The organism is Novosphingobium sp. ERN07, from assembly GCF_012641335.1.
In the GTDB taxonomy this organism is placed as follows: Bacteria; Pseudomonadota; Alphaproteobacteria; order Sphingomonadales; family Sphingomonadaceae; genus Novosphingobium.
The window spans coordinates 1-57,671 of sequence record NZ_JABAID010000013.1; the positions used below are offsets into that span (position 1 = coordinate 1).

Here is a 57,671-nt window from a genome sequence, read left to right on the forward strand (position 1 = left end):
TGCATCGACTGCCGATTGCTCCCATGCGAAAGGCGCGTGGATCACCGTCGGAGAGCAGGTTTTTAATCCCGTCGACGTGTTCGAAGCGTACCAAACGCTCAACCGTTGATCACGGTGATACGCGAACCCGCTTCACGCCAATTTGTCCACGCCACCTAACCTAAATCCCCCTGCCGCGATTCAACCCCATGAGTGACCAGCCCATCCTGCGATCATGCAACAGGATTGGCAACAATGACGCCCGACCAAGTCCGCCGCGAGGTTATCGCAGACCTTGGCCGCTTCACCCATGATCCGCTTGGCTTCGTCCTGTGGGCCTTCCCTTGGGGTGTGCAGGGAACGTCGCTGGAAAGCGAGGACGGGCCTGACACGTGGCAGCGCGAGCAACTCAAAGCCCTTGGCGACGATCTGCAGGTTGACCCGTTCAAGGTCATTCAGGACGCCACGGCATCGGGTCACGGCATCGGCAAATCCAGTCAGGTGTCATGGCTAATCCTGTGGGCGATCATGACGCACGAGGATACGCGTGGCGTCGTTACCGCCAACACTGAGGGACAGCTTCGCACCAAGACATGGCCGGAGTTGTCGAAGTGGTATTCGCTGCTGCAGTTCGACTGCCTGCGCGAAATGTTCGTCCTAGAAGCAACGTCGATCCATTCGACCGAAGCGGGCCACGAACGCACCTGGCGCATAGACGCTATCCCTTGGTCCGAGCGCAACACGGAAGCATTCGCAGGCCTTCACAATGCCGGGAAGCGGGTAATCCTGCTGTTCGACGAAGCCTCATCGATCATTGACGCGATCTGGGACACGGCAAGCGGTGGCCTGACCGATGCCGGAACAGAAATCATGTGGCTGGCCTATGGCAACCCGACCCGAAACACCGGGCGGTTTCATCAGGCCATAGTTGGGCGTTTCCGCAACCAATGGCGTCATCGGATGATCGATGGCCGCAATGTGAAGCGCACCAACAAAGACCTGCTGGCGAAGTGGGTGGAAACCTACGGCGAGGACAGCGACTTTGTTCGGGTGCGCGTGAAGGGGCAGTTTCCGCGTGCGAGTTCGGCGCAGTTTGAGGATCATGGTTCGACCTCAAGGTTCAGGGCTTCGATCAAGAGACGGCGTATTTCGTGGACTTCATCCAAAGCCTTCATCAATGCCGCTTCCGTATCCGGAGTCACGGGCAGACTATCCGCGAAGTACGGGTGCTTGTCCGGTAAACCTGCGCAATGTGTTGGTTCGCCTGATCACGATCGAACGATAGGCTGGATCGGCAAAGTGCAAGAAGGGATGAGGACATGCGTTTCAAGGACAAGGTTGTTATCGTCACAGGCGCTGGCTCCGGGCTGGGGCTGGCGACCGTGCAGCGGTTGGCCGAAGAAGGTGCGGCGCTTGCCCTGGTCGATCTGCGTGAAGATTGGCTGGAATCTGCAAAGGCAAGCTTGCCCGAAGCAACCCGGGCCAAGTTGATCAAGGCCGACGTGGCGGATGTGGAGCAAGTGCAGGCCTATGTCGATGCCGCGCTGGCCGAGTTTGGGCGCATCGATGGGTTCTTCAACAACGCAGGGATCGAAGGGCGGCAGAACCTGACCGAGAATTTCGGTGCCGACGAGTTCCATCGCGTGATATCGATCAACCTTGATGGCGTGTTCTTCGGAATGGCGGCGGTTCTCAAGGTCATGCGCGAGCAAGGCTTTGGTGCAATCGTCAACACCGCCTCGGTTGGCGGCATTCGCGGCGTTGGCAACCAGAGCGGCTATGCGGCTGCCAAGCACGGTGTCGTCGGTCTTACCCGCAACTCGGCGGTGGAATACGGGCAGTATGGCGTGCAGATTAACGCTATCGCACCAGGGGCGATCATGACGGCAATGGTCGAAGGTTCACTGCGCCAGATCGGCGGGGACGATTGGGAGGAAACTGGCCGACAGTTCGTATCGGTCAATCCGATGAAACGTTTTGGCCGACCGGAAGAAGTCGCGGCGCTGGTCGCGTTTCTGCTTTCTGGCGAGGCACCGTTTATCAATGGCGCGACCATTCCCATAGATGGCGGACAGTCATACAAGTATTGAGCAGCGCGGTGCTGTTGATAGGAGTGGCGAGGTTAGTTGATCATCCCGTCATGTTCCTGATATAATGTTTTCACCTGCACGAATAAGGTGAAAACATTATATCCAGAGGAAGTGACTGTAAGTGACCATTGGTGGCATTGTTCCCGCTCTTGGTTATTTAACCTATCAGAAATATACATGATTAAGTAGCAATGAAATTATGATTTTCCAGTTATTACCTTCATCTGGTACGGCGCATCATTCTCTCGAGCGAAAGAGAGAAATCCATCAGCTGATTCATCAGATTCGGCAATGTTGCTCTCATCAGAACGGACTTTGAGCCGTAAATCTGAATGAGGGCGTCGTTCACAGAAACTTCGTCAAGCAACAGCCTTGCGTACGCTTGATGAAGCTCTGGTTCCCCGATGCAATTGCTTGTTCAGCGGCATTTCAAGCTTGCTAACCTTATCAGGAGTGATGGTGGGGGCAGCGCAGGCAAGACGTTGTGATAGCTTGGCGATCTCGGCCGCCAGTTCGTTACGGCGGAAGCGAAACCTGATCATGCGCTCCCAAAGTGCCTTATCCTTCACTGACCAACGTCGGAGCAGGGCCTGCATCGCCAATCAGCAGATGCGGCATGGGTGCCACTCAGATCACTTGGTGCGGGGGCCAGATGCGGCTGCTCTGTAGCAACTCTGCTTGTTGTATAACTGAGTTCATGAATGGAGCGTCGAAACGATCTCTTGCTCCTCCCATTTTTGGAACATAATAAGAACATATGAGAATCGTCCTTACCCCGATGCACGGCAGCGCAGAGCCGTTGGAGGTTTGTCGCCACCAGTTCGGGGTCGCCTCGCTCGATGCGGCGTTGGGGGGTGGGCTGATGCGTGGGCGTATCCATGAAATCTACGCAGCCGAAAGCGATGATCTTGCCAGTGCTGCGGGATTTGCCTTGGGCATGGCAAAAGGCATGAACGATCCGCAAGGAACGGTTCTGTGGTTGCGAATGCAGCGGGCCGCACGCCTTGGCGGGGTTGTGCAAGCTAATGGCTGCGCCGAACTCGGCGGTGCACCGGGGCAGATGCTGGTGGGTGTTGTGCCCGACGTCATGGCTTTGTTGCGCGCGGCGGTAGATGCCTTGCGCTGTGCTGCGCTGGGTGCAGTCGTGGTCGAAGGGTGGGGCGCGATGCGCGAACTGGACCTTACCGCCAGTCGCCGCCTTGCGTTGGCAGCGGAAAAATCGGGCGTGCCCTTGCTGCTGCTGCGCTATGACGCCGTACCCGTGCCTAGCGCTGCGCAGACCCGCTGGCAGGTGACCTCTGCGCCTTCATTGGCGCTTCCCGGAAACGCGCCGGGGATACCGACTTTCGATGTGACCTTACTGCGCCAGCGATCCGGCCCTTGCGGCCTTTCCTGGCGGCTGGAGTGGGACCGTGACCGACGCTTGTTCCGTGAAACGACGCTATCTGGCGCTGTGGTTTCCTTTCCTGCCGACCGAACGACTGCGGATACAGGAGGAAAGGACAGGCAGGCGGCCTGACACGCCGCTGGTCCTCGTTGCCAAGATCAAGGGTGCGCTGCGACTAGGTGCTGTCGATGTCCATGCCCGCGGGCTGGGAATCACGTCCGGCCAAACGCTGGCCGATGCACGCGCGCTGCATCCCGACCTCACTGTGGCTGATATGAACGAGGACGCGGACCGTCACTGGTTGCAGCGGTTGGCCGAGCACTGCATCGCCTGGTCGCCGCGCGTGACTGTTGTCCCGCCTGATGGCGTGACGCTGGACATCGCGGGAAGCGAACACTTGTTCGGCGGTGAGGCAGGCCTTCTCGCGCAGGTTGAGGATACTTTCACGACAATCGGGATGAGCGTGCGCATGGCTACGGCCTCCACTGCGCAAGGCGCTCAGGCGCTGGCCCGTCATTCCCGGCTGCCTGTCATGGACGAACGGCAGGCCTTGCGGATGCTGCCCGTGGTTGCGCTAGGGCTGGACGAAGAAGCGACGCTTGCTCTGCGCCGTGCGGGTCTGAAGACCATCGGTGATGTTGCGGCACGTGCCGCAGCCAGCATTGCTGCGCGCTTTGGTGCGGAGGCTGTGACTGCGCTCCGTCGCCTGCTGGGTGAGGAACACGCTCCGATCGACCCGCTGGCGCAACCCGAACCGCTTCATTTTGAGCGCCGCTTTGCTGAGCCGGTTGCACTTCAGGCCAGCATTGCCGCCTGTTTCCTCGACCTGCTGCGCGAGGCGGCGCGGACGCTCGAACAACGCGGGCTTGGCGGGCGGCGCTTTGTCCTGACGCTGTTCCGCAGCGATGGGGCGCGCCACCGGCTGGCAATCGAGACAGGTCTGCCTACGCGCGATCCGGTGCCGGTGCTGCGACTGTTCGACGAACGGATCGCTGCGCTGGCCGATCCGCTAGACCCCGGTTTCGGCTATGATCGCATAACGCTGTTTCTGCCGGTGACCGAACCGCTCGCCGCCAGCCAGTCCGCGCTTGATGGCGGCGAACAGAGCGCAAGCGTTCTGGCAGACTTGATCGACCGGCTCAGCACGCGACTGGGGCCGACCAGCCTGTGCCGTCTCATCCCGCAGGATAGCCACATTCCCGAACAGGCGCAGCTTGCACTCCCTGCCATCCACGCGCGCGAACCTGCCCGGTGGCCCGCATCGCCAGCAGGCGAACCACCGTTGCGGCCGCTGTTCCTGTTCGATCCGCCGCAACCCGTGGAAGTTATCGCACAAGTGCCCGATGGGCCACCGCACCGTTTCCGCTGGAAGCGAAAACTGCACGAGGTGCGGCTTTACGAAGGACCTGAACGGATCGCCTCCGAGTGGTGGCGACGCAAGGGCGGCGAAGCCACCGGTAAGGGTGGGCTGACACGCGATTACTACCGGGTCGAGGATGTGCGCGGTCGACGCTACTGGATATTTCGCCACGGGCTCTATGATGAAAAGCCCGATCCGAACTGGTATCTGCACGGGCTGTTTGCATGACCGGTCCTTCTTCTTTTGCCGAACAGCCTCCTTTTGCCGAACTGGTCGCGGCCACCAACTACAGCTTTCTGCGGGGTGCCTCGCATCCGGCGCAGATGGTGGCGCGGGCGCATCATCTGGGGATGGCGGGGATCGGCATTGCAGATCGCAACACCGTGGCGGGGGTGGTGCGTGCGCATGTCGGCTGGCGCGAAGTGGGTGGTATTGCGGGCGGCTTTCGCCTTGCCGTGGGTACGCGGCTGGTCTTTGCCGACGGTACGCCAGACGTGGTCGCCTACCCCGCCACGCGTCATGGCTGGGGACGGCTGACGCGGTTGCTGACGCTGGGCAATCGTCGCGCTGAAAAGGGCGGTTGCACACTGCACCTGCCGGATCTGCTGGATCATGCCGATGACCTGCTGCTGATCGCCACTGGGCGCGATCGGGCAGTCCTGGAGCGATTGACCGAGGCGCGCCGCGGCGCGGTATGGCTGGCCGCGATCATGAAACGTAGCGGCAGCGATGCGCGACGCTTGGCGCAAGCACAAGCTCTGGGTTCGGCCTGCGGCGTACCGCTGCTTGCCACCTGCGATGCGCTCTACGACCATCCCGATGCGCGCCCCTTGCACGATGTGCTTACCTGTATCCGTGAGGGCGTGACCATAATGGAGGCTGGGCGCCGACTACTCGCCAATGCCGAGCGCCACCTCAAACCGCCCGCTGAAATGGTGCGCTTGTTCCGTGCCTGCCCGGAAGCTGTCACGGCGACGACCGAGTTCCTTTCGCGCATCGATTTCTCACTTGACGACCTGCACTACGAATATCCGCATGAACCGGTGCCTGAAGGCTGGCAGCCGCAGGCATGGCTCGAACATCTGGTTCAGCAAGGCGGGCGGGCGCTATTCCCCGATGGCCTGGCTGAAAGCTACCGGGCCGTGCTGAGGCAGGAGTTCGACCTGATCCGGCAGAAGAACTACGCTTCCTATTTCTTGACTGTGCATGACATCGTGCACCATGCCCGCAGCCTCGATCCACCAATCCTTTGCCAAGGGCGAGGCAGCGCCGCCAATTCGCTGGTCTGCTATTTCCTCGGCATCACACCCATTGATCCGGTGCGCGAAAAGCTGCTGTTCTCGCGCTTCCTGTCCGAAGAACGCGATGAGCCGCCCGATATCGACGTGGACTTCGAGCATGAGCGCCGTGAGGAGATCATGCAGTACATCTACGCTCGTTATGGCCGCGAACGTGCGGGCATTGCCGCTACGGTGATCCACTATCGCCCGCGCAGCGCGCTTCGCGAAGTGGGCAAGGTGCTGGGCCTGACCGAAGACGTGACCGCGCGGCTCGCCTCCACGATCTGGGGGAACTGGGGCGATGACGTGCCTGAAGCACGTGTAAAGGAAGCCGGGTTTGACATCGCCAACCCGCAGATCGCGCGACTTAAGGCGCTGGTCGATCAAGTGCTGACCTTCCCGCGCCATCTTTCGCAGCACGTTGGCGGTTTTGTGCTGACCGAAACCCGGCTCGACGAACTGGTGCCGATCCACAATGCGGCCATGCCTGACCGCACCTTTATCGAGTGGGACAAGAACGACATCGACGCGTTGGGGCTGATGAAGGTGGACGTTCTGGCGCTGGGTATGCTGACGTGCATCCGCAAAAGCTTTGATCTGATGCGCCAGCATGGCCTGCCTGACCTGTCGCTGGCCTCTGTCCCGCGCGAGGACAACGCCACCTATGAGATGCTGCAAAAGGGCGATAGCATTGGCACGTTTCAGGTGGAAAGCCGCGCGCAGATCGCAATGCTACCGAGGATGAAGCCGAAAGAACTGTACGATCTGGTCATTCAGGTAGCGATCGTCCGGCCCGGTCCCATTCAGGGTGGCATGGTCCATCCTTATCTGCGGCGGCGCAACGGTGAAGAGGCCGCGCTCTTCCCAAGTCCCGCACCTCCACACGATCCGAACGAACTGCGAGAGGTTCTGGGAAAGACGCTGGGCGTACCGCTGTTTCAGGAACAGGCGATGAAGCTGGCTATCGTGGCGGCCAATTTCACCCCACCACAGGCTGACGGCCTGCGCCGCGCGATGGCTACGTTTCGCAACCACGGAACGGTACACAATTACGAGGATCTGCTGATCGATGGCATGGTGGCGCGCGGTTATGAGCGCGATTTTGCCGAACGCTGCTATCAACAAATCAAGGGCTTTGGTGAGTACGGCTTTCCTGAAAGCCATGCACAGGCCTTCGCATGGCTGGCCTATGTCTCGTCATGGCTTAAGCGCCACCACCCGGCTGCATTCACCTGCGCGCTGCTCAACAGCCAGCCGATGGGCTTTTATGCACCTGCGCAATTGGTCCGTGATGCGCAGGAGCATGGGGTCGAAGTGCGTGCTGTGGATGTGAATTCCAGCCATTGGGACTGTACGCTGGAAAGGGCCGAAAACCACGCGCTTGCGCTGCGGCTGGGTTTTTCCCGTATCGATGGTATCCGCAAAGATTGGGCCGATGCCATCGTTGAAGCTCGACTACACGGTACTTTCGTTTCGGTTGAGGATATCGCCCGGCGCGCCGCTTTGCCGCCACAGGCCTTGCGCAGACTGGCCGATGCCGATGCCTTCGGATCATGTGCACAATCTCGCCGCGATGCCCTGTGGGAGGTACGCCGCACGCCGCCCACCCAGTTGGCGCTCTTTGCCTTTGCCGATGCTCCCGAACTTGGTCAGGAACCTGCTGCGCACCTGCCTCCTATGCCCCTGACCGATGAGGTCATAACCGATTATCAGACAGCACGCCTCTCGCTGAAAGGGCACCCGATGCAGTTCCTGCGGGCGAGGCTGACGTCTGAGGGCGTGCTATCCTGCGCAGATGCCAATGTGTTGCCCGATGGCCGCAAAGCAAGCGTCGCCGGTGTCGTCCTTACCCGGCAGCGTCCCGGCAAAGGCAATGCCGTGTTTATCACGATTGAGGACGAAACCGGCGTGGTCAACGCGCTGCTATGGTCCCGCGATCTCGACAAGCAACGCCGTGCCGTCATGGCCGCGCGCCTGATGTTGATCCAAGGCGAAATTCAGAAAAGCAAGGAAGGTGTGGTCCACCTGATGGTCAAGCGCGTGATCGACCGCACGGCGATGCTCGACCACCTCACCGATCAACAACCCTTGGCACAGCAAACCTCGCGTGGTGACGAAATCCACCATCCCCAGCGTCCCCGCCAGCATGGCCATCCCCGCGACGTCAGAATCCTGCCAAGATCGCGGGATTTCCATTGATGCTTTAGAAGCAAACGCTCCTTATCGAAGCATGGCAAATCAGCAACTTCCGATCATCCGCACAGTGGGTGCACCTTTGCAGTCTCAGGATTTCCGCATCCAACGCTGCCGTTTACGTCCTCAACCTGCGCCAGACCGACGGAATTGCCGACATCTTTGGTATCATGCTCTGCTTCGGGAACTTCAAACTCGATGAAGCCGTTGAGCGATTTGAAGGACTTTGACGTCAGGAGGTAGGAAATCTTGTATTGGCCTGCTGCTGATACCGACGTGGGAAGCCTGAAGTTGAAGGTTTTTCCCTTCGACACCGCCGCGTCGATATCGTTATCCGAAGGATAGACGCTTATCTCGCTGTCATCGGGCAGGTAGAGCGTGACGCTTATCAGCTTGGCGGGTTCGGCAAAGTTCAGCCCGATTGCGCTGATGCCGTTGCGTTGCGCCGAATCTGCTGCGGGCGACGACGATACGAGCATGTCCTGCGCGGCAATCGGGGCTGCTTGCGCCGATACGCTAAGCGCCATTGCGCCAAGGCTGGCGAATATCGACAGGTGGTTCGCGAATTGCATCGCCGGAAACTCCGAAAAAGGCGGGTGTGCGATGTCGAGGGACACGCACACCCGCAGTCATGGCTTCCCCAAGGGTCGGTCGCAGTGAGTTGGGGGAAGCCAAATCTCGCAATGATCAGCAGCCGGATTTCTTCTTTTTGCCAAAGCCGCCGAGCATCCCACCAATCACGACTCCCGCCTGACCACCAATCGCACCGCCGATGGCGGCTCCGCTGGCATCGGGTTGGCATGGAGTCTGCGCCGCAGGTGTGCTTGCGGCGGCTGAAGCGCTGGATGGCGATGCAGATTTTGCGCTTCCCGCTGGGAAAAGCGCGAGAATGCCGGGGGTGTTTTCATACTCGGCCCCCTGCGGCGAGGTCTTGCCGCCGGACAGCGCAAACAGATTGTTCACGTCAGCCACTGCGGTGTTCTCGGCCTCGGAGCGGGTCAGCTTGTGCAGGCGCGATGTGCAGTAGATGCCCCATTCATCGACTTCTTCCCCGCTGCATGCCGCGCCACGCTTGAGCCGCGATGCAGGGGCCTTGCCCTGATAGGGCGTGGAGCAGATATTGAGATTGCCCTCATCGGTCCAGTACCCCACCGGGCAGCGATCAAGCTGGTTGGCCTTGGTGATCGACCCGTATGTCGGCGGAACATAGGTGGCCGATACCTTGCTGGTGCAATAGCCGAACTCGCTTTGATAACCGGCGGCGCAGGCACCGTTCTTGACATAGACCGAAGGTGCGCCCGATCCGGGATAGCACATGTTCGGATTGGGCTTGCTGTTCTGCGCGGTCGAGCCTTGGGTGTAGCCCGATGGGCAGGTGCCGCCCACGCGGGTGATCGGGCCGGTCGAGCCTTGCGCATGTGCGGGTACTGTCAAACTGGTGAATCCCGCCAATGCCAGCGCCGTTGCGGCAGCGAATGAAACAGTACGCATGAAACTGCTCCTGCTTGTTCGATGACTTCAGAGAGGGAAGATCAGGGACGCTTGGTCGAACACCAGACGCGGTAGACCTCGTAGTATCCGGCGGCGCAGCTTTCGCTTTCGGCCTTGCCATAGATCTTGGGCGAACTGCTGACCTGCGGTGCGCAGATGCTGGTGTCGCCATCAGGGTGGCTCCATCCCGATGGGCAGGCGACAGAGCGCTTCGGCTTCACCACCGGTCCCTGATTGGTGCCCTGCGCCGATGCGGGAGCCGAAAGGCTCGACAGCACAACAGCGGACAGCAGGCTGAGGTGCAGGCCACCAAGGCCGATGGCCAGGCGCATTTTCATGACGATATCTCCTCGCGATGGCGGGCCGACCGGCAGGTAGGCTTTGCCTGATGAGGGGCTTGCTAGCGGGGCGGGGGAGGGTCGCCCATGCCATCAGACATGGTGCCATATCGTGGCATGTCGCGGGCGGCAGTGGCTGAATTCTGCCATTTCGACGCATCCTTGCGGTTGCATCGCGGAACTGCGTGGCTACGATGGGTCAGGGAAAGGGTCGGGGGAAGCAGTGGCCGTGCAAGTGAACTGGCGCCAGTTGGGCAGGCTGGTGGTGATGATCTGTCTGGTACAGGCCGTCTATTGGCTGCTTGTCGAAAAGCCGCTGTTCCGGGTGAACGTCAGTGAGGCTCCGCCATCGGCAGAGCAGGTCAGAACACAGATCGCCCGGCTTTCTGCACCGACCCTTGGCAATGTTGCGGATGCGGACTTCAGGGATGTCGAACTGCCGTGGACGCACTGCTGCGATACCGCGATGTTTGCTGTTCGGATCACATTCCGGCTTGATGACGTGCCGTCGGCCGGGCTTGGCCTGATTTCGCACCTGCAGGTTGATAACTACCGCCTTTATGTGAACGACAGCCTGCTTTTTGGCGAAGGCCGCATGGGGCCGGGCAACGGCACATTCCACGGTCAGAAGACCTTCCTGACTCGAATACCGGCAGGACTGGTGAAGCGCGGCGACAATGTGCTGACCTACATCACCGTTCGCGATGGCTTTCCCTATACCGATATTTTCCCGCCCCAGATTGGCGAGTTCGAGGCGATGCGCAGCTTTTCCGCGCGCAGGCTGTGGGCGCTGAACGACTTTCCGCGTTATAGCGCCGGGTTGCTGGGGCTGTTGGGCCTTCTGGCCACGGTCATGGTCTTCCGGTCTGATGACTGGCGCTTTGCCGCATGGTTGAGCGCGCTGTGCGGGGCGTTCGTGGCGAACTATCTTTACGGTGTAGAACTGGCTCCGCCCTTTGATGGATGGGGACGGATGCTGGCGTTCTTTGCGATCAACATGTTCATACCCACGGCGCTTCTCTGCTTCATTGATACCTGGACCCGCAGGCCCCTGCGGTGGCTGATGCCGCTTGTACTGGGCATTTATCTGGCCGCAGTCGGGTATATCGCATGGCGCATCTATGCCACCCCGATGCCCGATGCGTTTGATGTTCCGGCAATCGTGTGGATATGGATGCTGGCCGGCTTGAGCATCGCCACGCTGGTCCGGTTGTTGTGGCATTTTGCCCGTGCACCAGAAGACCGTATGGTCGAAAGCGCGTTGATGTCGGTTCTGGCGGTGGCAACGCTGCTTGATGCCTTGTGCAACTGGTTTCCCGAATGGGAATTGCGCGAAGGCTATCTGATAAACGCCGCGCCTTTCCTGATGCTCGCGATGCTTACCGCGTTTCTGGCCCGGAATTTCCGGTTGTTCCAATCGCAAGCCGCGCTCACCACCCTGTTGCAGGCCAAGGTCGAACAGCGCGAAGCCGAACTTGCCGTTGCCCATGCGCGCGAGCAGGAGTTCGTGCGGCAACAGGCCCATGATGTCGAGCGTCGCCGCATCATGCAGGACATTCATGACGGGCTGGGCAGTCAACTCATGTCGATGATGCTGTCGGCGCGGTTGGGGGAAGCCGAACCGGCACAAGTTGCCGAAGGGCTGCAAGCGGTGATCGACGAGATGCGGCTGATGGTCGATTCGATGGACTCCGTAGGTGAATCGCTGGAAGCCGCGCTTGCCACGTTCCGTGCGCGGATGCAGCCGCGCGTGGCCGCGGCGGGGCTGCAGCTTGACTGGCTTCAGGCAGAGAGCCTTGCTTTGCCTGATTATGGCCCGCGCGAAGTCCTGCAGTTATTCCGTATCCTGCAGGAAGCGGTGACCAATGCGTTGAAGCATTCGGGGGCAGATCGCCTTGCGGTGGAGATCGGGCCAGAGGGCGATGGCGCCGTGGCTATTCGCGTATCCGACAACGGAAAGGGCAGCGCCAAGTCAGGTGTTGGCAGGGGCCTGACCAATATGGCGCGGCGTGCCGAAGCTATTGGCGCACGCTTTGCGCTTTCGTCCGAGCCGGGGGCGGGCACGCAGGTTTGCCTGCATTTGCGGCGTGATGCGGTGGCCACGGCCTAAACGTTCTTGTGCGCGGGTCATGCCATGTCGTGGCATGGTGGCGGTTTCGTTGCCGTGGTAGTTCAAGGTCATGTCAGAACCGTCCGAACGCAAAACTGTCCGCATTGCCATCATCGAGGATGATCCGATGGTGCGGAAGTATTTCATGCGCATCCTTTCGGCTGAAGAGGGCTTCGATGTGGTGGGCGTCGCGCCCGACATCGCTACCGGCAAGGCATTGATCGCGCTTTGCCCGGACCTGTTCCTGATGGACATCGGTCTGCCCGATGGCAGCGGCTATGATCTGGTGCCCGATATCAAGGCGCGCTCTTCGGCCAAGGCTCTGATCATCAGCGCCTTTGGCGATCGCGACACGGTGGTGCGTGCGCTTTCTGCGGGTGCGGACGGCTATCTTCTGAAAGACAGCACGCCTGCACAGGTGTTGGATGGCATCGCCATCACGCTCGATGGCGGCGCGCCGGTCAGTCCGGCGGCGGCGGTCTATCTGCTCGATCTGCTGCGCAATCCTGCTGCCTCGCCCGCCATCGAAACCCCACCACACGATACGGGGCTGACGCCGCGCGAAATGGACCTGCTCAGGGCGTTCGCTGCGGGCCGAAGCTACAAGGAAGCCGCGCGCGATCTTGCAATATCGCCGCATACGGTCGGGAACCACGTGAAGTCGATCTACCGCAAGCTGGAAGTCCAATCTCGCAGCGATGCGCTACGGGCGGCGGGATTGCGGCGGTAGCCCAGCCGCGATCACCGCCCTTGCGCCGCTCAGGCTGAGGTGGTGAGCATCGAAATAGGCCGGGCGGCCCGCGACGATAAGGCGCGATCGGCTGCCATCGCGCAGGGCATCCAGCGGATCGATCACGGTCACGCCCCGTTGCACCCAGCGGCGGTAGTGGGCGGTGAGCCATATGGTCTGCGCATGGTATTGCGCCATGCTGGCACCTTCCGCCTTGTCCACTCCGCCACGCGCGGCGGCATGGGCCAGATGGCGGGGAACATCGAAGGTTTGCGGCGGGACCGGGCCGATCAGCACCACCTGCTTTCCTCCTGCCTGAAGGCGCGCAATCGTCTGGTCGATCAAGGCCGCCATGCCCGGCTGGTTATACGCCGGGCTGGCCCAGAAAGCGACGAGATAGACTTGGCGGATCTGCGGGGAGGCCAGCAGATGCTGCAATGTGCTGGCGTTGCTTTGCGCGCAGCCGGGATCGATCGCGACGGTATAGCCGATGACGGGAGGGCAACTCGCGCGGGTGCGCTGCGTGATCGAACTGCCGGTTTGACCCAGACGTTCACCCAGCGCCCATGCCAGTTCGACACCGTGGCTGTCGCCCCACAACATCGCTGTGGCACGAACTGGCGCGCCCAGTGTGCAGGCCGCGCTCTCGCCGCCCGCGCTGTCGATGATACAGGCCCCGCGTTTGGGGCTGACGTCGTGCACCGCGTCGGCCATCTGCGTGACTTGCGCCGGGAAGCGCGCAGGCCATCCGCCAAGCGGCAGCATGGCAAGTGCCACCGCGTTGATAGCCCCCATGCCGCCTGCACTCAGGATGAAAACCCGCCGCCGATCAAAGCGCTGCGCATTGCGGAAGGGCCGTTCGATAATGCGCCAGCTTGCCCAGGCCAACGCAAAGCTGGCTGCGATGACCGTAATTTGCCGGATGCCGCCAAGCGGCGCGTCGGCGGTATATTCCGCAAAAACGATCAGCGGCCAGTGCCACAGATAGAGCGAGTAGGAAATCAAACCCACGCCCACCATCGCCGGCAATGATAGAATGCGCCCCATCAGCGTGCCGGGCGCAAAGCGGATAAGCAGGACCGCACCCAGAACGGGAGCCAGCGCCGCAACGCCCGGAAACACGGTGCTCCGATCATAACTCGCCACCGACCACACGATCAGCCCCAAACCCGACAGCGCCAGAATCTGGGCCTGTGGACGACTGTCCGCCTTCGCCGGAGCCGAGAGCGCAAGCAGAGACCCGGCCATCAGTTCCCACGCGCGGGCGGGCAGCAGATAGAATGCAAAGCCATCGGTATCGGCCTGTTTCCACACCGCCAGTGTAAAGCTGACCAGCGCAAGCAGGACGACGATCATCACGCGCTGGCGCGGTGCCGCCTTGGCGCATATCCATAGCACCGCCGGGAAAACGACGTAGAACTGCTCTTCCACTGCCAGCGACCAACAATGCAGCAGCGGCATGGAATCTGCGGGACCGCCGAAATAGCCCGTCTGGGTGAAGAACCAGACGTTGGCGAGAAAGCCTAGCGTCATCAGTGCTGATCGCGGCACGCCAGCAAAGTCGGCTGGCAGATAGAACCATGCAGCCAAGACAAGGACGATTGCGATCATTACCAGCAAGGCTGGCAGGATGCGCCGGGCACGGCGCTCGTAAAACTGCAAAATCGAGAATTGCCCGGCGTCGATCTCGCGCGCGATGATCCCCGTGATCAGAAAACCCGATATCACGAAGAAGATATCCACGCCAACGAAGCCGCCAGAAAAGCCGGGAAGCTTGGCATGAAAGGCAAGCACAGGCAGGATTGCCAGTGCGCGTAGTCCGTCAATGTCCCGGCGATAGGCGGCTGATGCAGTCATTCGCAGTGGTCACTACCTCCACAAGGTTAATCGCCGGTATCGTGCAAGCGATCCGCCTTTCGGCAATGTTTGCGTTGGGGTGAATGCGGAGTGGGACTTTGCCGCTTGATCCGCAGAGTCTTTTGTGATTCAACAAAAATCATGAATACCCGCCGGTCGCCTCTGCTTCCCAAAGACAGCCTTACCCAGTCGCTTGCGCTGCTTGCGCTGCTGGTTCTTGGCGCGATTGGCGTTGCTGGGCCAAGCGGCCTGCTTGCATGGGGTGAAAATGCCCGATTGTTGCAGCAGCGGGAGGTTGAAATCGCCCAGCTCTCCGCAGAGCGGGACCGGGTAAAGAACCGTGTCGATCTGCTCGACCCGCGCCATGCCGATCCCGATCTGGTCGGGGAATTGCTGCGCAGCAACCTTAATGTTGCCCATCCCGATGAACTGGTGATCCCCGTCGACAACTGATCTCGGCGTCATATCTGCTCACGTCGTGCCGTGGTGGGCGGGAACGCTTTGCCCTTTTCCGGCTTGATCGTACTTGATGGCAAGGGCGCATGAGTGGGGGCATGATCGCGTGGCAGAAGTGATCGCGAAGGATCAGAGCGGAATCGGCTTGGGCGGCGTGCCGGAACCTGAAGATCCTGCCAGCGAAGATACCGAACCGCATTCCGCATCCGTATGGCGCTACGCCCATGCCAGCCGCGCCCATGCCGTTATCGATGCGGCAGATTACTTTGCACTGATGCGCGAAGCGATGATGCGGGCAAGGCAACGGATATTTCTGATCGGTTGGGATTTTGACACACGCATCCTGATCGGCGGAGGGCGCCGCTGGTGGAACCTGCCGCGCCGCCGCATTTCGCCCGCTCGGTTGGGGCCGTTCATCGTCTGGCTCGCCACGCGCCGCAAGAAGCTCGACATTCGTGTGCTGAAATGGAACTTCGGCGCGTTCAAGGCGATTTTCCGGGGTTCGATGATGCTGGATCTGCTGCGCTGGTGGCGGCACCCGCGCATCGTGTTCAAGCTGGACAGCGCGCACCCGCTGGGGTGCAGTCATCACCAGAAGATTGCCGTGATTGACGATCGTTTCGCAGTGTGTGGCGGGATCGATATGGCGGGTGACCGGTGGGATACGCCCGAACATCTTGATGATGATCCGCGCCGCAGAAAGCCTGGCAGTAAGAAGCTGTACGGGCCGTGGCACGATTGCACTATGTTGCTTGAAGGCGAAGCTGCGCGGGTGCTGGGCGATTTTGGCCGAAAGCGGTGGGAGCAGGCGAAGGGCAAACCCTTCGGTCCTTGTAAGCCGCAGGAATCCTCACCTTGGCCATCACGCATAGAGGCGGAATTCCGCAACGTGGAAATAGGCATCGCCCGAACCCGCTCACATTTTGCCGAGGCGCGCGAAGTGCGCGAGGTGGAGGCCCTTTTTCTTGAACATATCGCGCGGGCGAAACGGTTCATCTATTTTGAAAACCAGTATTTTTCCTCCCGCAAAATTGCCGAGGCCATCGCGCAACGGATGGCTGAGGCTGACCCGCCCGAAGTCGTGCTGATCAACCCGCAAAGTTCGGATGGATGGCTTGAACAGACCGCGATGGATGGTGCCCGTGTGCGGCTGGTCCGGGCGATTGAACAGGTTGATCACAAGCGGCGCTTTTCGATCTGGCACCCGTTCACAGCAGGCGGAAACCCCATCTACGTCCATTCCAAACTGACCATCGTCGATGACGAGATACTGCGCATCGGCTCGGCCAATCTGAACAACCGCTCGATGGGGCTGGACAGTGAATGCGATGTTTTTATCGATTGCGCGCGACCGGGAAATGGCCATTGCGGCGATCCCATCCGCAGATTGCGTATTTCGCTACTGGCAGAGCATTGCGGTATTCCGCCTGAACAGGTAGCGGAACTAATCGATCAGTATGGTTCGATGGCAGGGATGATTGCGGCTGCACCAAAGGACGGAAAGACAGTGCGCGCATTTGTCCCCCATGAGCTGACCGAGGCTGAGCAGGCGCTGGCCGATAATGAGGTGCTCGATCCAGAGCGGCCGGAGGAGATGCTCTCCTTCTATCGCAAAGGGTTGTTCAGGAGCCGTTTTCTCAGACGGCCCGGCAAGTGAAAAGGCCGGCAAGTAAAAAGGGTGGTTGATGAGCAGTCTGGTTGGTCCTGACGAAGACGACGATCTGGCCCGAGGCAAAGAGCCGGTGCCGCAGGATGTGCAGGATGCAATCCGCACTTTGCTACGCTGGGCTGGCGATGATCCGACCCGTGAAGGCTTGCTGGATACGCCAAAGCGCGTTGCACGGGCGTGGAAGGAATACTGCCAGGGCTATGGTGAAGATCCAGCCTTCCACCTTTCGCGCCAGTTCGAGGAAGTCGGCGGCTATGACGAGATCGTCCTGCTAAAGGACATTCCGTTCCAAAGCCACTGCGAACACCATATGGCACCAATCATCGGCAAGGCCGCCATCGCCTATCTGCCGCGAGACAAGGTTGTCGGCATTTCGAAACTCGCCCGCGTGCTGCACGGCTTTGCCCGACGGCTGCAAATTCAGGAACGCCTGACGGCAGAAGTGGCCCAGTGTATCTGGGACAATCTCAAGCCGCACGGTGTTGCCGTGGTAATCGAGGCGAGCCACGCCTGCATGACGGCGCGCGGCGTGCGCACGTCTGGTGTGGGCATGGTCACCAGCCGCATGATGGGCACCTTCCTTGAAGACACGCGCAGCCGCAAGGAAGTGCTAAGCCTGATGGGTTACTGATCCGCGCGGGATATGTGCTGCTCGCCAGCAACGAAACATTACCGTTCAGTTGCTTGGTTGCACATCGCCAAGGGCCTATCTTGCAGGCGTCACCGGGAAAAAACCGGGACGCAGCAGGAGACAGGAACATGAAGACTTTGGCGTTTGCCGCCATCGGGGCAAGTCTGGCCTTTGGCGCGTCGGCACAGGCGATGGAGCACAAGGTGGTGATCGAGCATCCGGTCGGTCCTATCGCGGCTGACTATTCCGGTGCTACCCGCGTCGAGATGCAGCAACTCGGTTCAGCCGGAGCGGCGGGGCGTCCGTCGTCTCTTCGTTGCCAATGGACGGTTTCGCTGGAAGTGCAGCGCAGCGCGCAAGTGGGGGCAAGCCTTCAGGCAAAACGCTCGATGTCGCGTGACAATGTGTTGAAGGGGACTGCGCCGGGCTGGTGTTCCGAACGGGGCAGCGGCATCGACCGGATGGTCGAAGCGCGCCGCGATGATCTGCGCAGCGCCATGATGGCAATGGTGGCGCAGGATCGCGACGTCATCCTCGTTGAAGCTGATGGTGCCCACGCCAAGCTGCGCGAGGGCTGAGGAGATTGATTAGCATGACCGGTATTCATCGACTTTCTGGGCTGGCTTTTGCCGGTGCGGCTGCAATCGTAATCGCACCCTCATCGCAGGCCCAGTCGGTGGATGCCGGTGTTGAGGCTACGACCGACGAAGTGCGGCGCGGCCTTAGCTGGAGCGATGGCGAAGTGTCGGCCTCCGCCGATGCGCGTGTCGGTTTTGGAGGCCTCGATGCTTCGGTGCGGGTGGCCGCGCTGCGCAAATCGGATCGCCATGCCAATGCCGATGTCGTGGGCGATCTTGCAATCGGCAAGGACTGGGAAGCCGGAGCCTTCACCCTGCGGACCGAGGCTGTCGGCCACGTTTTCAGCAATGCCGACAGCAACATGAACTACGGCGAACTCGGCCTTGGGGCGCGCTACACCATCGGGCCGCTGCAATTTGGCACGATGGCATGGTATGCGCCAAAGCAGGACAATATCGGCGGCGACAACCTGCATTTGCGTGCAACCGCCGACGCGGGTCTGCCGGGGTTTCCGGTGACGGTATTCGGCGCGGTAGGGTATACCACGGGTGATACGCGCGATGCACGGTCGGCGCGCTTGCGTCCTGCCGGAGATTATGCGGACTGGAAGATCGGCGCGGAATACACGCAATTCCCGTTCACCATCGGCGTCGATTATGTCGGAACCGATATCGACACGTCGAACACGGTTTCAGTTTCGCCCTTTGCAGACCTGAAGCACGCCGGGGATCGCGTTCTGGCGCGCGTGCGCCTTTCCTTCTGATACAAGAAAGCCCCCGCGTTTGCAGGGGCTTTCCGGTTTATCAGACTGCGGAGTGCTCCGGGGTCAGATGTTTTCGATCATGTGTTCGGCAGAGCTGACCTTGAAGTCGCCCGGTGCTTCGACGAAAAGCTGCTCGACCACACCATCGTTGACGACCATCGAGAAGCGCTGCCCGCGCTTGCCAAGGCCGAAGCCCGAACCGTCCATCGTCAGACCCAGCGCTTCGGCAAGGTCGCCGTTGCCATCGGCCAGCATCGTCACGTCAGACGAGCCGGACGCTGCACCCCAAGCCTTCATCACGAAAGCATCATTGACGGCGGTGCAGGCGATTTCATCGATGCCCTTTGCCTTCAGGTCAGCGGCTTTTTCCACATAGCCCGGCAGGTGCTTGGCCGAGCAGGTCGGGGTGAATGCGCCGGGGACCGAGAACAGAGCAACCTTCTTGCCCTTGAAATAGTCGGTGGACTGGACGGCTTCTGGACCTTCGGCGGTCGCCTTGACGATCTTCACGTCGGGCAGCTTGTCTCCAACAGCGATAGTCATCCCCAATTTCCTTTCGTTCTGGCAGGGCGAGCGTGCCCCGCACCGGTATGGCCGCACGGATATAGGCGCGGCATTGCGGTCTGCAACCGCGCGACGACGATCCGTCAAAATGAAGCGATATAAAGAAAACTTTATATTAAGTTTGCGCATGGGCGGCTGGCGCGCTATGGGCACTTCAGAGGCGCGCTTGCCGCGCAAATATTTTCTATCAGGAGACTGCTTCGTGGCCAGCGTGCTTGACGCCAAGAACGATTATGTGATCGCCGATATCGGCCTTGCCGACTTTGGCCGCGCCGAAATCAAGATCGCTGAAACCGAAATGCCGGGCCTCATGGCCCTGCGCGAGGAATTCGGCGCATCGCAGCCGCTCAAGGGCGCGCGCATCACCGGTTCGCTGCACATGACGATCCAGACCGCGGTGCTGATCGAAACGCTTGTCGCGCTGGGTGCTGACGTGCGCTGGGCCACCTGCAACATCTTCTCGACGCAGGACCACGCTGCCGCCGCCATTGCCGCTGCCGGTATCCCGGTTTTCGCGGTGAAGGGTGAAAGCCTGGCAGAATACTGGGACTATGTTGGCTCGATCTTCGATTGGGGCGATGATCAGACCGCCAACATGATCCTCGACGATGGTGGCGATGCAACCATGTTCGCGCTGTGGGGCGCGCGTGTGGAAGCAGGCGAAAAGCTGTTTGAACCTTCGAACGCCGAAGAAATCGAATTCGTTCGCGCGCTGAATGCTTTCCTCAAGGCGAAGCCCGGCTACCTCACGCAGTCGGTCAAGAACATCAAGGGCGTTTCGGAAGAAACCACCACGGGCGTTCACCGCCTGTATCAGATCGCCAAGGACGGCAAGCTGCCTTTCCCCGCGATCAACGTGAACGATTCGGTCACCAAGTCGAAGTTCGACAACCTTTATGGCTGCAAGGAATCGCTGGTTGACGCGATCCGTCGCGCTACCGACGTGATGCTCGCTGGTAAGGTCGCTTGCGTTGCCGGCTTCGGCGATGTGGGCAAGGGTTCGGCCGCTTCGCTGCGTCAGGGCGGCGCGCGCGTGATGGTGACTGAAATCGATCCGATCTGCGCACTGCAGGCGGCGATGGAGGGCTATGAAGTTGTCACGATGGAAGAAGCGGTCAAGCGCTGCGACATCTTCGTGACCGCGACCGGCAACGAAGACGTCATCACTGCCGAGCACATGAAGGCGATGAAGCCGATGAGCATCGTCTGCAACATCGGCCACTTCGACAGCGAAATCCAGATCGCTGCTCTCGACAATTACAACTGGACCGAAGTGAAGCCGGGCACCGACCTGGTGGAATTCCCCGACGGCAAGCAGATCATCATTCTGGCCAAGGGCCGTCTGGTGAATCTGGGTTGCGCCACCGGCCACCCCAGCTTCGTGATGAGCGCCAGCTTCACCAACCAGACGCTCGCGCAGATCGAACTCTTCACCAAGAGCGAGAACTACAAGAACGACGTCTACGTGCTGCCCAAGCACCTCGACGAAAAGGTCGCTGCGCTTCACCTCGAAAAGCTGGGCGTGCAACTGACCAAGCTGAGCAAGAAGCAGGCCGATTACATCGGCGTGCCCGAAGTCGGCCCGTTCAAGCCGGATCATTATCGCTACTAAAAGTTGCGATAATGATCCGAGTCCCCGCGAAGGCGGGGACCTCAGTCGGCCTATACCGACCGAGCCGGAATACGCAGAAGCCCTCGCCATCGTGCGGGGGCTTCTGTGCGTCTGGGGCTTCATTAAACCGACTTAGGCCCTCGCTTTGGCGGGGGCCCACTCCCTAAGTTGCGTCGCAGGTAACGCATGGTTGATTGCACCAAAGCAATTCGCCGCATTGTAATTGTGCAGCGCACGCCGTAGCGAAAGCGGGATGCCGTTGTTCAACCAGACTGCGCTGGTACTGATCGGAGTGCTTCTTGCCGCGTGGACGGTGGGGGCGGGATGGTTCGTGCTCGATGCCCGCCGCCGTGCGCGCAAGGGTGAAGCGGTCCAGCGGCAGGCGCGCAAACTGGCGCGGATGGTTGATGAATCGCCCGCGTTGCCGCTGCTGGTACGGGCCGATGGCCGGATCGAAGGCCCTGCGCGGCTGGCCGGATGGTTCGGTTTCGATACCATGCCGGGCTACCTGTCCGAACTCGATGCCGAAGGGCGCGGCTTTGATGAGGTGCAGCTTTCATGGCTGAGCGATGCGGTGCGCAAGGCGCAGAAGACCGGCGCGCCGTTCCGCATGGCGCTGACGCCGAAATGCGGTACGCGCAGTCTTGCCGCGCACGGCCACCTTGCCGATCCGCAGGTATCGCCGGGCGGGTCGGCGCTGGTGTGGTTCTTTGATTTTTCGGAAAGTCAGGAAGAACTCGTCCGCCTTCGCGAGGAGACGCAAGGGGCCAAGGCCGATTTTGCAGGGCTGGCCGGGCTGATTGAAGCGGCCCCGCTCCCGATGTGGTTCCGCGGTGCGGACCTGCGGCTGCGCCTGGTCAACAGCGCCTATGTAAAAGCGGTCGGCGCGGTGAGCGCGGATGCCGTGATTGCGCAAGGCATCGAGTTGATCGAACCGATCGAAGGTCTTAGCGCCGCACAAGTGGCCCGGCAGGCACAGGCGCGGCGCGTGCCGGTGGAGCGCTCGGTCCTTGCCACGATCAAGGGGCAGCGCCGCGCGGTTCGCGTAACCGATCTGCCGCTGGGCGATGATGGCATTGCCGGATACGCGGTCGATATCGAGGAAATGGAAGAGCTGATCCGCCAGTTCCGCCGCTTCCGGGAAGCTCAGCGCGAAATGCTCGACACGCTGTCGGCCGGGATCGCGCAGTTCGACGAGAAGCGAAACCTCGTTTTTGCCAACCAGCCTTTCCTGCGCATCTTCGGCGTGCCGCAGGCGTGGGTGGTCGATACGCCGCCGTTCGACCGTGTGATCGACCGGATGCGCGATGCGGGGCGACTACCTGAAGTGCGCGATTTCCCGGAATGGCGGCGCGAGAGGCAGGCGTGGTTCCTGTCGCGCGTGCCGGTTGAGGAATCGTGGCACCTTTCGGGCGGTACGCATTTGCGCGTGGTGGGTCAGCCCATGCCCGATGGCGGTTTGTTGATGATCTTCGAAGATCGCACCGAACAGTTGCAGTTGTCCGCCACGCGCGACACGCTGCTGCGCACGCGCACCGCCACGTTCGACAATCTGTTCGAATCGCTCGCCGTCTTCGCGCCCGATGGAAAGCTGCAACTGTGGAACCGGCGCTTTGCCGCCGACTGGGCGCTGGAGGAGGAGTTTCTTTCCACACATCCGCGCGCCGATGTGCTGCTGGGGCGCATCGCATCGCAGCTTAAGCGACCCGCCCAGATTGGCACCATCGCGCAGGTGATTCAGGCCGCTACGCTTGAGCGTAAGCAGCGCGCCGGGCGGCTGACGCTGGCGGACGGGCGGCATCTTGCGCTGGCTGGCGTTCCGCTGCCCGATGGCAACGGGATGCTCACCGTTCTCGATATTACCGACAGCCAGAAGGCAGAAGCCGCCCTGCGCGAACGCAATGCCGCGCTGGTCGAGGCTGATGCTGTAAAGACGCGCTTCATCGCCAACATGAGTTATGAATTCCGCACGCCGCTCACCTCCATCGGCGGCTTTGCTGAACTTCTGCAAAGCGGCATCGCGGGCGATCTGACCGACCAGCAGAACGAATATGTCGCCGCCATTCTCGCTTCGGTAGAGCGGCTGGGCGAGCAGATCGAGAACGTGCTGGACCTGTCGCAAAGCGAGGCAGGCACGCTGCCACTGGCGCAGGAGCCGGTCGAGGTGTTCCCTCTGCTGACAGAAGTGGTGACGGAACGCGCCGAACGTATATCCGCCGCAGGGCTGACGCTCGATCTGCGGGGCGACAAGTCTGCCGGAACGGTAACGGGCGATGCCCGCCGTCTGCGCCGCGCCTTCGGGCAACTGCTGGACAATGCCATTGCGGCTACGTCTGAAGGCGGGCGCATTCTGGTCGAGGCCGCGCGCAAGAAGGGGGGGCACTTGCAGGTCGTGGTGTCAGATAACGGGCGTGGCATGGAACCTGCCGTGCTGGCGCGGGCGCTGGAAGGCTTGAAAGTCAGCCCGGATGGCAAAGCGGTAGAGCGGCGGCAGGGCCTGGGATTGCCCTTGGTGCGCCAACTCGTCGAAGCGCATGGCGGCACGCTGGAACTGCTGTCCGAACCGGGCCTTGGCACCAGCGCGATTGTGGTTCTGCCATGATCGTTGATCTGCCTGATCTTGCGGCATCCGAAGCTTTCGCGCAGCGCATCGCCGCAGCCTTGCGCAGTGGGGATGTTGTGGCGCTTTCGGGCGGTTTAGGTGCAGGCAAGACCACGCTTGCACGCGGCGTAATCGCGTCGCTTGGCCATGAAGGCGAAGTGCCCAGCCCCAGTTTTGCGATCATCGAAGTCTACGATCCGCCTGCCGTGCGCATTCCGCTGGTCCATGCCGACTTCTATCGCTTGGAAGATCCGGCCGAAGTCGAAGAGATCGGTCTGGACGATTATCGACACGGTGCGGCCCTTCTGGCGGAATGGCCTGAGCACGCAGGCGGCTTCGCGCACGAGGCGGGCTGCCTTTCCATTATGCTGGAATCCACGGAAAAGGGCAGGCGGGCCATTGTAACTGCCGGACCCGATTGGCTAGAGCGAGGCGCATGGATCTGACCATTCCTCCGGGTGCCGAAACCTTCCTCACGCAGGCAGGTTGGGGCGGTGCCGTGATCGAACCTTTGCCGGGGGACGCATCGTTCCGCCGCTATTTCCGCATCCGCCGTTCCAATGGCAACGCGATGCTGATGCACGCGCCGCCGCCCACGGAAGACCCGCAGCCTTTCCTGCGCGCGGCGAAGTGGCTTGATGCCAATGGCTTGCGTGCGCCTCTGATTCTTGCCGAAGATGCGGAGCAGGGCTTTGTCCTGCTGGAGGATTTCGGTGACGTGCGGATGCGCGAATACCTCGATGCTTGGCCGCAGGACGAGGATGAGGTTTACCGCAACGCCATCGACGCGCTGGTGCAATTGCGCAAGCTGCCGCCGGGGCCGTTCACCGGCTACACGCTGGCCGAATATCAGCGCGAAGCGCAACTTTTTATAGACTGGTATGTACCCACGCGCGGCCTCTACGTTGATAGCCGCGCATGGTCGAACGCCTGGGAAGAGGTGATTTCACAACTTCTGCCGCGCCAGCGCCCCGGTGTTACCGTGCTGCGCGATTATCATGCCGAAAACGTGATGCTGCTGGGCGGGCTGGAAAAGCAGGGCCTGCTTGATTTTCAGGACGCGCTGGCTGGGCACCCTGCCTATGATCTCGTCTCGCTGCTGCAGGATGCCCGGCGTGATGTTTCGCCGCAGCTCGAAGCGCAGATGCTGGATTATTACATGCAGAAAACGGGCGAGGGCGATGATTTCCTTGCCGACTACGCCCGCCTTGGCGCGCAGCGCAATGCCAAGATCGTAGGTATTTTCGTGCGACTGTGGAAGCGGGACGGCAAGCCGCGCTACCTTGATTACATCCCGCGCGTTTGGGCCTTGCTGGAGCGCGATCTTGCGCATCCGGCGCTCGGCCCTGTGGCACGGTGGTTTGACGAACATATCCCGGCGGACCTGCGCGCTGCGGGCGGAGGCAAGTTCGAGGTATGACGAAAGTGCTTGCCAGCGATGTGGCCATGGTCCTGTCCGCAGGCCTTGGCAAACGGATGCGCCCGCTTACCGCATCACGGCCAAAGCCGTTGGTGCAGGTGGCCGGAAAGCTGCTGATCGATCATGCGCTGGACAAGCTGAGCAAAGCCGGGGTGGCGCGAGCTGTTGTCAACGTCCACTATCTTGCCGATGCAATGGAGGCTTACCTCGCCAAACGGCAGGTTCCCGCCATCACCATTTCGGACGAACGCTCCGCTTTGCTGGAAACCGGCGGAGGCATGGTAAAGGCGCTGCCGCTGATCGGCAGCGATCCGTTTTTCTGCCTCAATTCCGATAACATCTGGCTGGATGGGCCGCGCAATGTATTCGCGCACCTTTCAGATCATTGGAACGCTGAAAGGATGGATGCGCTGTTGCTGCTGGTGCCGCACGCCCGCGCATACAACTATCGCGGTAAGGGCGATTTCCACATGGATGCACTGGGGCGCATCTCGCGCCGCCGGTCTGGGCGTGTCGCGCCGTTCATCTACAGCGGCATCCAGATCGTATCGCACCGACTGCTGCGCGATGCGCCCGGAGGCGCGTTCGGCACGATGACTTTGTGGCAGCGCGCGATGGATGAAGGGCGGCTCTATGGCCTCTCGCACCTTGGCCTGTGGTATGAAGTGGGCGAACCGCAGATGATCGCGCCGACCGAGGCAGCGCTGAAAAGCGATTGATGGGCATAAGCTCCATCCGTCCGCGCGTCTGGTCAATCGCGGCACACCGGGGTTTTGCCGATGCGCTGGTCGCGGGCTTGATCCCGCGATATCGCGAGGATCGCTTTGGGCTGGCCCGTCTTACGCTGCTTTTGCCAAGCCAGCGTGCGGTGCGCACCATTACCGAAGCGTTCGTGCGGGCGAGTGGCGCGGGCCTGTTGCTGCCGCGCATGGCCGTGGTTGGCGATCTCGATCTGGACGAGACGCTGGGCCCGCTGCTCGATCCCATTGGGGCAGGGGCCGACATTCCCGCGGCAGTCGATCCCACATTCCGCCTGCTGCGCCTTGCCGCGCTGCTGCGCAATGAACTGGGCGATGAGGCACCCGGCGAAGCGGCGCTGATCCGGCAGGCCAAGGGCATGGCGCAAGGCATTGACCGGCTGCTGGTCGAAGGTGTGCGCGTGGAAGACATGCTGGACGAAAGCGTCGTCGGCGTGGCGGCGGAACTTTCGGGTCACTGGCAGGATGCCACGCGGCTGTTCGCCACGATCTTTGCCAGATGGCAGCTTGAACTGTTGGCGTTGGGCAAGGTCGATGCGCCGGAACGCCGCAATCGCCTGCTCGATCATGCGGCGCAAAGCTGGAGAGCCAGCCCTCCTGTCCACCCGGTGATCGCGGCTGGTGTGACGTCAGCCTCGCCCGCTGTGGCGCGATTGCTGCGGGTGGTGGCCGATATGCCCGATGGCGGGGTGATCCTGCCCGATCTCGATCTGGCGCTGGACCCTATGGTGTGGGATGCACTTGGCTCGGCTGGCGGCCCCGATGGCGCGGTGTTCGAACGCGGCGATGTGGTTACCCATCCGCAATATCACCTGAAGCTGCTGCTCAATCGCATGGGCGTGGCGCGTGACGAGGTGGAGCCTTGGCACCGTTCAGGCCTTTCGCCCGCGCCGCCCGAACGCAGCCGCGCGATTTCGAACCTGTTCCTGCCGCCCGAAGCGAGCGTGGCATGGGTCTCGCTCGAAGCAAAGGATCGCCGACTGTCAGGCGTGCGCGTGATGGAAAGCGCACACCCGGAAGAGGAAGCGCAGGCCATCGCCGTTTTGGTGCGCGAGGCGCTGGCCGAACCTGAACGCCGCGTGGCCGTGATCACGCCGGATCGCAGCCTTGCGGCGCGTGTCGTCGCGCATCTGGCGCGCTGGAACGTGGTGGCCGACGATACCGCAGGGCGCCCGCTGCCGCAGACAGCCGCCGGACGTGTCCTGCTGGAACTGGCAGAGCTTGTGGCCGAACGCGCTGCGCCGGTGCCGTTGCTGGCCCTGCTTGGCCACCCGCTGGTGCAGCCGGGAGAGGCGCGCGCGGCGTGGCTTGAGCGGGTGCGCCAGCTTGACTTGGTGTTGCGCGGGCCAAGGCCGGGACCGGGCCTTCCCGCGATCCGTCAGCGCATTGATGAGAACGAGCGCCGATATCCCGGCCTTGCCGCTTGGTGGTCTGGCGTGGAAGACCTGCTTTTCCCCGTCGTGGCGCTTGAAGGTGAAGTAACGCTGGATGCGGCGTTAATCGCCCTGTCCGAAGCAGGCGAAGCATTGTGCGGCACAGGCCTGTGGGCGCAAGCCGATGGCCGCTGCCTTTCGCAGTTCGTCGAACGCTGGCGGGAAGCTGCCACTGCCGCTCCCACACTCCTTGCCTGCGAGGAACTGCCGGCGCAGCTGCGCGATGCGATGGAGGACGTTTCGGTGCGCCCGCCCTATGGCGGTCACCCGCGCCTTGCCATTTACGGCCTGCTCGAAGCGCGGATGAGCCGCGCCGATCTGGTGATCTGCGGCGGGTTGACCGAGGGGACATGGCCCGGCAACCCCACGCCCGATCCCATGCTCGCCCCGCCGGTGCTGCGCGCGCTGGGCATTCCCGGGGCGGATTTCCGCATTGGGCTCTCTGCACACGATCTGGCCGCCGCCCTTGGCGCGCCCGAAGTGGTGCTGAGCCACGCTCTGCGCGATGCAAGCGGCCCGGTGATCCCGTCGCGCTTCCTGCTGCGTATCCACGCCATGCTGGGCGAACAATTGCGCCATGAAACCCGCGCGGTGCAGCTTGCTCAAACGCTGTCGAACCCGCCACCGGTTGCGCCGCATCCCCGCCCGCATCCCATGCCCAGCGTCGAACAGCGCAAAGTGGAGATCGCTGTCACTGCGCTGGACCGTCTGCGCGGCGATCCGTACCAGTTCTATGCCTCGGCCATTCTCGGCTTGCGCAGTCTGGATCCGGTCGATGCCGATCCCACGCCCGCGTGGAAGGGCGATGCGGTCCACAAGATTCTTCAGGACTGGCACGAGGCTGGCGGGTTGCCCGGCCAACTCGTGCCTTTGGCGGAACAGCGGTTCGACGAAATGAGCGCGCACCCCTTCATGCGCGCCATGTGGAAACCACGCCTGATCGACGCGCTGCACTGGATTGAGGAAGAAACTGACCGCCTTGCGGGTGAGGGGCGCGAGGTCTTCGCCATCGAGAAGCGGGGTGAGATGCGGATCGACGGCATCCGCATTCACGGCAGGGCTGACCGTATCGACAAGCTGGCCGATGGCACGCTGGCGGTGGTCGACTACAAAACCGGCAAGCCGCCTTCGGGCCGCATGGTACAGGAAGGCTATGCGCTCCAGCTTGGACTGATCGGCATGATCGCGGCACAGGGCGGCATGGATGGTGTGAACGGCCAAACATCGCGCTTCGAATACTGGTCGCTCGGCCGCAATAAGGATCGCGGCTTCGGCTTCATGGAAACGCCGGTGCTCGAAGGCCGCAAGAAGTCGGGCATCCCGCTCGATGATTTTCTGCCCGAAACCGAACGATATTTGCGTGAAGCCATCGCACGTTGGCTGCTTGGAAACGAGCCTTTCACCGCGCGGCTCAATCCCGATCTGCCGGGCTATGCCGACTACGACCAGTTGATGCGCCTCGACGAATGGCAGGGCCGCGAAGGCGAGGGTGAGGTATGAGCAAGGTCTATCCGCTCAGGGACAATCAGGCCCAAGCCGTCCACCCGCAGCGCACCGTCTGGCTCTCGGCCTCGGCGGGCACCGGCAAGACGCAGGTGCTCTCCGCTCGCGTGCTGCGCCTGCTGTTGCAGGATGGGGTGGAGCCTGAACAGATACTCTGCCTGACTTTCACCAAGGCAGGCGCGGCGGAAATGGCCACGCGCGTCAACGAAGTGCTGGCGGGCTGGGTGCGCCTGCCGGAGATCGAACTGGCCGCGCAACTGAAAGCCATCGGCGCACCATTCGGCCCCGAAACCGTGGCCCGCGCCCGCAGCCGCTTTGCCGCCGTGCTGGATTGTCCGGGCGGCGGCTTGCGGATCGAAACGATCCACGCCTTCTGCCAGTGGCTGCTCGCCTCCTTCCCGGTCGAAGCAGGCTTGCGGCCCGGCACGCGCGCAATGGAAGACCGTGATCGCGCGCTGCTGGTGCGCCAGGTGCTGGCCGAAATGCTGGTGACGGCGCAGCAACACGGCGACGAAGCCCTGATCGATAACCTCGCCACGCTTTCACGCCGGATGAGCGAGGATCAGGTCGAAGCGTTCCTGCTGCGCTGCGCCAGCGCGCTCGATCTGTGGCAGGGCAATGGTGCATGGCAACCGCCGCTGCGCCCGCGCATCAACCGCGTGATCGGGCTAGGTGAGAATGATGGGCCGGAGAGCCTCGCCGCGATGTGCGCCGACGATGCGTTTGATGCGCCCGCGCTGCGCTCCTGCATGGAAGTCCTGCTCGACTGGAACACCGCCAATGGTGCGAAGATGGCAGGCCCGATTGCCGAATGGCTGGCCGCTGCGCCAGAAGATCGCGCGCGCGATATCGAAGTTCTCGCCGCTGCTTTGTGCAACAAGGATGGCGAGCCAAAATGGCTCAAGAACTTGTTGAAGATCGATGGTTCCTACGCCGACGCCGCCGAGCGCGTCATCACCTGCATAGAGGTCGTGCGCGCGCGCAAGGCGCAGCTTGATCTGGCCGACCTGCTCGACACCGCGCTCAGCGTCGGTCGCCGCTTCGCGCTCGCATGGGATGCGGCCAAGGCGCGCGAAGGTTTCATCGATTTCGACGACCAGATACGCACCGCCGCCGAACTGCTGACCAAGCGCGCCAGTGCAGACTGGATACGCTTCAAGCTCGACCGCCGTTTCGACCACATCCTTGTCGATGAAGCGCAGGATACCAATGCCTCGCAGTGGGAAATAGTGCTCGAAGGGCTGGTGTCAGACTTCTTCACTGGCGAAGGCCAGCGCGGCCCTGCGGTGCGCACCCTGTTCGTGGTGGGCGATTACAAGCAGGCGATCTTCGGCTTTCAGGGCACCAGCCCCGAAAACTTTGCCCGCGCCAGCCACAAGGTGCGTGCCCAATTGGCCGATGTGGCCGATATCCTGCGCGATCCCAACCGCGAACTACTGGAACTCGGCCTTGGCCAGTCGTTCCGCACCGCGCGCCCGATCCTCGATTTCGTCGATGCGGCCATCGATCACATCGGCTGGGACCGGCTTGGTCTGGAAAGCAAGCCCGAACGCCATGTCGGGCTGGATATTCCCGGCACGGTCGGCCTCTGGCGCGTGGTAGGTGACGATGCTGCCGAGGACGAGGATGCTGGCGAGAGCGCAGGCGATGAAGGCGCGGAAAGCTGGCTTTCCCGCCCTGATCGCAAGCTGGCCGATCAGATCGCGCTACAGGTCAAAGGCTGGATCGACAGCGGTTTTCCGTTGAGCAAAGGCGGGCCGAAGAACGCTGGTCCCGGCGATGTGATGGTGCTTGTCCGCAAGCGCAAGGAACTGGCCGGATTGATCGTGGCGCGCCTTCATGCTCGCGGTGTGCCTGTCGCAGGTGTCGACAGGTTGCGTTTAGGTGCGCCTCTGGCGGTAAAGGATCTGGTCGCGGCGCTGCGCTTTGCCGCGCAGCCGCTGGACGATCTCAACCTTGCGGCCCTGCTGGTTTCGCCACTGATCGGATGGTCGCAGGAAGAGCTGTTGGAACATGGCTACCGCACGCCCGATCAGGTGAAGGGCAGGGTGCGGTTGTGGGAACTGCTGCGGCGAAGCACGCATCCGTTGGTTGCGGAAACCCTGGAGAAACTTGGCAGTCTGTTGCGCCGCGCCGACTACGAACCGCCGCAAGCGCTGCTGCACTGGCTGCTGGTCGGCCCGTGGGATGGCCGTGCGCGGCTCGTTGCACGGCTGGGGCGTGAAGCGAACGATCCGATCGACGAATTGCTCAATGCCGCAATGGCCTATGCCAGCGCGAACGTGCCAAGCCTTGTCGGCTTCCTGCAATGGTTCGATGCGGGCGAAGGCGAATTGAAGCGCGAGGCGGGCAAGGCTGAAGGGCTGGTGCGGGTGATGACCGTGCACGGGTCAAAAGGTCTGCAAGCGCCGATCGTCATCCTTGCGGATGCGGCGGATGATCCTGACGCTTCGCCACCGCGCGGCCTTCAATTGGTCGAGGATGTCCTTGGCCATCAGCGCAAGGTTCCGCTTCCGCCCCTGCGCAAGGAAGAGAAGGCGCCCGCCGTGCTTGATGCCGAGGCTGAAATCGCGCGGACAGAGCGCGAGGAACACTGGCGTCTGCTCTATGTAGCGATGACCCGTGCCGAGGAAGCCCTGTTCATCGCAGGCGCAAAGGGCAAAAAGCGCAGGAAGAGCGGTGGCGAATTGCCCGAAGACAGTTGGTACGCACAGCTTGAACCCCTTTTCGACGAAGACTGGCGCGACGATGCGCTGTGGGGCGGCATCCGGCAGATCGGCGGGCCGCCACCGTTCGGTGCTGCCCGGCTGGAGCCAGTGGCCGCCTCGCGCATGGCCTTGCCGGAGGTGCTGCTTACGCCAGTTGGCGCCGAGCCACGCCCACCACGTCCGCTGGCACCATCGTCGTTGCGAGAAGACGATGCGCCCGATCCGCCCGCGCCGCCGGGGCCGCACGCTATGCTGGCGGCACGGCGTGGCACGCTCATGCACCGGTTGATCGAACGCTTGCCTGAACTCACGCCGGAACAGCGGCGCGATGCCGGTCTGGCATGGCTGGCGCGAACGGACGATGCGTTCGATGCTGCTGATCACGCCAGCATGGTCGATTCAGCCCTGGCCGTGCTGTCGCACCCCGGCTGGGCCGACGTATTCGGCGCGGAATCGCTGGCCGAAGTGCCGCTAGCTGCCGTGGTGGGCGGGCGCGTAGTCAGCGGCACGGTGGACCGGCTGGTGATCGGCGCAGACCGCATCCGCATTGTCGATTTCAAGACGGCGCGGCGGCCGCCAGCCTCGTTGCGGGATGTTCCGGTAGCCTACGTCCGCCAGATGGCAGCCTATGTCGCGGCGCTGGAAGCGATCCATCCCGGCCTGCCGGTTGAGGCGGCGCTGCTTTATACCCACACCCCGGAATTGTTCGTGCTGCCGGGCGATGTGGTCGCTGCGCAAAAGCTGCGCCTTGCAGGGGTTCAGGAATCCTTGTCCGGCTGATCGGTTGCACCGCGACGCGCAGTGCCTAGATTGCATTCAACCAAACAGGAGTTCATCGAAATGTCGACCAAGGCCGTAACCGACGCCACTTTTGCCAGCGAAGTTCTCGGCAGCAGCAAGCCCGTGCTCGTCGATTTCTGGGCAGACTGGTGCGGCCCGTGCAAGATGATCGCGCCCGCGCTTGAAGAAATCTCGGAAGAACTGGCCGACAAGGTGGAAATCGCCAAGGTCGACATCATGGAAAACACCGACACTGCCAGCCAGTTCGGCGTGCAGTCGATCCCGCTGATGATCCTGTTCAAGGATGGCAAGCCGGTGGCGCAGAAGCTGGGCGCAGCGCCCAAGAGCCAACTCAAGGGCTGGCTGGAAAGCGTTCTCTGATCACTGCCGTTGGGGCACACTTTGCGCCCCCGCGAAAGCGGGGGCCTCGGTGTTTTTACGGAACGAATCGTCAGAAATCAGGCCGGTTCAGCCTCACGCACGGGCTGCACGGCTTCGCTGACCGCAGCCAGAAATTCGTCTGTCGCGCGATCCCAATTGTAGCGCGCGCCTTGCACCGCAGCGCCGATGCGGTCGCAGCGCAAAGCCTTCTGGATGGCCAGCGCAAGATCGTCGTCCAGCGCACCGATCCGCATCGGCAAATCGCCACGCGGGCCGTAGCCGGACTTGCCGATCACATCGAGCGGGCCGGGAACGGCGAACGCCGCAACCGGTAGCCCACAAGCCAGCGCTTCGATCATGACCAGCCCGAAGGTGTCCGTGCGGCTGGGGAAAACAAACACATCTGCGGCGGCATAGGCGCTGGCCAGATCCTCGCCATGCATCGCGCCGACGAACTGAACGTGCGGATAAGCAGCTTTCAGACGTGCCAGATCCGGCCCGTTGCCAACAACCACCTTGGTTCCGGGTACTTCGGCATCGAGAAACGCGGTCAGGTTCTTTTCAATCGCCACGCGCCCGACATTGAGCATGATGGGGCGGGGCAGGTCTGCCAGCGCGGGAAGCGGTTCGTGGCCCGGGCGGAACAGCGCGCGGTCGATTCCGCGTGTCCACAGGCGCGTGTGGCCAATGCCCTGTGCGGCCAGTTCGCCCGCCAGCGTTGGCGTTGACACCAGAACCGCGCGGCTCGCCCCGTGGAACCTGCGCATCAGCGGCCAGAAGTGGTCTGCGCTAAGGCCGGTGCGGACGGCGGCGTATTCAGGAAACCGGGTGTGAAAGGCGCTGGTAAAGGGCACGCCATTGGCCTTGCACCAACTGCGCGCGCTCCAGCCAATCGGGCCTTCGGTGGCGATGTGAACAACGTCGGGGCGGAAATCGGCCAGCGTGCGGCGCGTGCCAAAGCGCGGTGCCATCGCCAGTCGGATTTCGCTGTAACCGGGCAGGGGCAGGGTGCGGAACTGGCCCGGCGTGATCAGTTCAACCTCGTGCCCGCGTGACGTGAGCCGGTCTACCGTGGCAGAAAGCGTGCGGACCACGCCATTGACTTGCGGATGCCAGGCATCGGTACAGATCGCGATTCTCATGCCACTTCCTCCTCAAGCGCGGGAATGGGTTTGAGCGCGGCCTTTACCGCTGCCGCGCGGCGGGTTTCGTCCGCCCAGTCAAGAATGCTGATCTGGCCCATCTGATCTTCGACCAGCGCCGTGCAGCTTTCCACCCAGTCACCGTCGTTGTAATAAGTGATATCGCCGATCTGGCGGATTTCGGCGCAGTGGATGTGCCCACAAACCACGCCTTCCACACCCATGTCCCGCGCGGCGTGGGCCACGGCTTCCTCAAAATCGCAGACGAACTGGACTGCGTTCTTCACCCGCTTCTTCAGATAGGATGACAGCGACCAGTACGGCATCTTGAACTGGCGGCGGATCATGTTGACCCACACATTCGCCCGCAGCAGCACCGAATAGGCCTTGTCGCCAAGAAACGCGAGCCAGCGGGCATAGAGCACCACGCCATCGAACCCGTCGCCATGCGTCACCAGCAGGCGGCGACCATCGGCGGTTTCATGGATCGTATCGAGCGCCAGTTCCACACCGCCAAAGCTCATGCCAGCGTAAGGGCGCAGCATTTCGTCATGATTGCCCGCGATCAGGATGACGCGCGTTCCGCGATGCGCCATCTTCAGGATGCGGCGGACCACTTCGTTGTGCGCATCGGGCCAGTACCAGCCCTTGCTCAGCCGCCAGCCATCCACGATGTCGCCGACCAGATAGAGCGTTTCGCATTCGATGGCCGAAAGGAAGTCCAGCAGCATCGTGGCATTGCAGCCGCGCGTGCCGAGATGGAGGTCGGAAATCCACACGGTTCGGTATTTCCGCTTCGGGCGGAAGCCGCGCGGCTCTGGCAGGTCGAGCCATGCCGGAATCGAGGAAACCAGGTCTGCTGCGGATTTGAACGGGGTCTTGCCGTCATGCTTGGCATTGGTAGCCATGAGCGCACCTCTTTCGATGTGAGCCTCATTTGACGGATTCGCATTGCGCCTGTGTGGCACTGTGTAACCTCGATGAAACAAGTGTAGAACGAATGGTGACGTCCTATGGTGACGCGCAAGATTTCAGGCGCTAGAGAATCACGCGATGCTCACCAGCCTTTCGATCCGCAATGTCGTGCTCATCGAAGCGCTAGACCTATCGTTCGCCGGTGGGCTGGGCGTGCTCACGGGTGAAACCGGCGCGGGCAAATCGATCCTGCTCGATGCGTTGGGTTTGGTGCTGGGGGATCGGGCCGACAGCGGTCTGGTGCGGGCTGGTGAAGATCAGGCAAGCGTTGTCGCCACTTTCGAGTTTGACCGCCTGCCAGATGCGATTCGCTACGCTTTGGCCGAGGCTGAGGTGGATGTGGAGCCGGGCGAACCGCTCATCGTGAAGCGCCGCCTGAAGGCTGATGGCGGTTCCAAAGCTTTCGTCAACGATCAGCCGGTTGGCGTGGCCCTTCTGCGCGAACTGGCGCGCAGCCTTGTCGAACTGCATGGCCAGCACGATGATCGCGGTCTGGTAAACGCCCGCGGCCACCGCGCCTTGCTGGATCGCTATGCCGGCGCCGATGTCGCTGGCGTAGAGGCGGCGTGGACCAAATGGCGCAAGGCCGAAGACGCGCTCGAAACGGCGCAATCCCGCGTGGCGAGGGCGGCGGAGGAGCAGGATCTGCTGTTCGCACACCTTGCCGAACTCAACGCACTCCAGCCTGTCATCGGTGAGGAAGATGACCTCGCCGGCCAGCGCGCCGATATGCAGAAGGGCGAACGCCTTTCGGGTGATCTGGTGGAACTGCAACGCCTGTGGGAAGGTTCGGATTCGGCGCTTGCCACCTTACGCAGCGCTGCGCGCAGGCTGGACCGGATTGCGGGCGAGCATCCGATGCTGGCCGAAGCGCTGGAATCGCTTGACCGCGCAGTGATCGAAGCGGGTGAGGCCGAGGACAAGCTTGCGCGCGCTGCTGAAGCACTGGCCCACGATCCGTCGCTGCTGGACCGTATCGAAACACGCCTGTTCGACTTGCGCGCCGCGGCCCGTAAACACGGCTGCACGGTAGACGAACTGCCGCACAAGATGCACGAAATGCGCGCCGCGCTCGATGCCATCGAAGGCGGCGAAGCGCAGATTGCAGGCCTTGAACGCGCTGCGCGCGAAGCCGCGCTCGATTATCAGGCCAAAGCTGAAACGCTCTCTGTCACGCGGGCCGAAGCCGCGCGCAGGCTCGACAAGGCGGTGGCCGCCGAACTTGCGCCTCTCAAACTCGATGCCGCCAAGTTCCACACCGCCGTTTTGCGTCTGCCGGAAGATCGCTGGGGCGCGGGCGGGATCGATGCGGTGGAGTTTCTCATCTCCACCAACCCCGGCGCGGAGTTCGCCCCGCTCGGCAAGATCGCTTCGGGCGGCGAACTTTCCCGCTTCATCCTCGCGCTCAAGGTCGCGCTGGCGGAAGAGGGCGGGGCCGCCACGATCATCTTCGACGAAATCGATCGCGGCGTTGGCGGCGCGGTCGCCAGCGCCATCGGTGATCGTCTGTCGCGCCTTGCCAGCAACGGACAACTGCTTGCTGTCACGCACAGCCCGCAAGTGGCCGCGCGCGGGGACCGGCACTATATGATTGCCAAATCCTCTGAAGGCACCGTCACGCGCACCTCTGTCGGCCTGCTCGATGCCGCAGCCCGCAAGGAAGAAATCGCGCGGATGCTTTCGGGCGCGGAGGTCACGGCAGAAGCGCGCGCGCAGGCAGACCGCCTGCTGGAAAAGGCGTGATGTTCGCCCGCCGCACGGTGCTTGTCGGCGCAGGTGCCGCGCTTCTCGTTTCAAGAAAAGGTCTGGCGATGGAAGAGATCGAACCCGAAAACGTCTACGCCATCATCGGCCAGATGATGTCTGGCCCCGGCAAGCGCGAGGAACTGATCACCTATCTGGGCGAAGGGTCGAAGGACATGCCCGGCAACCTCGCCTACCAGATCTGGCGCGATAAGGGCGACGAGAACAGCGTGTGGATCACCGAAGTATGGCGCGATGAAGCCTCGCACAAAGCGAGCCTAGCCCTGCCACAAGTGCAGGAAGCCATCCGCAAGGCCCGCCCGATCATAGCGGGGTTTGGGGCGAGGGCTGAGGTGGAGCGGGCAGGTAGCGGCCAGTGAGCCTCAGAATGCCCTCTGGTAACACTATCAGGGCGGCACTTGACACGATCGCTATGCCATTTGTTGCCCTGGCTTGGGGTGCCAGTTCGCTTGGCTGCCTCGCCTGGTCCTTGGCCCTGCTCTTTTTTGCCGGATCTGCCGTAAAGGCACTTTTCGTAGCCACGTCATTCCCCGATGCAGCTTGGGTTCTGGGTTGGAGCATTATTGCGTTGCCAGTGGGTTGGTGGAACTTCGGACGGTTCATGAGGTACTTTGGCGGAGAGTCTGACCGTTGGCGTGGGTTGGCATGGGTAACCGTAAACTCTGCACTACTAGTGTTGACTAATCCATTTCTTTGGGGGTTTTGACGTGTCTGTCTACTTTCCGCATATTCTGCTTTCGGACGTTGTGTGAGCGATGGCATCTGAAACCACCGAGGCCGATGCTGCCAACGAACTCATGCGGCTGGCCAAACAGATCGCTAAGCATAACCGGCTCTACCACGCCGAGGATTCGCCCGAAATCTCGGACGCGGAGTATGATGCGCTCGTCCGCCGCAATGCAGAGCTTGAAGCCGCCTATCCGCACCTGATCCGGCCTGACAGCCCGAGCGCGCAGGTCGGCCATGAGGTGGCTTCCTCGCCCTTGCGCAAGGTGGCGCACGAGGTTCGGATGATGAGCCTCGACAACGCCTTTACCGACGAGGAAGTTGAAGAGTTCGTGGCGCGCGTCCGGCGCTTTCTGGCGCTGCCGGATGATGCCGAAGTGGTGATGACCGCCGAGGACAAGATTGATGGCCTGTCCTGCTCGCTACGCTACGAAAACGGCAAACTGGTTCGCGCCGCCACACGTGGGGACGGGCAGGTGGGCGAGGATGTGACGGCCAATGTGGCGCACATTGTTGATATTCCGCAGGAACTGAAGGGCGAGGGCCTGTTCGATATCCCCGCCGTGTTCGAAATTCGCGGCGAGGTCTACATGGCCAAGGAAGACTTCCTCGCGCTCAACGCCCGGCAGGCCGAAAGCGGCGACAAAATCTTTGCCAACCCGCGCAACGCCGCTGCCGGATCGCTGCGCCAGAAGGATGCCAGCGTCACCGCAAGCCGCCCCTTGCGCTTCCTCGCCCACGGTTGGGGCGCGGCGAGCGAAGTTCCGGCCAGCACCCAGTACAAGATGATGCGCAAGATCGCGGATTGGGGCGTGCCTGTCTCTCCGCTGCTGGTGCGGTGCAATTCTGCGGCAGAAATGGTCGCGCACTATCGCAGCATCGGCGCGCAGCGCGCCGATCTGCCCTATGATATCGATGGCGTGGTCTACAAGGTCGACCGGCTCGATTGGCAGGACCGCCTCGGCTTCGTCGCCAAGGCCCCGCGCTGGGGCATCGCGCACAAGTTTCCCGCCGAACGCGCTGAAACCACGCTCGAAGCCATCGATATTCAGGTGGGCCGCACCGGCAAGTTGACGCCTGTGGGACGCCTCAAGCCGGTGTTGGTCGGCGGCGTCACCGTCACCAACGTCACCTTGCACAACCGCGACGAAATCGGCCGCCTCGGCGTGCGCGTGGGAGACCGCATCGTGCTCCAGCGCGCGGGCGACGTGATCCCGCAAGTGGTCGAGAACCTGACGCGCGATGAGACGCGCGAACCCTACCACTTCCCCGATCATTGCCCTGAATGCCGGTCCGAAGCTGTTGCCGAAGAGGGCGAAGTCGATGTGCGCTGCACTGGCGGCTTGATCTGCCCGGCCCAGCGCGTCGAACGCCTTAAGCACTTCGTTAGCCGCGCTGCCCTAGATATCGAAGGGCTGGGCGAGAAGACGATTATCGAGTTCTTCCAGCTTGGCTGGCTGGAAAGCCCCGCCGACATTTTCCGCCTGCGCAAGCGCCGCAGCGATATCGTCGGGCGCGAAGGCTGGAAGGACAAATCTGTGGACAACCTGTTGGCAGCCATCGAAGCAAAGCGCGAACCCGACGCTGCGCGGCTACTATTCGGTCTGGGAATCCGCCATGTCGGTGCGGTGACAGCACGCGACCTGCTCAAGCGGTTCGTCACGCTGCCAGCGCTTCGACATGCAGCAGAACTGGCCCATTCCTCCCCGGAACGGGGAGGGGGACCAGCGAAGCTGGTGGAGGGGCCGGAGAGTTCGCAAACCTCTAAAGACGAACTTCTCTCCATCGATGGCGTCGGCCCGGTCGTGGTCGAGGCGCTGGGCGATTTCTTCCACGAACCGCACAACATCGCTGTCTGGGAAGACCTGCTCTCCGAAGTCTCCCCGCCGCCCTACGTCGTGGAAACCAAAGACAGCGCCGTTGCGGGCAAGACCATCGTCTTCACCGGCAAGCTCGAAACCATGAGCCGGGATGAAGCAAAGGCGCAGGCCGAAGCACTGGGCGCACGCGCGGCTGGTTCCGTCTCTGCAAAAACCGATCTGGTCGTGGCCGGGCCTGGCGCGGGATCAAAGCTGAAACAGGCCGCAGCGCTCGGTATTGACGTGATCGATGAAGCCGCGTGGGCCGAAATCGTCAGGCAGGCGGGATAGGCTGATGCTTGCTGCGCTGGCCGATATAGCCGCAGAGGCGGGTGCCTTGCTCAAGGCGCGCAGGCAGACCATCGCGGTCGTCGACGGATCGACCGGTGGACTGATCTCTGCCAGCCTTCTCGCGATGCCCGGCGCGTCGGCATTCTATCTTGGCGGCGGGGTGATCTATACTCTCAAAGGGCGGCGGATCGTGCTCGATCATCCGCCCGGTTCCCTGCGGGGTTTTACCTCTGCCACTGAGGATTATGCCATCGCGCAGGCCCGCCTGATCCGCGAACGCTACGGCGCGGACTGGGGTATTGCCGAAACCGGTGCTTCGGGCGGCAGCGCCCATCCGCTTGGCGTGGCATCCGGCACCAGCGCGGTGGGATTGGCCGGCCCCGATGGAATTGCAGCGTCAACGCTGACCGTGACTGACAGTAACGACAGACTAGCAAACATGCAGAGCTTTACGCAGCGCGCGCTGGAGCTTTTGCGCGATGCGCTGGTCGCTCATTCTGGCAAGTAGTTCGGCTTCCGCTTTTCCAGAAATGCCTGCATTCCTTCGCGGAAATTTGGGCTGGCCGATGTCATCAGCTGGTTGCGGTTTTCGATGGCCATCGCGGCTTCAAGGCTGGGCGCATCAATGGCAAGGTTCAAGCCTTCCTTGGTCATCCGCAGCCCCATTGGCGATGCGGCAAGCAGGTCTTCGACATAGCTTTCGCCAGCAGCCTCAAGCTCTGCGTCAGGCACCACCTGCGAAACCAGTCCTGTCGCCAAGGCGCGGGGCGCATGGATAAAGCGGCCGGTCAGCATCAGTTCGCTCGCCACAGAAGTGCCGACAAGGCGCGGCAGGAAATAGCTGCATCCCATGTCGCAGGCAGAAAGGCCCAGCTTGATATAGGCGGCGTTCATCTTCGCACTTTCGCCTGCAACGCGGATGTCCGATGCCAGCACGAAGGAAAATCCGCCTCCGCAGGCCGCACCGTGAACAAGGCTTACGATCGGCTGCGGGCAGCGCCGCATCTTGATATAGACGTCCGCAAGCAAGCCCTGAAATCCGAACCCGCCCGCAAACGGCACTTCATCGCGGCTCCCTGCGCGCTCCTTGATATCCAGCCCCGCGCAGAACGCCTTGCCTGCGCCGCGCATCACCACCACGCGCGTATCGCGATCGTGGAACAGCTGGCCGAAATAGCCCGACAGTTCCTGCACCATCAGCAGCGAAATCGCGTTCAGCACATCCGGACGATTGAGCGTCAACCAGTCCGCAGCCCCGCGCTTTTCAATGGTGAAAGTTTGGTAGCCCATCCTGCATCTCCCGATTTAATCGAGTGATTAAGCAGGCGAGGCAGGTCGAGCAAACCATTTTCCTACACGGCCGCGAAAAGGCATGGTCTGTCGATGGAAAACGACCGTGCCCTCAATGTTTTGAACGCCATAAATGCGTCCGTGCAGGGCTTGGCCGTTTTCTCTCTGGACCGTGTAAACTGTGTAAACCTGTTCAGGCTTGCAAGCGTGAACCTGAACGGCTCACCACCGTTTCGACCACTCCGGCAACTGCCCAACGCGACTCGACCGAACGCGCCCACCCGCGCGGCGGCGCAGCCACAGGATCGACCAGTCGCCGCGCACCATCCGTGCAGCAAGACGCAGGCCAGCCTTGCGATAGGCGGCACGCACAGTGGCCTCCTGCGTTTCGAGCAGGCCTGCCAGCAGCACCGATCCACCGGGCACCACAGCGCGGGCGAACGCCGGGGCCAGTTCCACCAGCGGCCCGGCAAGGATGTTGGCGATCAGCAGATCGTATGGCCCGGCGGCTTCCAGCAATGGATGGTCCATGCCCGCCGCGATCACCATCGCCATGCGGCCCGATCCGTCGCCCAGCGGCACATCGTTGTTGGTGGCGTTTTCAGCCACCACCGGGCCGCACACCGAATCAATATCGCTGGCGATGGCGCGGGCGGTGGGCCACAGACGCAATCCGGCAAAGGCGAGCAGGCCGGTGCCCGTGCCGATATCGGCAAGGTTGCGCACGCGCACGCCCTGCTGTTTCATGTGGCTCAACATCGCGAGGCAACCGGCGGTCGTTGCGTGCTGGCCGGTGCCGAACGCTTGGCTCGCCGGGATCACGAAATCTCGCACGCCCGGTTGGGCAAGCGGCGGATACTCCGGCGTGTGAACGTGGAACACGCCCTCGCGGATCGGTTCGACGCCCTGCTGGCTGAGTGTTACCCAATCTTCGTCGGGCAACTTTTCGATGTTGAGCTTTGGCGCTGCGCCTTCGAACAGGTTCGCGATGGCTTTCTGGTCGGCCTTGGTCGGCTTGCGATCCAGCCAAGCTTCGAGCTGCCAGTCTTCCGGCTTGTCCTCGGCAATTTCGCTGCCCGCGATCACGATATCGTGGTCCCAGTCCCACGCATCCTCATGCGCGATGAGGGCGGCCTGAACAACATCGCGCGGGGCAAAGATTGTGACTTTCCAGCTCACTTTGCCAGCGCCTTTTCCAGACGGTCGCGCGCTCCGGCAGCAAGGTTCTTGCAAGCTGCCGGATCGGCGAGCGGTCGCTCACCGGTCATCCGCTCGAACATGGCGCTGGCGGACGGATGCGGGGTGAGGAGAATGCCGCATTCCAGCGCCTCGACTTGCGCGAAAGTGCTGCGGAACATGGCAACGCGATCAGGATGATCTGCAAAGCGGTAGGTGCCGAGCGGAAGCGCTGTCAGGCTGTCGATATAGGTCACCGTGCGGCAATCGGTGCCCTCGCAGGATTTCCAGTACCAGCTTGTCGACCCTTCGGTGTGGCCGGGCGTGGCGAAAGCGGTAAGCCGCAGCGGGCCGAGGCTCATGACATCGCCCGTGCGGATGATATGATCGACCCTTGCCTTGGGCGAACCGTGGATTTCCTGCGCCTGCGGATCGGCGGGGCTGACCTTGCCGGAGCGAATGACCTTCGCGGCTTCTGCGGTGGCGACGAACCTTGCGCCGGTGGCTTTTTGCAGCGCGGCGAGGCCGCCGACATGATCGAAGTGTTCGTGGCTCGATACGATCAGGCCAATATCCTTGGGATTGAAGCCCAGCTTGCGAACGTTGGCCAGAACCTGCGGCACGGCATCTTCCATGCCCGCATCGACCAGCACATGCTTTTCCGGGCCAGTCACCAGAAGCACGGAAACGGTACAGGTGCCGACATACCAAACGTTGCCGAAGATGCGCGCGGGCGGGGCCGGGTCGGAAAAACCGTCCTTGCCTTCGCACTGGCGGACGATTTCCTGTGCGGCCCGGGGATCGGCAGGGGCGGGCGCAGGGGCAGGCGATGTGGCTGTGGCGGCGGCCAGAGCGGCTAGGACAATGCTCATGAACCGACCGTCTAGGCACCCCGATCAATCAGTGCAACCGGCTGTCCTTTTTTACATCCCGCATACGCTTGCGTGGCCGGTCTTTTCGACTAATAGGACTTGGCAATCCTGTCGCGGACGTCCGCGACCGCTGTACCTAGTCGAGGGGGTATGTTCATGGCGCAGACGCGCAAGGCACGGCCGATTTCTCCGCATCTCCAGATTTGGCGCTGGGGACCGGCCATGCTGGTTTCGATCCTGCATCGCATCACCGGCAACGGTCTTGCGTTCGGGGGGCTGGGTCTGCTGCTGTGGTGGATCGGTGCGCTGGCAAGCGGGGCTGAGGCCTATCAGACGTTCCTCGATTGGGTGTGGCTGGGCACTGATGGCGGTTTGCAGACCGTAACGTCGCTCCTTGGTAAAGTGGTGCTGGTCGGCCTGACCTGGGCTTTCTTTCAGCACGCCGCTTCTGGCATCCGCCACCTGATCCTTGATATCGGTGCAGGTTACGAGCTGGAAACCAACGCCCGCTGGTCGAGCCTGACGATCGTCTTCTCGATCCTCCTCACCATCGCATTCTGGGCTTTCGTGCTGCTGCGCTGAGCGCCGGCACGGATCGCATAGCAAGAGAGGCTACCATCATGGGTAACGGCACCTCCATCGGTCGGGTTCGTGGGCTGGGTTCTTCCCACGAAGGCACGCATCACTGGCTCACCGCGCGGCTTACCGCTGTGGGCAACCTTGTCCTGATCACGTTCATCGTCGTCAGCCTCGCGCTGCTGCCGGACTACAGCTACGCCACGGTGCGTGGCTGGGTTGCGCGCCCGCTGCCGTCGATCGCGCTGATCCTGACGATGATCAACACCTTCACCCATGCCCGCATGGGCGTGCAGGTGATGCTTGAAGATTACGTCCACGAAGAAGGCGGCAAGATCGCGGCATGGCTGCTGGTCAATATCGTGCCCTTCGCGGCAGCCGCCTTTGGCATCCTTTCGGTTCTGCGCATTGCGCTCGGGGGCGCATAAGACATGACGACACAGCCTGCCTACAAGATCATCGACCATACTTACGACACGGTTGTCGTGGGTGCGGGCGGTTCTGGCCTGCGCGCAACGATGGGGTCGGCTCAGGCCGGTCTGCGCACTGCCTGCATCACCAAGGTCTTCCCGACGCGCTCGCACACCGTGGCGGCGCAGGGCGGCATCGCCGCCTCGCTTGGCAACAATTCGCCCGATCACTGGACCTGGCACATGTATGACACCGTCAAGGGGTCTGACTGGCTGGGCGATCAGGACGCCATCGAATACATGGTGCGTGAAGCGCCCGCTGCGGTTTACGAACTGGAGCACGCTGGCGTGCCGTTCAGCCGCAATCCCGAAGGCACGATCTATCAGCGCCCCTTCGGCGGCCACATGCAGAACATGGGTGAAGGCCCGCCGGTTCAGCGCACTTGCGCCGCGGCTGACCGCACCGGCCACGCCATGCTCCATGCGCTCTATCAGCAGAGCCTGAAGTACGATGCGGACTTCTTCATCGAATACTTCGCCATCGACCTGATCATGGAAAACGGTGAATGCCGTGGTGTGATCGCGCTGTGTATGGACGATGGTTCGATCCACCGCTTCCGCAGCCACGCCGTGGTGCTGGCAACCGGCGGCTATGGCCGTTCGTATTTCACTGCCACGTCGGCCCACACCTGCACCGGTGATGGCGGCGGCATGGTGCTGCGCGCAGGGCTCCCGCTGCAGGACATGGAATTCGTGCAGTTCCATCCGACCGGTATTTACGGCGCGGGCGTGCTGATCACCGAAGGCGCGCGTGGCGAAGGTGGTTACCTGACCAACTCCGAAGGCGAGCGCTTCATGGAACGCTATGCACCTTCGGCCAAGGATCTGGCATCGCGCGACGTGGTTTCACGGTCTATGGCAATGGAAATCCGCGAAGGTCGCGGCGTTGGTCCGCACAAGGACCATATCTTCCTGCACCTCGATCACATCGACCAGAAGGTTCTGGCCGAACGCCTGCCCGGCATCACAGAAAGCGGCAAGATCTTTGCTGGCGTGGACCTTACGCGCCAGCCTTTGCCGGTTGTGCCGACCGTCCACTACAACATGGGCGGCATTCCGACGAACTATCACGGCGAAGTGGTGACCATCGGTGCCGACGGCAACCCGGAAACCATCGTTCCGGGCCTGTTCGCGGTTGGCGAAGCGGCTTGCGTTTCGGTTCATGGTGCGAACCGCCTCGGTTCGAATTCGCTGATTGACCTTGTGGTTTTCGGTCGTGCAACCGGCCTGCGCCTGAAGGAACTGATCAAGCCGGGCACTGCGCACAATTCGCTGCCCAAGGACAGCGCCGACCTTTCGCTCACGCGCCTCGACCACTTCCGCAATGCCAAGGGCGGTTCGCCCACGGCAGAAGTGCGCACCGAAATGCAGCGCACGATGTCGGCCCACGCGGCGGTGTTCCGCACCGACGAGCTGATGGCCGAAGGCAAGGTCAAGCTGGCCGAAACCTACAAGCGCATGGAAGACATCCACGTTTCAGACCGTTCGCTGATCTGGAACTCGGACCTTGTGGAAACGCTCGAACTCGACAACCTGATTAGCCAGGCGAGCGTGACCATGCATTCGGCGCACAACCGCAAGGAAAGCCGTGGCGCCCACGCGCACGAGGATTTCCCTGATCGCAACGATGCTGAATGGATGAAGCACACCGCTACGTGGTTCAACGGCTGGGGCGGCAAGGGCGGCGAAGTCCGCATCGACTATCGCCCGGTGCACGAATTCACGCTGACCGACGATGTGGAATACATCAAGCCCAAGAAGCGCGTGTACTAACAGGCTTTGACGGCACTCTGCGCTGGTCCAGTGTGGCCAGCGGTTTGTCGATCATGACATGCGATGACGCCGGGGTAGGGATACCCCGGCGTTATTGTTTCTGGCCGACGCGGCCGGAGTGCCGGGGAGGCAATGTGATGACGTTCGACAAGAGGAATATGGCGCTGGGCTTGCTGCTGGGCGCGGGCATTGTAGCATTGGCAGCAGGGGCCGTGGCGCAAGTTGCGCCGCCGCTGCCGCCTGCTCCGCCGGAACCAGCAGCAGCAGTTGCACCGCCTGCGCCGCCCGCACCACCGATTCCGCCGGACGCACCGGACGTTCAGGTGATGACGGGGCAGGGCACGCGGGTGGTCATCGTCGAGCGGGATGGCAAACGCGGTGAAGCTGCGCATGTCCGCGCCGCGATGCGCGACGGCAAGACGTTCGTGTTCAAGACCGATCGTCCTTTATCGGATGCCGAGTTAGAGCGCCGGATTGCCGAAGCGGAGCGTGGCATCCCGCCGCTGCCACCAGTGCGACCGGTTCCGCCCGTCGCCGGGCTATCCGACGGCCATCAGAAGCATCGCGTGATTGTGATGCGCGATGGCAAGCGCGGTGCGCAGACGATCATCGATGCCGACAAAATCGAGCGTGACGCCATGACGCAGGCGATCAATGGCATCCGGTCTGCCCGCGAAGCGATTGCGGGCAATACGGCTCTGTCTGATGAGGTGCGCCACGAAGTGCTTCAGGAACTTGACGCAGAAATCGCCAAGTTGCAGGCGAAATCCTGATTACTGGGCCCGCTGGACGACCGGTTTGCTGACGTAGCTGACTGGTTGATTCTTGCCCGATTTGGCCTTGGCCGATTTGGAATCGCCCTTGTTCTTGTCGTCCTTTTCCTTTTCCTTTGCAGCGTCGCGCGCCGCGTGGATGGCGGCTGCGTCCTTTGCTGTGGCAGCACGGGCAGGGTAGGCGCAGCCACGCTGCTGGCCCACGCCTTTCAGATAGGCGCGGCGAACGGACCCAGCATAGATCGCTTCCTGCCATTTGCGCTGCTGCGCGTTGGCGCCGCTGATTTCGCGGATGACGCCGCCGAAGGGAATGAGCGATCCGACGACCGACTTGGCCAGATTGCCCATATCGATGGTGGCGTTGCCATCATCGCTGGCCACATCGATATCGTCGCCCAGCACAGCGTCGAGATTCGCAACCGCAGCAGCGATGGCCGGGCAGCGTTTGAGGCCGGTCAGATCATAGGGCTTCTCGCGCGCCGTCACGAGGATTTCGGGCACTTCGTCTTTCTTGATATTCAGATCGCTGAGTGGTTTGGTCACCACATCGCCTGCGGTCACTTTTTCTTGCGAAACGGCGGTTTGTGCCAAGGCCGGAGCCGAAAGCGCGAGCGTGCAGGGCAGGAGCGTTGCGAAGCGAAAAGCGTGGCGAAGCATGGTGAAAATCCCCTTTTGCCTCAACTACGCCACTCCCTGCCTTTCGGTTCCGTGAATTGTTGTGTCAGCCGTCAAAGCGCCTTGAACGTGTCGCACTGATCCTCGTCCGCTGTTTCCAGCCCGCGCCGCAACCATTCCATGCGCTGGGCGGAACTGCCGTGGGTAAAGCCTTCCTCTACCGGACGACGGCCTGCAGCCTTCATCAAGGTATCGTCACCGATCTGGTGCGCAGCGCGCATACCTTCTTCGATATCGCCCGCTTCGATCCGGTCACGATTGCGGCCAGCCCAGACCCCGGCATAGCAATCGGCCTGAAGTTCCAATGCGACCGACAGGCGGTTGGCCTGGCTGGGGCTGCGCTGCTGCATCTGGCGCATCTGCGTGGAAGTGCCGAGCACGTTCTGGATGTGGTGCCCATATTCGTGCGCCATCACATAGACCCGCGCGAAATCGCCGCCCGCGCCCATCTGCTGGTCCATCTGCGTGTAGAAATCGGTGTCGATGTAAATGCCTTGATCCGCCGGGCAATAGAACGGTCCCATTGCACTTTGCGCCGCGCCGCAGCCGGAATTGCCGTTTTGTGAATAGAACACCAGCTTGGGCGTTTCGAACGGAATGTTGGCCTGTGCGAAGAGCGGCGTCCATGTCTTGTTGAGCGATGATAGCGCGTTGCAGCTTTCGCGGCTGAATTCATTGGCAGAGCAGCTTTCGGCAAGGCTGGTGCCGCCCTGCTGCTGTTGCTGCGCCGGGGCTTGATTCTGGACCTGTTCCAGCGTGCCAAGCATCTGTGCAGGATCGACGCCGAAAACCACTGCCGCGATCAGGGCGATCACGATCGATCCGCAGCCCAGCTTGCCACCGCCGCCCAGCGGAAACCGTCCGCCGCCGCCGCGCTGGTCTTCGACATTGATGGAACTGTCGAAATCGTCGAGCCGCATCGGCCTACCCCTCTTTTTGCACTTGCGACTGGACAAGCGGGAAGCGGCCAGCAATGCCAGTGCGATCAACCCATCCAGAAACCCCGGAGTAATCGAATGTTCCTGAAGGGCAAGTGCGCGCTTGTTACCGGCTCCACCTCTGGCATCGGCCTTGCCTATGCGCGGGCGCTGGCGGCGGAAGGGGCGAATGTCGTGCTAAACGGCTTCGGTGACGCAGATCAGATTGCGACGCTGTGCGAAGAACTGGCTGCAACCAGTGGTGGTCGTGCGATTTTTGCCGCGGGAGACCTGACCAAGCGCGAAGGCACCGAGGCGATGGTGGCAACCGCGCTGGCCGAATTTGGCGCAGTGGACATTCTGATCAACAATGCCGGGATGCAGCACGTTGCCCCGGTGGATGAATTTCCCGTGGAGAAGTGGGACGCGATCATCGCGCTGAACCTCACGTCCGCTTTCGATGCCTGCCGTCTGTGCATTCCGGGAATGAAGGCGAAGGGCTGGGGGCGCATCCTGTTTACGGCATCGGCCCATTCGCTCACGGCCTCGCCCTTCAAGGCGGCCTATGTTTCCGCCAAGCACGGCATTGCAGGGCTGACCAAGACGCTGGCGCTGGAACTGGCGACAGAAGGGGTGACGGCGAACTGTATCAGCCCCGGCTATGTCTGGACGCCGCTGGTGGAGAACCAGATTCCCGATACGATGAAAGCGCGCGGCATGACGCGCGAACAGGTGATCAACGACGTGATGCTGGAGCGCCAGCCCAGCAAGCAGTTCGTTCAGCCTGACGAACTGGCAGCACTCGCGCTGTTCCTCTGCCGGGATGAGGCACGTAATATTACCGGGGCCAACTACAATGTCGATGGCGGCTGGGTGGCGCAATAAGGCGACCTGCCGAGCACCTGCGTAAAGCTCTGTTCATATTCGCGCCCGCAATTGGGAACTTGCGCCACGCCCCGGCTTTTGAGAGCAAGGGATTGCGACAAGGCGTTTGGGGTTGGCGATGAAGCGTGCGGGGGTGTGGCGGAGTGCTGTGGCGGGGGTGCTGCTTGTCGGCGCGCTCGTTCCCGGTTCTGCACCCGCTGCGCCCAAACGCGCGACACCCCTTGAAATCGCGCTGAAGGCCCATGTCGAGACGCTGGCCAGCGACGATTTTGGCGGGCGCGAACCGGGGACCGATGGCGAGACGAAGACGCTGCGCTATCTGGCGCGGCAGTGGTTCGACATCGGGCTTGAAGCGGGCACCAATATTCCAGGCTCTGGCTGGTTTGCGCCGGTCGAACTGGTTGAGCGCGAACCGGTGCTTTCGCGCGCCACATTCGTGCGCGGAAAGAAGCGAGTCTCTCTGCCTACCGACAGCGTGTTCGTGGTCACATCGGGGCTGAGGAGCCTTGTGCAGGATGCGCCGCTACTGTTCGTGGGCCACGCCACGGGCGGCGGGGTGGGCCGTGCGGAACTGGCAGGCCGGGTAGCCGTGATGCTTGATAGTCTTCCCGCCGGAATGTCTGCCGCCGATGCAGGGGATCGGGCGGGGCGCTTGCTTGATGCAGGGGCTCTGGGCGTGCTGACCGTGCTCGACGGTGATCGCGGGCTGGAGGATGTTGTCGCACGGCGGCGGCGGGCGGGCTATGCAGTCGCGGGCGACAGCCTGAGCAATGAAATTGAGGCTTTCATCTCGCCTGCCACGACGGACCTTTTGCTCACTGGCACCGCGCACCCCACGGTGGCGGAGCTGCGCGCAGATGCCAATGCGCACAGGTTTACGCCTTATCCGCTGGGAATTGCCGGAACGTTTGAGGCGACCAGCGACGAGACACGGATCAAGACGCATAACCTGATCGGGCGTTTGCCGGGGCGCAATGCGACAGCAGGCGCGGTGCTGGTCATGGCGCACTGGGATCATTTTGGCGAATGCGCTTCTGCCCCGGCCGAAGATCTGATCTGCAACGGGGCGATAGACAATGCTTCGGGCCTTGCCGTGATAACAGAAGCGGCAAGAACGCTGGCCAAAGGTAAACCGCTGGATCGCGATGTCTATTTCGTTGCCACCACGGCCGAGGAACTGGGCTTGTTAGGGGCAATGGCATTTGCCGAAAATCCGCCGATCCGGCTCGACCGCTTTGTTGCCGCGTTCAATGTGGACAGCACCGGCCTTGTTCCTGCAGGTGGCCCGATTGGTGTGGTGGGCAAGGGGATGACACGGCTCGATCCGCTGATTGCCGATGTTGTGCGTCGCATGAAGCGCAAGCTGGCGGTGGGCGAGGGGGCAAATGCCTATATCAAGCGACAGGATTCGTGGGTACTGATGCAGCATGATGTGCCAACGGTCATGGTCAGCGGCAGCTATGGCAATATGGAGCGGATCGAGCGCTTCATGGAAGACACCTATCATAGGCCGGGCGATGAAGCCGGGGACCGGATCGACTACGGTGGCATGGCCGATGATGTGAACCTGCAGGTCGAACTGGTGCGCGCTTTTGCCGATGTGAAGCGATATCCGACAAAGGCTTCGACAGCCGTTCAAAAGCGGGGTCAAACCCCCTAGCGCAGCCGCGCCTTCCTGTTTACATGGGCCGCCACGAATCTCCCCGGACCTACAGAAGTGGCACGCATCATGGATATCCCTCTCGGCCTTACCTTCGACGACGTGCTGCTGCGTCCTGCCGAGTCGGACATTGTGCCTTCGATGGCCGATACCCGCACACGGCTGACCAAGGGCATCAGCCTGAACATCCCGGTCGTATCATCGGCAATGGACACCGTTACCGAAGCCGACATGGCGATTGTCATGGCGCAGCTTGGCGGCATTGGCGTGCTGCACCGCAATCTTTCGATCGAGGAACAGTGCGCTGCGGTCCGCGCGGTCAAGCGGTTCGAGAGCGGCATGGTCGTCAACCCGATCACCATTTCGCCCGATGCCACGCTGGGCGAGGCGAACGCGATCATGCGTGCCAATAAGATCAGCGGCATCCCGGTGGTTGAGGCGTCGGGCCGCCTTGTTGGTATTCTGACCAACCGTGATGTGCGCTTTGCCGACAATCCGTTGCAGCCCGTGCGCGAACTGATGACGCACGAGAACCTTGCCACGGTAAAGCTGGGCACCAGCGGAGACGATGCACGCCGCCTTCTGCACCAACGCCGGATCGAAAAGCTGCTGGTGGTGGATGATTCCTTCCACTGCATCGGCCTGATCACCGTGAAGGACATTGAAAAGGCGGTAACTTTCCCTGATGCGACCAAGGACGCTGCTGGGCGTCTTCGCGTTGCTGCGGCAACGACTGTGGGCGAAAAGGGGCTTGCCCGCACACAGGCACTTGTTGAAGCCGAATGCGACGTGGTGATCATCGATACCGCGCACGGCCATAATCGTGACGTTGCGCGCGCAGTCGAGGCGGCGAAGAAACTGTCCAACTCCGTTCAGGTGATTGCCGGCAATGTTGCCACGGCCGGAGCCACGCGCTCGCTGATCGATGCAGGCGCGGATGGCGTGAAGGTGGGCATTGGGCCGGGTTCGATCTGCACCACGCGCATCGTGGCAGGCGTTGGCGTGCCGCAGCTTACCGCCGTGATGGAATGTGCCGAGGAAGCCGAGAAGTCCGGCGTCCCAGTGATTGCCGATGGCGGTCTGCGCACGTCTGGCGATGCGGCCAAGGCTCTCGCGGCCGGGGCAAGCTCTGTCATGATCGGTTCGATGCTGGCAGGCACCGAGGAAGCACCGGGCGAGACGTTCCTGTATCAGGGGCGTGCCTACAAGTCCTATCGCGGTATGGGTTCGGTCGGCGCGATGGCGCGCGGTAGCGCCGACCGCTATTTCCAGCAGGACATCAAGGACCAGATGAAGCTGGTGCCCGAAGGTATCGAAGGTCAGGTGCCCTACAAGGGGCCGGCCAAGGATGTGGTTCACCAGCTTGTCGGCGGCGTGAAGGCTGCGATGGGCTATACCGGCAGCCGTACCATTGAAGATCTGCGCAAGCGTGGGCAATTCGTGCGTATCACCAATGCGGGGCTGCGCGAAAGCCACGTTCATGACGTGACAATCACCCGCGAAGCGCCGAACTACAAGGCGGGCTGAGGCTACCGGAGTGACGCCTTCGGCGCGGGGCCAAGCCGCGATTGACCTGCTCGACGCGGTGATCGCTGCGGCGCGGGGGCAGGGAGCCTCGGCAGACCGGATTGCGGCGGAGTGGTTCCGGGCGCGGCGTTATGTCGGCTCGAAAGACCGTCGCGCCATACGCGAACTGGTATGGAGTGCGATCCGGGCCTGCGGGCCGGTTCCCATGACTGGACGTGCCGCGATGCTGCGATTGGCGGCGGATGATACCGCGCTCGCTGCGCTGTTCGATGGCTCCAATTATGGCCCTGCGCCGATAGAGGCGGGGGAGGCTATGGCCGATGGCGGCATCGCATCGGCATGGCTGGTCGAGCAATTGAGCGCGTCGGGCCTTGATGCCGAAGCGCAAGGTTCCTTGTTGGGGCGTGCCCCGCTCGACATCCGGGCAAACACGCTCAAGATCACGCGCGATGATCTGCGCGCAAGGTTGCCTGTGGACGCGCAACCTGCCATTGCACCGCACGCCTTGCGCCTTCCTTCGGGCACGGCGGCGGAAAGCTGGCCCGAATTTGGCGAAGGCCTGTTCGAAGTGCAGGATGCAGGCAGCCAGATTACCTGCATGGCGTTGGACGCGCAGCCGGGCGAAGCGGTAGTTGATCTTTGTGCCGGGGCAGGCGGCAAGACGCTGGCGCTGGGCGCGGCGATGGCCAACAAGGGCCAACTGCTTGCCTGCGACATCGACCGTGCGCGCCTTTCGCGCCTGCCAGATCGTGCCGCACGCGCCGGAGTGCTGGCCGAAACGCGCCTCCTTAATCCGGGGCGTGAGATCGAGATGCTGGCCGACTGGCAAGGCAAGGCCGATGCCGTGATGATCGACGCGCCATGTTCGGGCACCGGCACATGGCGGCGCAATCCCGAAGCGCGCTGGCGGCTCGATGCCAAGGCGATTGACCGCTATTGCGCGATGCAGGGCAACGTCCTGACCGTAGGAGCAAGTCTGGTGCGTCCCGGTGGGCGGCTGACGTATGTGGTCTGTTCGCTGCTCGATGCGGAAGGGAAAGACCGTATCGATACCTTTCTTGCGGCCAATCCGGGCTGGGACGTGGCCTTGCCACCGCTGCCTGCGGGCAGTCAGCACGGCTCTGGCTGGCGGCTCGTGCCCTTTCGGGACGGGACCGACGGGTTTTTCTTCGCAACACTCGTGCGGCGTGTTAATTGAAGCGTCATGCAGGCCGGTTCATCCAGTGATCGTCTCCGGCTCAAGGAGTTGCTGATGCGTTACGCCCCCGTTGCCTTTGCCCTGTCGCTGGTTGTCGGCGTGACCGGAAGCATGGGCGTGGCGAGGAGTTCGGCCCCTGTTGACCCGCGCGTGGAAGCTCTTCTCAAAGAGGGTCGCGCTGCGCTGGCCAAAGGCGATGCAGGCACGGCTACCGACAGTTTCGAAACGGCGCTGGTGATTGATCCTGCCAGCAGTGCGGCGCTTCTTGGGCTTGCCGATGCCGCGCGCCGCGATGGGTTGCAAGGCAAGGCGATCCACTATTACCGCGAGGTTCTCTCGCGCGAACCCAACAACGTCGTTGCCATTTCAGGTGAAGGTGGGGCGATGGTGGAAAAGGGCGCGGTCGAAAAGGCCAAGCGCAACTTGACCCGGCTTGAAGGCCTGTGTGGCAAGGGCTGCGCCGAAACGGCAGAACTTTCCGCCGCGATTTCACGCGGGCCTGCGCCAAAGGTGCTTTCGGCAGAGGCGGTTACGGCAGAGCCAAAGGTCGAGAATAACTGAGACCCCGCGAAGGCGGGGATCTTGGTGGTGTTATGGAACTTTGATGTAAATCGGCTGAGGCCTCCGCCTTCGCGAGGGCGCGTAGCACTCTGCGCGGGTCAGATCAGCCCGCGAAACTCTTCCACGACCTGCCGATAGACTCGCTTCTTGAACGGCACGATCAGGTCGGGCAGTAGTTCAGGTTCAACCCATTTCCATGCTTCGAACTCTGCATGTTCATGCGCTTCGAGGTTGATGTCGGCATCCTCTCCGGCAAAGCGCATCAGCAGCCACTTCTGGCGCTGGCCGCGATACTTGCCGCCCCACAACTTGCCCATCAGGAAATCGGGCAGATCGTAGAGATGCTCCTCGCGGCTTTCCGCGATGATCGTGACGAGATGCGACGGTACCCCGGTTTCCTCTTCCAACTCGCGCAGCGCGGCGGGGTGAAGCTCCTCGCCCTCGTCAATCCCGCCCTGCGGCATTTGCCAGGCGTCCGCATTCACTTCCTTGTTGTCGATCCGCTTGCCCACGAACACGCGCCCAGCGCTGTTCACAAGCATGACACCGACACAGGGGCGATAGGGAAGCCCGGCAAATTCGTCGTTCATTTCAACCTTTCCAGCAGCAGTCGCACGGCCTTGAAGATCGACTGCATATCGTCCTGCGCGCTTGGGATCGCCTTGCGCACTTGGGTAAAGCCGTGAATCGTCCCTTTCATTTCAAGGAACACAACTTCGGAACCGGAACGGATCAGTTCCGCGCCATAGACCCGCCCGCTGTCACGAATCGGATCGAGACCTGCCGTCACTAGCACCGTTGGCGGCGTAGTCGAATGATCGCCATAGATCGGATAGGCCCGTTTGTGCCCGGTAACAGCTTGATAGGCTTGTGCAAACCATTGCATCGAATCTGCGGTCAGCAGAAACCCTTCTGCAAAATCGCGGAACGACTGGTGATCGGGTTTATCATCAGAGAGCGGATAGATCGGCACCTGCATGATCACCGGCACGGCAGCAGGCGTTTCGGTGAGGGCTTGCGTCACCACGATGGTCAGGTTGCCGCCCGCAGAATCGCCCATCGGGATCAGACCCGTGATTTCGCGGCCCAGTGCTGCCGAATTGGCGGCGACCCAGCGTGCTGCGGCTTCGCAATCATCTGGCGCGGCGGGGAAGGGGTGTTCAGGGGCAAGGCGATAGTCCACCGCGATCAGCGGCATATCGAGTTCTGCTGCGATTTCGGTGCAAAGGCTGTGGTGGCTTTCCAGATCGCCAATCACGAAGCCGCCACCGTGGAGGAATACCACTGCTGGGCCGGGATCGCGCGTCTCGCGCAGATCATAAAGCCGCAGCGGAATGTCGCCTGCAGGGCCGGGGCAGGTCAGATCCCGGATGACCGCCAGTTCACGCGGCTCTGCCTCTGCCAGTTGTCCCATTGCGATGTAGCTGGCGCGCGCCGCCTCCAGCCCAAGCTGACTCATCGGCGGGGCATCGGTTCCGTTGAGAAAGGCCAGAAAGGCCTGCACGTCTGGTCGCACGTAATGTGGGGTAGGCTCGGTCATGGCAGATCCTCGTTCCCGTGACAGGATTCGTTATAAACATCGCAGTAAGTTTGTGTTTGCAACTTGACGGGCAAGCGCGTTCGGAATCAAGAGCGCAGGAGGATTTTTCGTCATGCGCAGATTTTCTTCTTTGCGAAGGCAGCGAGAGGGGCATAGGCGCGTTTCAGCATCGGGTGAAATTCCCGGCGCGCAGCAGAGGACGATATGGCTACACTTGTTGATGGACCGGACGCGCTGACGGGCGGCAAGGAATCTCCCACCCCCGAAGCGGTGGTCGTGCGTTTTGCCGGTGACTCCGGCGACGGTATGCAGCTTACCGGCGGTCAGTTCACGCTTTCCACTGCGCTGGCGGGCAACGATCTGGCGACTTTCCCGGACTTTCCGGCAGAAATCCGTGCGCCACAAGGCACGCTGTTCGGCGTCTCTGCCTTCCAGATCAATTTCGGTTCGACCGAGATCGACACTGCGGGCGATCAGCCCGATGTCCTGGTGGCCATGAACCCTGCTGCGCTCAAGACCAATGTCGGCGCGCTCAAGGTGGGCGGGTTGATCATCGCCGACACGGGCGAGTTCAACAAGCGCAACCTTGAAAAGGCCAAGTACGAGATCAACCCGCTTGAGGATGGCAGCCTTGAAAAGTGGCAGCTCCTCGCGTTTGACATTTCGGCACTTACGCTTGAAGCGGTGAAGCCTTTCGGCCTTGGCAACAAGGAAGCGCTGCGCTGCAAGAACATGTGGACGCTGGGCCTTGCGCTGTGGATGTTCGACCGTGACCGGCAGCCGCTGATCGACTGGCTGAACGCCAAGTTCGCAAAGAACCCGGTTCTGGCCGAGGCGAATATTGCTGCGCTCAATGCTGGGCACGCCTATGGCGAAACGGCTGAACTGGCAGGGCCGCTCAAGCAGTATCACATCGCTCCGGTCGAGAGCGAACCGGGCCTGTACCGCACGGTTACTGGGGCAGAGGCCATCAGTCTCGGTCTTGTTGCCGGTGCGCAGCTTGCCGAATTGCCGATGTTCTTCGGCGGTTATCCGATCACGCCTGCATCGGCGATCCTGCACAACCTTGCGCGGTTGAAGGAATATGGCGTCACCACCTTCCAAGCAGAAGACGAGATTGCCGCAATCGCCTCGGCTATCGGTGCAAGCTATGCGGGCCAACTTGGTGTGACGTCTTCATCCGGCCCCGGTATCGCGCTCAAGGGTGAGGCGATGGGCCTTGCGATCATGACCGAACTGCCGCTGGTCATCGTCAACTCGCAGCGTGGCGGTCCTTCCACGGGCCTGCCGACAAAGACCGAGCAGTCGGACCTTTACCAGGCCGTCTATGGTCGCAACGGTGACGCGCCGATGCCGGTCATCGCCTCCCGCAGCCCTTCGGATTGCTTCGAGGTGGCCATCGAGGCCTGCCGCATCGCGGTGGAATACATGACCCCGGTTATGCTCCTGACCGACGGCTACATCGCCAACGCGGCCGAGCCGTGGAAGGTGCCCGATCCGGAGAGCTTCAAGCCGTTCCCGGTCACGTTCCTCGAAGAGAAGAACGGCCCTAATGGCGAACTGCTGCCCTTCGCGCGCGATGAAAAGGGCGCGCGTCCGTGGATCAAGCCCGGCACCCCGGGCCTGATGCACCGCATTGGCGGCATCGAGAAGAACCCCGGCACCGGCAACATCGACTACTCACCTGCCAGCCACCAGATCATGACCGACGCGCGCAAGGCCAAGGTCGAAGGCGTTGCGAACTCGATCCCCTTGCAGGAAGTCAACCACGGTGAGACTTCGGGCAAGCTCGTGGTCGTTGGCTGGGGCAGCACGTATGGCCCGATCTATCAGGCCGTGCGCCGCGCCCGCCGCAAGGGCCTCGACGTCAGCCACGTCCACGTCCGCCACATCTGGCCGATGCCGTCGAACCTGGGTGACCTGCTCAAGTCCTACGACAAGGTGCTGGTGCCAGAGATGAACACCGGCCAGTTCAAGACGGTGCTGCGCGACCAGTTCCTGATCGACGCCCAGCCGCTCAACAAGACCAGCGGCCAGCCCTTCACCATCGCGGAAATCGAAGCCGCTATCGTGGACACGCTCGGCGGCCACGCCGGTGGCGAGGTCGATGCCGACAAGACGCAGCTGCCCAGCATCAAGAGTGACAATCCATGAACGAGATGACCAAGATCGCGGTCCAGACCACGCTCAAGGACTGGGAAACCGACCAGGAAGTGCGCTGGTGCCCGGGTTGCGGCGACTACGCGATTCTCAAGGCGGTGCAGCGCACCCTGCCTGAGATCAGCGCCGATCCTTCGAACACCGTGTTCGTTTCGGGCATCGGCTGCTCGAGCCGCTTCCCCTACTA

General features: G+C 62.1%; 50 protein-coding genes (1 of these 50 running past the window's edge). 35 read left to right on the forward strand and 15 right to left on the reverse strand.

Annotated elements, in window-relative coordinates; genetic code table 11:
- The first annotated feature begins 234 nt into the window (after nt 1–234).
- On the forward strand, nt 235–1,470 hold the full coding sequence (locus tag HGI47_RS22710) for a hypothetical protein (protein ID WP_240950230.1): 1,236 nt from the start codon (nt 235–237) through the stop codon (nt 1,468–1,470).
- Nucleotides 1,353–2,069, forward strand: coding sequence for an SDR family oxidoreductase (locus HGI47_RS15720; RefSeq protein ID WP_240950234.1), 717 nt, complete (start codon nt 1,353–1,355; stop codon nt 2,067–2,069). Before HGI47_RS22710 ends, HGI47_RS15720 begins: the two co-directional genes overlap by 118 nt.
- A 359-nt stretch (nt 2,070–2,428) precedes the next feature.
- Here HGI47_RS15720 and HGI47_RS15725 read toward each other — a convergent pair whose 3' ends face one another.
- Nucleotides 2,429–2,611: a hypothetical protein gene (locus HGI47_RS15725; RefSeq protein WP_206066240.1), complete on the reverse strand. Its 183-nt coding sequence runs from the start codon at nt 2,609–2,611 to the stop codon at nt 2,429–2,431.
- 215 nt (nt 2,612–2,826) lie between these two features.
- Here HGI47_RS15725 and HGI47_RS15730 point away from each other — a divergent pair, with 215 nt between their 5' ends.
- Genes HGI47_RS15730 through HGI47_RS15740 form a run of 3 tightly spaced genes read left to right on the forward strand, consistent with a single transcriptional unit; the run spans nt 2,827 to nt 8,295 of the window.
- Nucleotides 2,827–3,588 carry an ImuA family protein gene (locus tag HGI47_RS15730; protein WP_168853725.1) on the forward strand — a complete coding sequence of 254 codons (762 nt, stop codon included), beginning with the start codon at nt 2,827–2,829 and terminating at the stop codon, nt 3,586–3,588.
- On the forward strand, nt 3,500–5,044 hold the full coding sequence (locus tag HGI47_RS15735) for a DNA polymerase Y family protein (RefSeq protein ID WP_168853726.1): 1,545 nt from the start codon (nt 3,500–3,502) through the stop codon (nt 5,042–5,044). Before HGI47_RS15730 ends, HGI47_RS15735 begins: the two co-directional genes overlap by 89 nt.
- The gene (locus HGI47_RS15740; protein WP_168853727.1) at nt 5,041–8,295 is read left to right on the forward strand and encodes an error-prone DNA polymerase; all 3,255 of its coding nucleotides are present in this window, start codon (nt 5,041–5,043) and stop codon (nt 8,293–8,295) included. The genes HGI47_RS15735 and HGI47_RS15740 overlap by 4 nt, the downstream gene beginning before the upstream one ends.
- Nucleotides 8,296–8,348: 53 nt before the next feature.
- Here HGI47_RS15740 and HGI47_RS15745 read toward each other — a convergent pair whose 3' ends face one another.
- The 3 genes from HGI47_RS15745 to HGI47_RS15755 all read right to left on the reverse strand — a co-directional run bounded on the left by HGI47_RS15745 (nt 8,349) and on the right by HGI47_RS15755 (nt 10,118).
- Nucleotides 8,349–8,861, reverse strand: coding sequence for a copper resistance protein CopC (locus HGI47_RS15745; RefSeq protein ID WP_168853728.1), 513 nt, complete (start codon nt 8,859–8,861; stop codon nt 8,349–8,351).
- A gap of 115 nt (nt 8,862–8,976) precedes the next feature.
- Nucleotides 8,977–9,780 (reverse strand): hypothetical protein, encoded by an 804-nt coding sequence (locus tag HGI47_RS15750; RefSeq protein ID WP_168853729.1) that lies wholly within the window; start codon nt 9,778–9,780, stop codon nt 8,977–8,979.
- 41 nt (nt 9,781–9,821) lie between these two features.
- Entirely contained in the window at nt 9,822–10,118 is a 297-nt protein-coding gene (locus HGI47_RS15755; protein ID WP_168853730.1) for a hypothetical protein, read from the reverse strand.
- A 223-nt stretch (nt 10,119–10,341) separates the two neighbouring features.
- Between HGI47_RS15755 and HGI47_RS23130 the strand changes: the two genes are divergently transcribed.
- Nucleotides 10,342–12,228 carry an ATP-binding protein gene (locus HGI47_RS23130; RefSeq protein WP_168853731.1) on the forward strand — a complete coding sequence of 629 codons (1,887 nt, stop codon included), beginning with the start codon at nt 10,342–10,344 and terminating at the stop codon, nt 12,226–12,228.
- A 70-nt stretch (nt 12,229–12,298) separates the two neighbouring features.
- On the forward strand, nt 12,299–12,958 hold the full coding sequence (locus HGI47_RS15765) for a response regulator transcription factor (RefSeq protein ID WP_168853732.1): 660 nt from the start codon (nt 12,299–12,301) through the stop codon (nt 12,956–12,958).
- Here HGI47_RS15765 and HGI47_RS15770 read toward each other — a convergent pair.
- Entirely contained in the window at nt 12,932–14,815 is a 1,884-nt protein-coding gene (locus tag HGI47_RS15770; RefSeq protein WP_168853733.1) for an acyltransferase family protein, read from the reverse strand. The two genes, HGI47_RS15765 and HGI47_RS15770, sit on opposite strands and share 27 nt — an antisense overlap.
- A gap of 141 nt (nt 14,816–14,956) precedes the next feature.
- Between HGI47_RS15770 and HGI47_RS15775 the strand changes: the two genes are divergently transcribed.
- The 5 genes from HGI47_RS15775 to HGI47_RS15795 all read left to right on the forward strand — a co-directional run bounded on the left by HGI47_RS15775 (nt 14,957) and on the right by HGI47_RS15795 (nt 18,913).
- Nucleotides 14,957–15,268, forward strand: a complete 312-nt coding sequence (locus tag HGI47_RS15775; RefSeq protein ID WP_168853734.1) for a septum formation initiator family protein — start codon at nt 14,957–14,959, stop codon at nt 15,266–15,268.
- 109 nt (nt 15,269–15,377) lie between these two features.
- The gene (locus HGI47_RS15780; RefSeq protein WP_370521751.1) at nt 15,378–16,928 is read left to right on the forward strand and encodes a phospholipase D-like domain-containing protein; all 1,551 of its coding nucleotides are present in this window, start codon (nt 15,378–15,380) and stop codon (nt 16,926–16,928) included.
- 28 nt (nt 16,929–16,956) lie between these two features.
- A complete protein-coding gene (folE, locus tag HGI47_RS15785; protein WP_168853736.1) occupies nt 16,957–17,571 on the forward strand; it encodes a GTP cyclohydrolase I FolE in 615 nt (204 codons plus the stop codon).
- A gap of 128 nt (nt 17,572–17,699) precedes the next feature.
- Entirely contained in the window at nt 17,700–18,149 is a 450-nt protein-coding gene (locus HGI47_RS15790; protein ID WP_168853737.1) for a hypothetical protein, read from the forward strand.
- A gap of 14 nt (nt 18,150–18,163) precedes the next feature.
- A complete protein-coding gene (locus HGI47_RS15795) occupies nt 18,164–18,913 on the forward strand; it encodes a TorF family putative porin (protein ID WP_168853738.1) in 750 nt (249 codons plus the stop codon).
- A gap of 63 nt (nt 18,914–18,976) precedes the next feature.
- Here the strand turns inward: HGI47_RS15795 and HGI47_RS15800 are convergent, their stop codons facing one another.
- On the reverse strand, nt 18,977–19,456 hold the full coding sequence (locus HGI47_RS15800) for a peroxiredoxin (protein WP_168853739.1): 480 nt from the start codon (nt 19,454–19,456) through the stop codon (nt 18,977–18,979).
- 223 nt (nt 19,457–19,679) lie between these two features.
- Between HGI47_RS15800 and ahcY the strand changes: the two genes are divergently transcribed.
- From ahcY to trxA, 8 genes are all read left to right on the forward strand, one after another.
- Nucleotides 19,680–21,089 carry an adenosylhomocysteinase gene (ahcY, locus tag HGI47_RS15805; protein ID WP_168853740.1) on the forward strand — a complete coding sequence of 470 codons (1,410 nt, stop codon included), beginning with the start codon at nt 19,680–19,682 and terminating at the stop codon, nt 21,087–21,089.
- Nucleotides 21,090–21,342: 253 nt separating this feature from the next.
- Nucleotides 21,343–23,691 (forward strand): PAS domain-containing sensor histidine kinase, encoded by a 2,349-nt coding sequence (locus tag HGI47_RS15810; protein WP_168853801.1) that lies wholly within the window; start codon nt 21,343–21,345, stop codon nt 23,689–23,691.
- The gene (tsaE, locus tag HGI47_RS15815; RefSeq protein WP_168853741.1) at nt 23,688–24,137 is read left to right on the forward strand and encodes a tRNA (adenosine(37)-N6)-threonylcarbamoyltransferase complex ATPase subunit type 1 TsaE; all 450 of its coding nucleotides are present in this window, start codon (nt 23,688–23,690) and stop codon (nt 24,135–24,137) included. Before HGI47_RS15810 ends, tsaE begins: the two co-directional genes overlap by 4 nt.
- Nucleotides 24,128–25,111, forward strand: coding sequence for an aminoglycoside phosphotransferase family protein (locus HGI47_RS15820; RefSeq protein ID WP_168853742.1), 984 nt, complete (start codon nt 24,128–24,130; stop codon nt 25,109–25,111). The genes tsaE and HGI47_RS15820 overlap by 10 nt, the downstream gene beginning before the upstream one ends.
- Complete coding sequence (locus HGI47_RS15825) at nt 25,108–25,830, forward strand: nucleotidyltransferase family protein (RefSeq protein ID WP_168853743.1); 723 nt, start codon at nt 25,108–25,110, stop codon at nt 25,828–25,830. Before HGI47_RS15820 ends, HGI47_RS15825 begins: the two co-directional genes overlap by 4 nt.
- Nucleotides 25,830–28,802 (forward strand): double-strand break repair protein AddB, encoded by a 2,973-nt coding sequence (gene addB, locus HGI47_RS15830; RefSeq protein WP_168853744.1) that lies wholly within the window; start codon nt 25,830–25,832, stop codon nt 28,800–28,802. Before HGI47_RS15825 ends, addB begins: the two co-directional genes overlap by 1 nt.
- Complete coding sequence (gene addA, locus HGI47_RS15835; protein ID WP_168853745.1) at nt 28,799–32,293, forward strand: double-strand break repair helicase AddA; 3,495 nt, start codon at nt 28,799–28,801, stop codon at nt 32,291–32,293. The genes addB and addA overlap by 4 nt, the downstream gene beginning before the upstream one ends.
- Before the next feature lie 60 nt (nt 32,294–32,353).
- On the forward strand, nt 32,354–32,674 hold the full coding sequence (gene trxA, locus HGI47_RS15840; RefSeq protein WP_168853746.1) for a thioredoxin: 321 nt from the start codon (nt 32,354–32,356) through the stop codon (nt 32,672–32,674).
- Between the two features lie 77 nt (nt 32,675–32,751).
- Here the strand turns inward: trxA and HGI47_RS15845 are convergent, their stop codons facing one another.
- Both HGI47_RS15845 and HGI47_RS15850 read right to left on the reverse strand, forming a co-directional pair.
- Nucleotides 32,752–33,816, reverse strand: a complete 1,065-nt coding sequence (locus HGI47_RS15845) for a glycosyltransferase family 1 protein (RefSeq protein ID WP_168853747.1) — start codon at nt 33,814–33,816, stop codon at nt 32,752–32,754.
- Nucleotides 33,813–34,724 (reverse strand): UDP-2,3-diacylglucosamine diphosphatase, encoded by a 912-nt coding sequence (locus tag HGI47_RS15850; RefSeq protein ID WP_168853748.1) that lies wholly within the window; start codon nt 34,722–34,724, stop codon nt 33,813–33,815. The genes HGI47_RS15845 and HGI47_RS15850 overlap by 4 nt, the downstream gene beginning before the upstream one ends.
- 145 nt (nt 34,725–34,869) lie before the next feature.
- On the opposite strand from HGI47_RS15850, the gene recN reads away from it, so the two are divergent.
- The 4 genes from recN (at nt 34,870) to HGI47_RS15870 (ending at nt 39,939) form a co-directional block, all read left to right on the forward strand.
- Complete coding sequence (recN, locus tag HGI47_RS15855) at nt 34,870–36,534, forward strand: DNA repair protein RecN (protein WP_168853749.1); 1,665 nt, start codon at nt 34,870–34,872, stop codon at nt 36,532–36,534.
- On the forward strand, nt 36,534–36,914 hold the full coding sequence (locus HGI47_RS15860; protein WP_168853802.1) for a putative quinol monooxygenase: 381 nt from the start codon (nt 36,534–36,536) through the stop codon (nt 36,912–36,914). The genes recN and HGI47_RS15860 overlap by 1 nt, the downstream gene beginning before the upstream one ends.
- A 396-nt stretch (nt 36,915–37,310) precedes the next feature.
- The gene (gene ligA / locus HGI47_RS15865; protein WP_168853750.1) at nt 37,311–39,431 is read left to right on the forward strand and encodes an NAD-dependent DNA ligase LigA; all 2,121 of its coding nucleotides are present in this window, start codon (nt 37,311–37,313) and stop codon (nt 39,429–39,431) included.
- A 4-nt stretch (nt 39,432–39,435) separates the two neighbouring features.
- The gene (locus tag HGI47_RS15870) at nt 39,436–39,939 is read left to right on the forward strand and encodes a CinA family protein (RefSeq protein ID WP_168853751.1); all 504 of its coding nucleotides are present in this window, start codon (nt 39,436–39,438) and stop codon (nt 39,937–39,939) included.
- Here HGI47_RS15870 and HGI47_RS15875 read toward each other — a convergent pair.
- The 3 genes from HGI47_RS15875 to bla form a co-directional block, all read right to left on the reverse strand.
- Entirely contained in the window at nt 39,924–40,721 is a 798-nt protein-coding gene (locus HGI47_RS15875) for an enoyl-CoA hydratase/isomerase family protein (RefSeq protein WP_168853752.1), read from the reverse strand. The genes HGI47_RS15870 and HGI47_RS15875 overlap by 16 nt on opposite strands.
- 222 nt (nt 40,722–40,943) lie before the next feature.
- The gene (locus HGI47_RS15880) at nt 40,944–41,900 is read right to left on the reverse strand and encodes a 50S ribosomal protein L11 methyltransferase (protein ID WP_168853753.1); all 957 of its coding nucleotides are present in this window, start codon (nt 41,898–41,900) and stop codon (nt 40,944–40,946) included.
- Nucleotides 41,897–42,769, reverse strand: a complete 873-nt coding sequence (gene bla, locus HGI47_RS15885; protein ID WP_168853754.1) for a subclass B3 metallo-beta-lactamase — start codon at nt 42,767–42,769, stop codon at nt 41,897–41,899. The genes HGI47_RS15880 and bla overlap by 4 nt, the downstream gene beginning before the upstream one ends.
- A 156-nt stretch (nt 42,770–42,925) precedes the next feature.
- Between bla and sdhC the strand changes: the two genes are divergently transcribed.
- From sdhC to HGI47_RS22425, 4 genes are all read left to right on the forward strand, one after another.
- A complete protein-coding gene (sdhC, locus tag HGI47_RS15890) occupies nt 42,926–43,351 on the forward strand; it encodes a succinate dehydrogenase, cytochrome b556 subunit (protein ID WP_168853755.1) in 426 nt (141 codons plus the stop codon).
- A 38-nt stretch (nt 43,352–43,389) separates the two neighbouring features.
- Entirely contained in the window at nt 43,390–43,773 is a 384-nt protein-coding gene (sdhD, locus tag HGI47_RS15895; protein ID WP_168853756.1) for a succinate dehydrogenase, hydrophobic membrane anchor protein, read from the forward strand.
- A gap of 3 nt (nt 43,774–43,776) precedes the next feature.
- A complete protein-coding gene (sdhA, locus tag HGI47_RS15900; RefSeq protein ID WP_168853757.1) occupies nt 43,777–45,588 on the forward strand; it encodes a succinate dehydrogenase flavoprotein subunit in 1,812 nt (603 codons plus the stop codon).
- Between the two features lie 137 nt (nt 45,589–45,725).
- Nucleotides 45,726–46,361: a hypothetical protein gene (locus tag HGI47_RS22425; RefSeq protein ID WP_206066242.1), complete on the forward strand. Its 636-nt coding sequence runs from the start codon at nt 45,726–45,728 to the stop codon at nt 46,359–46,361.
- Here HGI47_RS22425 and HGI47_RS15910 read toward each other — a convergent pair whose 3' ends face one another.
- The gene (locus HGI47_RS15910; RefSeq protein ID WP_206066243.1) at nt 46,362–47,018 is read right to left on the reverse strand and encodes a hypothetical protein; all 657 of its coding nucleotides are present in this window, start codon (nt 47,016–47,018) and stop codon (nt 46,362–46,364) included.
- Between the two features lie 71 nt (nt 47,019–47,089).
- Entirely contained in the window at nt 47,090–47,956 is an 867-nt protein-coding gene (locus HGI47_RS15915) for a neutral zinc metallopeptidase (protein WP_168853758.1), read from the reverse strand.
- Between the two features lie 96 nt (nt 47,957–48,052).
- On the opposite strand from HGI47_RS15915, the gene HGI47_RS15920 reads away from it, so the two are divergent.
- The 5 genes from HGI47_RS15920 (at nt 48,053) to HGI47_RS15940 (ending at nt 53,784) form a co-directional block, all read left to right on the forward strand.
- The gene (locus tag HGI47_RS15920; protein ID WP_168853759.1) at nt 48,053–48,838 is read left to right on the forward strand and encodes a 3-hydroxybutyrate dehydrogenase; all 786 of its coding nucleotides are present in this window, start codon (nt 48,053–48,055) and stop codon (nt 48,836–48,838) included.
- A gap of 118 nt (nt 48,839–48,956) precedes the next feature.
- Nucleotides 48,957–50,498, forward strand: coding sequence for a M28 family metallopeptidase (locus tag HGI47_RS15925; protein WP_168853760.1), 1,542 nt, complete (start codon nt 48,957–48,959; stop codon nt 50,496–50,498).
- A 69-nt stretch (nt 50,499–50,567) separates the two neighbouring features.
- Nucleotides 50,568–52,025 (forward strand): IMP dehydrogenase, encoded by a 1,458-nt coding sequence (guaB, locus tag HGI47_RS15930; RefSeq protein ID WP_168853761.1) that lies wholly within the window; start codon nt 50,568–50,570, stop codon nt 52,023–52,025.
- Between the two features lie 10 nt (nt 52,026–52,035).
- On the forward strand, nt 52,036–53,223 hold the full coding sequence (locus tag HGI47_RS15935; protein WP_168853762.1) for an RsmB/NOP family class I SAM-dependent RNA methyltransferase: 1,188 nt from the start codon (nt 52,036–52,038) through the stop codon (nt 53,221–53,223).
- A gap of 54 nt (nt 53,224–53,277) precedes the next feature.
- Entirely contained in the window at nt 53,278–53,784 is a 507-nt protein-coding gene (locus HGI47_RS15940) for a hypothetical protein (RefSeq protein ID WP_240950231.1), read from the forward strand.
- A gap of 98 nt (nt 53,785–53,882) precedes the next feature.
- Here the strand turns inward: HGI47_RS15940 and HGI47_RS15945 are convergent, their stop codons facing one another.
- Together HGI47_RS15945 and HGI47_RS15950 are read right to left on the reverse strand one after the other, a co-directional pair.
- On the reverse strand, nt 53,883–54,374 hold the full coding sequence (locus HGI47_RS15945; RefSeq protein ID WP_168853764.1) for an RNA pyrophosphohydrolase: 492 nt from the start codon (nt 54,372–54,374) through the stop codon (nt 53,883–53,885).
- Nucleotides 54,371–55,324: an alpha/beta hydrolase gene (locus HGI47_RS15950; protein ID WP_168853765.1), complete on the reverse strand. Its 954-nt coding sequence runs from the start codon at nt 55,322–55,324 to the stop codon at nt 54,371–54,373. Before HGI47_RS15950 ends, HGI47_RS15945 begins: the two co-directional genes overlap by 4 nt.
- Before the next feature lie 204 nt (nt 55,325–55,528).
- Between HGI47_RS15950 and HGI47_RS15955 the strand changes: the two genes are divergently transcribed.
- Nucleotides 55,529–57,478, forward strand: a complete 1,950-nt coding sequence (locus HGI47_RS15955; protein WP_168853766.1) for a 2-oxoacid:acceptor oxidoreductase subunit alpha — start codon at nt 55,529–55,531, stop codon at nt 57,476–57,478.
- Nucleotides 57,475–57,671: the 5' portion of a 2-oxoacid:ferredoxin oxidoreductase subunit beta gene (locus HGI47_RS15960; RefSeq protein WP_168853767.1), read on the forward strand. The gene runs 856 nt beyond the window's last position; 197 of the gene's 1,053 nt are visible here — the first part of the coding sequence; it begins with the start codon at nt 57,475–57,477; its stop codon lies beyond the right edge, outside the window. The genes HGI47_RS15955 and HGI47_RS15960 overlap by 4 nt, the downstream gene beginning before the upstream one ends.

Bases quoted from the DNA above. Each gene is read 5' to 3' on its own strand.
- HGI47_RS22710 (WP_240950230.1), top strand. From the start codon at position 235: ATGACGCCCGACCAAGTCCGCCGCGAGGTTATCGCAGACCTTGGCCGC.
- HGI47_RS15725 (WP_206066240.1), bottom strand. From the start codon at position 2,611: ATGATCAGGTTTCGCTTCCGCCGTAACGAACTGGCGGCCGAGATCGCC.
- HGI47_RS15730 (WP_168853725.1), top strand. From the start codon at position 2,827: ATGAGAATCGTCCTTACCCCGATGCACGGCAGCGCAGAGCCGTTGGAG.
- HGI47_RS15740 (WP_168853727.1), top strand. From the start codon at position 5,041: ATGACCGGTCCTTCTTCTTTTGCCGAACAGCCTCCTTTTGCCGAACTG.
- HGI47_RS15745 (WP_168853728.1), bottom strand. From the start codon at position 8,861: ATGCAATTCGCGAACCACCTGTCGATATTCGCCAGCCTTGGCGCAATG.
- HGI47_RS15750 (WP_168853729.1), bottom strand. From the start codon at position 9,780: ATGCGTACTGTTTCATTCGCTGCCGCAACGGCGCTGGCATTGGCGGGA.
- HGI47_RS15755 (WP_168853730.1), bottom strand. From the start codon at position 10,118: ATGAAAATGCGCCTGGCCATCGGCCTTGGTGGCCTGCACCTCAGCCTG.
- HGI47_RS15765 (WP_168853732.1), top strand. From the start codon at position 12,299: ATGTCAGAACCGTCCGAACGCAAAACTGTCCGCATTGCCATCATCGAG.
- HGI47_RS15770 (WP_168853733.1), bottom strand. From the start codon at position 14,815: ATGACTGCATCAGCCGCCTATCGCCGGGACATTGACGGACTACGCGCA.
- HGI47_RS15775 (WP_168853734.1), top strand. From the start codon at position 14,957: ATGAATACCCGCCGGTCGCCTCTGCTTCCCAAAGACAGCCTTACCCAG.
- folE (WP_168853736.1), top strand. From the start codon at position 16,957: ATGAGCAGTCTGGTTGGTCCTGACGAAGACGACGATCTGGCCCGAGGC.
- HGI47_RS15790 (WP_168853737.1), top strand. From the start codon at position 17,700: ATGAAGACTTTGGCGTTTGCCGCCATCGGGGCAAGTCTGGCCTTTGGC.
- HGI47_RS15795 (WP_168853738.1), top strand. From the start codon at position 18,164: ATGACCGGTATTCATCGACTTTCTGGGCTGGCTTTTGCCGGTGCGGCT.
- HGI47_RS15800 (WP_168853739.1), bottom strand. From the start codon at position 19,456: ATGACTATCGCTGTTGGAGACAAGCTGCCCGACGTGAAGATCGTCAAG.
- HGI47_RS15810 (WP_168853801.1), top strand. From the start codon at position 21,343: ATGCCGTTGTTCAACCAGACTGCGCTGGTACTGATCGGAGTGCTTCTT.
- tsaE (WP_168853741.1), top strand. From the start codon at position 23,688: ATGATCGTTGATCTGCCTGATCTTGCGGCATCCGAAGCTTTCGCGCAG.
- HGI47_RS15820 (WP_168853742.1), top strand. From the start codon at position 24,128: ATGGATCTGACCATTCCTCCGGGTGCCGAAACCTTCCTCACGCAGGCA.
- HGI47_RS15825 (WP_168853743.1), top strand. From the start codon at position 25,108: ATGACGAAAGTGCTTGCCAGCGATGTGGCCATGGTCCTGTCCGCAGGC.
- addB (WP_168853744.1), top strand. From the start codon at position 25,830: ATGGGCATAAGCTCCATCCGTCCGCGCGTCTGGTCAATCGCGGCACAC.
- addA (WP_168853745.1), top strand. From the start codon at position 28,799: ATGAGCAAGGTCTATCCGCTCAGGGACAATCAGGCCCAAGCCGTCCAC.
- trxA (WP_168853746.1), top strand. From the start codon at position 32,354: ATGTCGACCAAGGCCGTAACCGACGCCACTTTTGCCAGCGAAGTTCTC.
- HGI47_RS15845 (WP_168853747.1), bottom strand. From the start codon at position 33,816: ATGAGAATCGCGATCTGTACCGATGCCTGGCATCCGCAAGTCAATGGC.
- HGI47_RS15850 (WP_168853748.1), bottom strand. From the start codon at position 34,724: ATGGCTACCAATGCCAAGCATGACGGCAAGACCCCGTTCAAATCCGCA.
- recN (WP_168853749.1), top strand. From the start codon at position 34,870: ATGCTCACCAGCCTTTCGATCCGCAATGTCGTGCTCATCGAAGCGCTA.
- HGI47_RS15860 (WP_168853802.1), top strand. From the start codon at position 36,534: ATGTTCGCCCGCCGCACGGTGCTTGTCGGCGCAGGTGCCGCGCTTCTC.
- ligA (WP_168853750.1), top strand. From the start codon at position 37,311: ATGGCATCTGAAACCACCGAGGCCGATGCTGCCAACGAACTCATGCGG.
- HGI47_RS15870 (WP_168853751.1), top strand. From the start codon at position 39,436: ATGCTTGCTGCGCTGGCCGATATAGCCGCAGAGGCGGGTGCCTTGCTC.
- HGI47_RS15875 (WP_168853752.1), bottom strand. From the start codon at position 40,721: ATGGGCTACCAAACTTTCACCATTGAAAAGCGCGGGGCTGCGGACTGG.
- bla (WP_168853754.1), bottom strand. From the start codon at position 42,769: ATGAGCATTGTCCTAGCCGCTCTGGCCGCCGCCACAGCCACATCGCCT.
- sdhC (WP_168853755.1), top strand. From the start codon at position 42,926: ATGGCGCAGACGCGCAAGGCACGGCCGATTTCTCCGCATCTCCAGATT.
- sdhD (WP_168853756.1), top strand. From the start codon at position 43,390: ATGGGTAACGGCACCTCCATCGGTCGGGTTCGTGGGCTGGGTTCTTCC.
- sdhA (WP_168853757.1), top strand. From the start codon at position 43,777: ATGACGACACAGCCTGCCTACAAGATCATCGACCATACTTACGACACG.
- HGI47_RS22425 (WP_206066242.1), top strand. From the start codon at position 45,726: ATGACGTTCGACAAGAGGAATATGGCGCTGGGCTTGCTGCTGGGCGCG.
- HGI47_RS15910 (WP_206066243.1), bottom strand. From the start codon at position 47,018: ATGCTTCGCCACGCTTTTCGCTTCGCAACGCTCCTGCCCTGCACGCTC.
- HGI47_RS15915 (WP_168853758.1), bottom strand. From the start codon at position 47,956: ATGCGGCTCGACGATTTCGACAGTTCCATCAATGTCGAAGACCAGCGC.
- HGI47_RS15920 (WP_168853759.1), top strand. From the start codon at position 48,053: ATGTTCCTGAAGGGCAAGTGCGCGCTTGTTACCGGCTCCACCTCTGGC.
- HGI47_RS15925 (WP_168853760.1), top strand. From the start codon at position 48,957: ATGAAGCGTGCGGGGGTGTGGCGGAGTGCTGTGGCGGGGGTGCTGCTT.
- guaB (WP_168853761.1), top strand. From the start codon at position 50,568: ATGGATATCCCTCTCGGCCTTACCTTCGACGACGTGCTGCTGCGTCCT.
- HGI47_RS15940 (WP_240950231.1), top strand. From the start codon at position 53,278: ATGCGTTACGCCCCCGTTGCCTTTGCCCTGTCGCTGGTTGTCGGCGTG.
- HGI47_RS15945 (WP_168853764.1), bottom strand. From the start codon at position 54,374: ATGAACGACGAATTTGCCGGGCTTCCCTATCGCCCCTGTGTCGGTGTC.
- HGI47_RS15950 (WP_168853765.1), bottom strand. From the start codon at position 55,324: ATGACCGAGCCTACCCCACATTACGTGCGACCAGACGTGCAGGCCTTT.
- HGI47_RS15955 (WP_168853766.1), top strand. From the start codon at position 55,529: ATGGCTACACTTGTTGATGGACCGGACGCGCTGACGGGCGGCAAGGAA.